The sequence below is a fragment of the Vibrio methylphosphonaticus genome (assembly GCF_023634655.1).
Lineage (GTDB): Bacteria > Pseudomonadota > Gammaproteobacteria > Enterobacterales > Vibrionaceae > Vibrio > Vibrio methylphosphonaticus.
Window position 1 is genome coordinate 230686 of the sequence record NZ_JAMKMS010000003.1, and the last position, 57671, is coordinate 288356.

General features: G+C 43.4%; 54 protein-coding genes (1 of these 54 running past the window's edge). 27 read left to right on the plus strand and 27 right to left on the minus strand.

What is annotated here, in order from left to right:
* Positions 1 to 467 precede the first annotated feature (467 nt).
* From M9196_RS05080 to M9196_RS05090, 3 genes are all read left to right on the plus strand, one after another.
* Entirely contained in the window at positions 468 to 1208 is a 741-nt protein-coding gene (locus M9196_RS05080) for a nucleoside recognition domain-containing protein (RefSeq protein WP_250616440.1), read from the plus strand.
* Positions 1208 to 1675, plus strand: coding sequence for a YjiG family protein (locus M9196_RS05085; RefSeq protein WP_250616441.1), 468 nt, complete (start codon positions 1208 to 1210; stop codon positions 1673 to 1675). Before M9196_RS05080 ends, M9196_RS05085 begins: the two co-directional genes overlap by 1 nt.
* 122 nt (positions 1676 to 1797) lie before the next feature.
* Complete coding sequence (locus M9196_RS05090) at positions 1798 to 2304, plus strand: RNA methyltransferase (protein ID WP_250616442.1); 507 nt, start codon at positions 1798 to 1800, stop codon at positions 2302 to 2304.
* A gap of 103 nt (positions 2305 to 2407) precedes the next feature.
* Here M9196_RS05090 and M9196_RS05095 read toward each other — a convergent pair whose 3' ends face one another.
* The gene (locus M9196_RS05095) at positions 2408 to 4414 is read right to left on the minus strand and encodes a HAMP domain-containing methyl-accepting chemotaxis protein (RefSeq protein ID WP_250616443.1); all 2007 of its coding nucleotides are present in this window, start codon (positions 4412 to 4414) and stop codon (positions 2408 to 2410) included.
* 154 nt (positions 4415 to 4568) lie between these two features.
* On the opposite strand from M9196_RS05095, the gene M9196_RS05100 reads away from it, so the two are divergent.
* From M9196_RS05100 to M9196_RS05110, 3 genes are all read left to right on the plus strand, one after another.
* Complete coding sequence (locus tag M9196_RS05100) at positions 4569 to 5486, plus strand: LysR family transcriptional regulator (protein ID WP_250616444.1); 918 nt, start codon at positions 4569 to 4571, stop codon at positions 5484 to 5486.
* 197 nt (positions 5487 to 5683) lie between these two features.
* Entirely contained in the window at positions 5684 to 6706 is a 1023-nt protein-coding gene (locus tag M9196_RS05105) for a hypothetical protein (RefSeq protein WP_250616445.1), read from the plus strand.
* A gap of 72 nt (positions 6707 to 6778) precedes the next feature.
* Positions 6779 to 7444 carry a hypothetical protein gene (locus tag M9196_RS05110; protein WP_250616446.1) on the plus strand — a complete coding sequence of 222 codons (666 nt, stop codon included), beginning with the start codon at positions 6779 to 6781 and terminating at the stop codon, positions 7442 to 7444.
* Between the two features lie 220 nt (positions 7445 to 7664).
* Here the strand turns inward: M9196_RS05110 and M9196_RS05115 are convergent, their stop codons facing one another.
* From M9196_RS05115 to M9196_RS05150, 8 genes are all read right to left on the minus strand, one after another.
* Entirely contained in the window at positions 7665 to 9314 is a 1650-nt protein-coding gene (locus tag M9196_RS05115) for an ABC transporter ATP-binding protein (protein ID WP_250616447.1), read from the minus strand.
* Positions 9315 to 9329: 15 nt separating this feature from the next.
* Positions 9330 to 10352 carry an ABC transporter permease gene (locus tag M9196_RS05120; protein ID WP_250616448.1) on the minus strand — a complete coding sequence of 341 codons (1023 nt, stop codon included), beginning with the start codon at positions 10350 to 10352 and terminating at the stop codon, positions 9330 to 9332.
* Positions 10353 to 11441: a microcin C ABC transporter permease YejB gene (locus M9196_RS05125; protein ID WP_250616449.1), complete on the minus strand. Its 1089-nt coding sequence runs from the start codon at positions 11439 to 11441 to the stop codon at positions 10353 to 10355. It abuts the gene before it with no gap.
* A gap of 9 nt (positions 11442 to 11450) precedes the next feature.
* Positions 11451 to 13268 (minus strand): extracellular solute-binding protein, encoded by a 1818-nt coding sequence (locus M9196_RS05130; RefSeq protein ID WP_250616450.1) that lies wholly within the window; start codon positions 13266 to 13268, stop codon positions 11451 to 11453.
* Between the two features lie 183 nt (positions 13269 to 13451).
* Complete coding sequence (locus tag M9196_RS05135; RefSeq protein WP_250616451.1) at positions 13452 to 14393, minus strand: sensor domain-containing diguanylate cyclase; 942 nt, start codon at positions 14391 to 14393, stop codon at positions 13452 to 13454.
* Positions 14394 to 14628: 235 nt separating this feature from the next.
* Positions 14629 to 15981 carry a carbohydrate porin gene (locus M9196_RS05140; protein WP_250616452.1) on the minus strand — a complete coding sequence of 451 codons (1353 nt, stop codon included), beginning with the start codon at positions 15979 to 15981 and terminating at the stop codon, positions 14629 to 14631.
* A gap of 146 nt (positions 15982 to 16127) precedes the next feature.
* Positions 16128 to 17693 carry a glycoside hydrolase family 16 protein gene (locus M9196_RS05145; RefSeq protein WP_250616453.1) on the minus strand — a complete coding sequence of 522 codons (1566 nt, stop codon included), beginning with the start codon at positions 17691 to 17693 and terminating at the stop codon, positions 16128 to 16130.
* A gap of 91 nt (positions 17694 to 17784) precedes the next feature.
* Positions 17785 to 18663 carry a MalM family protein gene (locus tag M9196_RS05150; protein ID WP_250616454.1) on the minus strand — a complete coding sequence of 293 codons (879 nt, stop codon included), beginning with the start codon at positions 18661 to 18663 and terminating at the stop codon, positions 17785 to 17787.
* Positions 18664 to 19244: 581 nt separating this feature from the next.
* On the opposite strand from M9196_RS05150, the gene M9196_RS05155 reads away from it, so the two are divergent.
* Complete coding sequence (locus M9196_RS05155; protein WP_250616455.1) at positions 19245 to 20252, plus strand: LacI family DNA-binding transcriptional regulator; 1008 nt, start codon at positions 19245 to 19247, stop codon at positions 20250 to 20252.
* 218 nt (positions 20253 to 20470) lie between these two features.
* Here the strand turns inward: M9196_RS05155 and M9196_RS05160 are convergent, their stop codons facing one another.
* The 6 genes from M9196_RS05160 to M9196_RS05185 are packed head-to-tail and all read right to left on the minus strand — an operon-like array spanning position 20471 to position 29558.
* The gene (locus tag M9196_RS05160; protein WP_250616456.1) at positions 20471 to 23914 is read right to left on the minus strand and encodes a hypothetical protein; all 3444 of its coding nucleotides are present in this window, start codon (positions 23912 to 23914) and stop codon (positions 20471 to 20473) included.
* Positions 23915 to 23963: 49 nt separating this feature from the next.
* Entirely contained in the window at positions 23964 to 24935 is a 972-nt protein-coding gene (locus M9196_RS05165; protein ID WP_250616457.1) for an ABC transporter ATP-binding protein, read from the minus strand.
* 10 nt (positions 24936 to 24945) lie between these two features.
* Positions 24946 to 25899, minus strand: a complete 954-nt coding sequence (locus M9196_RS05170; RefSeq protein ID WP_250616458.1) for an ABC transporter ATP-binding protein — start codon at positions 25897 to 25899, stop codon at positions 24946 to 24948.
* Positions 25899 to 26888 (minus strand): ABC transporter permease, encoded by a 990-nt coding sequence (locus M9196_RS05175; protein ID WP_250616459.1) that lies wholly within the window; start codon positions 26886 to 26888, stop codon positions 25899 to 25901. The genes M9196_RS05170 and M9196_RS05175 overlap by 1 nt, the downstream gene beginning before the upstream one ends.
* A gap of 8 nt (positions 26889 to 26896) precedes the next feature.
* On the minus strand, positions 26897 to 27871 hold the full coding sequence (locus tag M9196_RS05180; RefSeq protein WP_250616460.1) for an ABC transporter permease: 975 nt from the start codon (positions 27869 to 27871) through the stop codon (positions 26897 to 26899).
* A 52-nt stretch (positions 27872 to 27923) separates the two neighbouring features.
* Entirely contained in the window at positions 27924 to 29558 is a 1635-nt protein-coding gene (locus tag M9196_RS05185; protein WP_250616461.1) for an ABC transporter substrate-binding protein, read from the minus strand.
* Between the two features lie 512 nt (positions 29559 to 30070).
* Between M9196_RS05185 and M9196_RS05190 the strand changes: the two genes are divergently transcribed.
* The gene (locus tag M9196_RS05190) at positions 30071 to 30814 is read left to right on the plus strand and encodes a type 2 periplasmic-binding domain-containing protein (RefSeq protein WP_250616462.1); all 744 of its coding nucleotides are present in this window, start codon (positions 30071 to 30073) and stop codon (positions 30812 to 30814) included.
* Between the two features lie 104 nt (positions 30815 to 30918).
* Here M9196_RS05190 and secF read toward each other — a convergent pair whose 3' ends face one another.
* From secF to M9196_RS05205, 3 genes are all read right to left on the minus strand, one after another.
* Complete coding sequence (secF, locus tag M9196_RS05195; protein WP_250616463.1) at positions 30919 to 31821, minus strand: protein translocase subunit SecF; 903 nt, start codon at positions 31819 to 31821, stop codon at positions 30919 to 30921.
* Positions 31822 to 31823: 2 nt separating this feature from the next.
* Positions 31824 to 33650, minus strand: a complete 1827-nt coding sequence (gene secD / locus M9196_RS05200) for a protein translocase subunit SecD (protein ID WP_250616464.1) — start codon at positions 33648 to 33650, stop codon at positions 31824 to 31826.
* Between the two features lie 132 nt (positions 33651 to 33782).
* A complete protein-coding gene (locus M9196_RS05205) occupies positions 33783 to 34277 on the minus strand; it encodes a hypothetical protein (protein WP_250616465.1) in 495 nt (164 codons plus the stop codon).
* A 175-nt stretch (positions 34278 to 34452) separates the two neighbouring features.
* On the opposite strand from M9196_RS05205, the gene M9196_RS05210 reads away from it, so the two are divergent.
* The 3 genes from M9196_RS05210 to nfsA all read left to right on the plus strand — a co-directional run bounded on the left by M9196_RS05210 (position 34453) and on the right by nfsA (position 36358).
* A complete protein-coding gene (locus tag M9196_RS05210) occupies positions 34453 to 34842 on the plus strand; it encodes a hypothetical protein (protein ID WP_250616466.1) in 390 nt (129 codons plus the stop codon).
* A gap of 263 nt (positions 34843 to 35105) precedes the next feature.
* Positions 35106 to 35477: a thiamine-phosphate diphosphorylase gene (locus M9196_RS05215; protein WP_250616467.1), complete on the plus strand. Its 372-nt coding sequence runs from the start codon at positions 35106 to 35108 to the stop codon at positions 35475 to 35477.
* 158 nt (positions 35478 to 35635) lie between these two features.
* Positions 35636 to 36358 carry an oxygen-insensitive NADPH nitroreductase gene (gene nfsA / locus M9196_RS05220; protein WP_250616468.1) on the plus strand — a complete coding sequence of 241 codons (723 nt, stop codon included), beginning with the start codon at positions 35636 to 35638 and terminating at the stop codon, positions 36356 to 36358.
* 120 nt (positions 36359 to 36478) lie between these two features.
* Here nfsA and M9196_RS05225 read toward each other — a convergent pair whose 3' ends face one another.
* On the minus strand, positions 36479 to 36997 hold the full coding sequence (locus M9196_RS05225; protein ID WP_250616469.1) for a hypothetical protein: 519 nt from the start codon (positions 36995 to 36997) through the stop codon (positions 36479 to 36481).
* Positions 36998 to 37220: 223 nt separating this feature from the next.
* Here M9196_RS05225 and M9196_RS05230 point away from each other — a divergent pair, with 223 nt between their 5' ends.
* Together M9196_RS05230 and M9196_RS05235 are read left to right on the plus strand one after the other, a co-directional pair.
* Complete coding sequence (locus M9196_RS05230) at positions 37221 to 37955, plus strand: IclR family transcriptional regulator (protein WP_250616470.1); 735 nt, start codon at positions 37221 to 37223, stop codon at positions 37953 to 37955.
* A 45-nt stretch (positions 37956 to 38000) separates the two neighbouring features.
* Entirely contained in the window at positions 38001 to 38864 is an 864-nt protein-coding gene (locus tag M9196_RS05235) for an arginase family protein (protein ID WP_250616471.1), read from the plus strand.
* Positions 38865 to 39151: 287 nt separating this feature from the next.
* Here M9196_RS05235 and M9196_RS05240 read toward each other — a convergent pair whose 3' ends face one another.
* Positions 39152 to 39577 carry a septal ring lytic transglycosylase RlpA family protein gene (locus M9196_RS05240; protein ID WP_250616472.1) on the minus strand — a complete coding sequence of 142 codons (426 nt, stop codon included), beginning with the start codon at positions 39575 to 39577 and terminating at the stop codon, positions 39152 to 39154.
* Between the two features lie 316 nt (positions 39578 to 39893).
* On the opposite strand from M9196_RS05240, the gene artP reads away from it, so the two are divergent.
* From artP to artM, 4 genes are all read left to right on the plus strand, one after another.
* Positions 39894 to 40622 carry an arginine ABC transporter ATP-binding protein ArtP gene (artP, locus tag M9196_RS05245; protein ID WP_250616473.1) on the plus strand — a complete coding sequence of 243 codons (729 nt, stop codon included), beginning with the start codon at positions 39894 to 39896 and terminating at the stop codon, positions 40620 to 40622.
* 134 nt (positions 40623 to 40756) lie between these two features.
* Entirely contained in the window at positions 40757 to 41488 is a 732-nt protein-coding gene (locus tag M9196_RS05250; protein ID WP_250616474.1) for a lysine/arginine/ornithine ABC transporter substrate-binding protein, read from the plus strand.
* A gap of 1 nt (position 41489) precedes the next feature.
* Positions 41490 to 42182 (plus strand): arginine ABC transporter permease ArtQ, encoded by a 693-nt coding sequence (gene artQ / locus M9196_RS05255; protein ID WP_250616475.1) that lies wholly within the window; start codon positions 41490 to 41492, stop codon positions 42180 to 42182.
* Positions 42179 to 42850, plus strand: a complete 672-nt coding sequence (gene artM, locus M9196_RS05260) for an arginine ABC transporter permease ArtM (RefSeq protein ID WP_250616476.1) — start codon at positions 42179 to 42181, stop codon at positions 42848 to 42850. The genes artQ and artM overlap by 4 nt, the downstream gene beginning before the upstream one ends.
* Before the next feature lie 133 nt (positions 42851 to 42983).
* Here the strand turns inward: artM and M9196_RS05265 are convergent, their stop codons facing one another.
* Positions 42984 to 43505 carry a hypothetical protein gene (locus M9196_RS05265; protein ID WP_250616477.1) on the minus strand — a complete coding sequence of 174 codons (522 nt, stop codon included), beginning with the start codon at positions 43503 to 43505 and terminating at the stop codon, positions 42984 to 42986.
* Positions 43506 to 43872: 367 nt separating this feature from the next.
* Here M9196_RS05265 and M9196_RS05270 point away from each other — a divergent pair, with 367 nt between their 5' ends.
* Entirely contained in the window at positions 43873 to 44031 is a 159-nt protein-coding gene (locus M9196_RS05270; RefSeq protein ID WP_250616478.1) for a DUF3012 domain-containing protein, read from the plus strand.
* A gap of 126 nt (positions 44032 to 44157) precedes the next feature.
* Here M9196_RS05270 and M9196_RS05275 read toward each other — a convergent pair whose 3' ends face one another.
* Positions 44158 to 44559, minus strand: coding sequence for a DUF4345 family protein (locus M9196_RS05275; RefSeq protein WP_250616479.1), 402 nt, complete (start codon positions 44557 to 44559; stop codon positions 44158 to 44160).
* A gap of 439 nt (positions 44560 to 44998) precedes the next feature.
* Between M9196_RS05275 and M9196_RS05280 the strand changes: the two genes are divergently transcribed.
* Positions 44999 to 46363, plus strand: a complete 1365-nt coding sequence (locus M9196_RS05280) for an MATE family efflux transporter (RefSeq protein WP_250616480.1) — start codon at positions 44999 to 45001, stop codon at positions 46361 to 46363.
* Between the two features lie 117 nt (positions 46364 to 46480).
* Here M9196_RS05280 and M9196_RS05285 read toward each other — a convergent pair whose 3' ends face one another.
* Together M9196_RS05285 and M9196_RS05290 are read right to left on the minus strand one after the other, a co-directional pair.
* The gene (locus tag M9196_RS05285; RefSeq protein ID WP_250616481.1) at positions 46481 to 46639 is read right to left on the minus strand and encodes a hypothetical protein; all 159 of its coding nucleotides are present in this window, start codon (positions 46637 to 46639) and stop codon (positions 46481 to 46483) included.
* 204 nt (positions 46640 to 46843) lie between these two features.
* The gene (locus M9196_RS05290; RefSeq protein ID WP_250616482.1) at positions 46844 to 47974 is read right to left on the minus strand and encodes a 1-acyl-sn-glycerol-3-phosphate acyltransferase; all 1131 of its coding nucleotides are present in this window, start codon (positions 47972 to 47974) and stop codon (positions 46844 to 46846) included.
* Between the two features lie 200 nt (positions 47975 to 48174).
* Between M9196_RS05290 and M9196_RS05295 the strand changes: the two genes are divergently transcribed.
* Positions 48175 to 48792: an AraC family transcriptional regulator gene (locus M9196_RS05295; protein ID WP_250616483.1), complete on the plus strand. Its 618-nt coding sequence runs from the start codon at positions 48175 to 48177 to the stop codon at positions 48790 to 48792.
* A gap of 53 nt (positions 48793 to 48845) precedes the next feature.
* Here the strand turns inward: M9196_RS05295 and M9196_RS05300 are convergent, their stop codons facing one another.
* Positions 48846 to 49340 (minus strand): hypothetical protein, encoded by a 495-nt coding sequence (locus M9196_RS05300; protein WP_250616484.1) that lies wholly within the window; start codon positions 49338 to 49340, stop codon positions 48846 to 48848.
* Positions 49341 to 49371: 31 nt separating this feature from the next.
* Positions 49372 to 49884, minus strand: coding sequence for a nicotinate-nicotinamide nucleotide adenylyltransferase (locus M9196_RS05305; protein ID WP_250616485.1), 513 nt, complete (start codon positions 49882 to 49884; stop codon positions 49372 to 49374).
* A gap of 117 nt (positions 49885 to 50001) precedes the next feature.
* Between M9196_RS05305 and nadE the strand changes: the two genes are divergently transcribed.
* Both nadE and M9196_RS05315 read left to right on the plus strand, forming a co-directional pair.
* Positions 50002 to 50832, plus strand: coding sequence for an ammonia-dependent NAD(+) synthetase (gene nadE / locus M9196_RS05310; protein WP_250616486.1), 831 nt, complete (start codon positions 50002 to 50004; stop codon positions 50830 to 50832).
* Positions 50833 to 51084: 252 nt separating this feature from the next.
* Positions 51085 to 51330 carry a YdcH family protein gene (locus tag M9196_RS05315; protein ID WP_250616487.1) on the plus strand — a complete coding sequence of 82 codons (246 nt, stop codon included), beginning with the start codon at positions 51085 to 51087 and terminating at the stop codon, positions 51328 to 51330.
* 130 nt (positions 51331 to 51460) lie between these two features.
* Here the strand turns inward: M9196_RS05315 and M9196_RS05320 are convergent, their stop codons facing one another.
* Positions 51461 to 53284, minus strand: a complete 1824-nt coding sequence (locus M9196_RS05320) for an MOSC N-terminal beta barrel domain-containing protein (RefSeq protein WP_250616488.1) — start codon at positions 53282 to 53284, stop codon at positions 51461 to 51463.
* Positions 53285 to 53473: 189 nt separating this feature from the next.
* On the opposite strand from M9196_RS05320, the gene pyrC reads away from it, so the two are divergent.
* From pyrC to M9196_RS05345, 5 genes are all read left to right on the plus strand, one after another.
* Entirely contained in the window at positions 53474 to 54499 is a 1026-nt protein-coding gene (gene pyrC, locus M9196_RS05325) for a dihydroorotase (protein WP_250616489.1), read from the plus strand.
* Between the two features lie 260 nt (positions 54500 to 54759).
* A complete protein-coding gene (locus M9196_RS05330; protein WP_250616542.1) occupies positions 54760 to 55068 on the plus strand; it encodes a DUF1289 domain-containing protein in 309 nt (102 codons plus the stop codon).
* A gap of 173 nt (positions 55069 to 55241) precedes the next feature.
* The gene (locus M9196_RS05335) at positions 55242 to 55685 is read left to right on the plus strand and encodes an acyl-CoA thioesterase (RefSeq protein WP_250616490.1); all 444 of its coding nucleotides are present in this window, start codon (positions 55242 to 55244) and stop codon (positions 55683 to 55685) included.
* A gap of 120 nt (positions 55686 to 55805) precedes the next feature.
* Positions 55806 to 56726, plus strand: a complete 921-nt coding sequence (locus M9196_RS05340; RefSeq protein ID WP_250616491.1) for a M14 family metallopeptidase — start codon at positions 55806 to 55808, stop codon at positions 56724 to 56726.
* 383 nt (positions 56727 to 57109) lie between these two features.
* A protein-coding gene (locus tag M9196_RS05345) for a BamA/TamA family outer membrane protein (RefSeq protein WP_250616492.1) crosses the window boundary here: on the plus strand, positions 57110 to 57671 show its 5' portion. 758 nt of this gene lie beyond the right edge of the window; 562 of the gene's 1320 nt are visible here — the first part of the coding sequence; its start codon is at positions 57110 to 57112; its stop codon lies beyond the right edge, outside the window.

A 57671-nucleotide genomic window follows, 5' to 3' on the forward strand; every position in this document is an offset into this window, starting at 1 on the left:
ACGCTCTAATGTTGGGCATTGTCATTATAGTTTCGTGAGCAAAAGCAAAAAACAACACTGAATTGAGAACCAAATCACACCGCTTAATAGAAAAGGAGAAGAGCAAGCGCTTTCCTAATAAAAAAGCTAAATGTGGTCGGTTATTGTAGGTAAGCTTCTGATATAGAGTTTTAAAAAATGATACGGAAAGTTCACCATTTGCAAAAGTTACATCGCGGTATGACTGCCTACCTATCCTTCCAGTGACCTATAATAAAATATCGTCTATTCATTACATTTCACGTAATTTTCTCATTTTTCACTCTTACTCAACACCAGAATAAAACACTAAAACATCCAATAAATTACAAACAAACAACAACTATTTTTTACACATACAAAATTAATCAATACATTGACGACGATCATTCTTCACCAGTCAATGGCACGCCACAATACGCATCCTGTTCGAACTACAAGGATTCATCATGTCTGATCCAAACACTCCAGAACGCAAGGTCACTATAGGAAGCTATCTAGCTCTTGCGTTTGCAATCGTTTTCTTTTCTGGTCTATTACAATCCAACGAATGGTACGGCGTTTTCGACTTTACGACGCTTAATGGCTCGTTTGGTCAAGTTGCCCATTCTGTTAGTGAAACCTCTGACGGTGTCGTTGAAGCCGCGAAGACCACCTTTCGTGGTGTTGGCGGAAGCGGTGCTCGTGATGGTTTTATTTTCGCGTTAACGCTTATTCCAACGGTGATGTTTGCCTTAGGCATGATCAACGTCTTAGAACATTACGGTGCGTTGGATGCTGCTCGTAAGCTGCTTTCTCCGCTTCTTCGACCTCTCATGGGAATCCCTGGTAACTCTGGACTAGCGCTTATTGCCTCGCTACAAAGTACTGATGCCGGTGCGGCGATGACTCGTCAGCTTAAAGATGAAGGTCACCTGACCAAACGTGAAACCGACGTGTTTACCATGTTCCAATTCACCGCAGGCGCAGCCATTGTTAACTTTTTCTCCTCTGGCGCCGTATTGTTTACCCTAACTATGATGGATGGTTCTCTGGCCGTCACATCGTCGATAGGACTCGCGGTCGCCGTTATGTTCTTATTTAAGTTTGTTGGTGCGAACCTATTCCGCCTTTACCTAAACATCACTGAAGGCAAGGAAGACAAAAACCAAAATGACAACGACACATCAACAAAGCAGGAGATGGCATAATGAGTGAAGTAAAAGCTAAAAAGCCAATGGTCACCGACATATTTGTTGAAGGTGCAAAGAAGGGCTGGGTCATCGCGACGACTTCAACGGTACCAAATGTTTTGATGGCGTTTGTAATTATCAAAGCTCTACAAATCACCGGTGCACTGGGTGCAATGGGCGTGCTATTTGCCCCTATTATGGCAGTGTTTGGGTTACCAGGAGAATCAGCTGCAGTTTTGATTGGTGCATGGATGTCGATGGGCGGCGCGGTAGGCGTGGTAATTACGTTGTTTGACCAAGGAATCCTCAATGGTACGCACATTGCAATACTAGCGCCTGCCATTTACCTAATGGGCTCACAAATCCAGTATATGGGTCGAATCATGGGACCAATCGGCACTGAAGGCCGCTATATTCCAGTGATGATTGCGATCTCTGTTTTGAATGCTTTTGGCGCAATGTTCTTAATGAACATCCTCGTTTAGTCGTAAGTAGACATAAATTTTGTATAAAACGGCCTATTGAGGCCGTTTTTTTTGGAGTAAGTCTTATCAAGACTCAATTAGTAGGTATACTCCCCAACCTAATTAAGTAGAGGAATTCTGTTGTGGCAAATGATAAGTCTGTGATTATTGGTCTCGTTAATCCAAAAAGTCCAACCAACGTCGGTGCGGTCATGCGTGCTGCGGGTTGCTATCAAGCGTCGGAGGTTCGTTATAGTGGTGAGCGATTCGATAAAGCCGCAAAGTTTCAGACTGATACTCAAAATATAAACAAGACCATTCCTCTAGTCGGAACCGAAGATCTACTCGGCACTTTACCTGAAGAGATGAAAATTGTTTGTGTTGAACTCGTGGTAGGGGCAACGCCGTTGCCAGACTTCGTCCACCCTGAAAAAGCGATCTATATTTTTGGACCGGAAGACAACTCCATTCCAAAGAAAATCGTGAAGCAGGCTGATGAGGTTGTTTATGTACCAACAATTGGCTGCATGAACCTTGCGGCAACGACCAATGTTCTACTCTACGACCGATTGGCGAAGTCAGTGCAAGAGATTAATCACGACGAATTAATCAAAAGCAGCCGAGACAAAAATAATCACCTCAAAATCTAGTGATAACTCCGCTTCAATCATTAGATTAAGCTGCCTTTCTCAGCATGATACAAACTAGACGCTTAACGTTGTTGGCTAGTTTGTATCATTATTCAACTGAAACCTAAGACGAGCTGCACTTAAACTGCGCGACTTGCCCACTAAGCTGATCTGCACGCGCCGTCACCTCATCCGTGACACGATTCGCATCACGAGATTGTTGCGCGACCACTTTTAGTGATTCGTTTATTTCATTAACCAGTGTTGAAATAGATTGTGTCGCAGAGGCTTGTTGTTCAGCTGTCGCCGCCAAGGTACTCATTTGGTCGTTGACGTTCTCCACTTGCTCAGCCGTTGACTTAATTCTTGAGGCCGCTTTGTTTGTATGTTCGACGGCCTCAGCAGCGATAGTGGTTCCAATGCCAATTTGTTCCACTACTTTACCCGTGGAAGATTGAATAGCCTGTATGATGCTATTAATCTCGCTCGTTGATTCTGTAGTGCGACTGGCAAGCATACGTACTTCGTCAGCCACAACAGCAAACCCTCGCCCTTGCTCGCCTGCTCGCGCTGCTTCAATCGCCGCATTAAGAGCCAGCAGATTAGTTTGCTCCGCCAACCCTTCGATGACATCGGTAACTTTACTGATCGCTTGGCTTTCTTGACTCAATGTCTGTACCAATGATTGCGTTTTTTCAATCGCTTCCGCTAACAATGTCATGCTCTCTTGGTTAGCTTTTAATGCCACTTCTCCGCTTTGCAATTCTGACTTAGATTCAAATAACGTCATCGACGACGCCTGCACCTGATGAGCCGTTTGCTCGGCCCCCACCGCAACCTCTGATAACGAATGTCCTATTTCATCAACATGTTCAGATTGACGCTCCATTCGTTGAAGCCCATCTCGGCTAGATCGCATTAATTGCGCCATGCCGCCTTGAACCGACACCGCGTTCTCTGTGACACCACCGACGAGATCTGCCAATGATTGATTCATAGCATTCACTGAACGCGTTAAATCAGCAAGTTCATCGCTACCTGTGATCACTAATGCTGGGTTGGATACATCACCAGAGGCGATTTGTTGCGCTCTGCCTGCAAGCGTTTTAATACGCGCACCAATGTGATGCCCCATTACACTCGACACTACGAAAGCACCCAGTAATGCAGCACCACAACTACTCAGAAGAATGACGACAACCATGGTGATACTCGTTGCTATACTCTCTTCGGTCTTCACCGCATTGGCTTGTTGCTGAGAAACAATCGTATTAAGCGTGTTTTGCATTTCGTCGACAGCGGGCACGAGTGAAGAAGACATCAGGTAACTTGCATGGTCCCAATCTTCCGACTGCCTAATTTGAATTACTTGTTTTACTAGTGGGAAATAGAGCTGCTTCATTTCATTAAACAGTGACCACAAACTTTGATCGCTTGAGCTTAATAGTGACGTTTTTCCGGAAATTTCATCAACGACCTGACGATGATATTTCATTAAGTCATGGTATTTTTCTAAATAATCTTGTTGGCCATATTGTAAATAGTCTCGCAGAGCCGCGAGTGCGTTTGCTAACGATGTATAACCATCGGCATAAAGCTTGAACAGGCGTTTGCGCTCGCCCCCCTCAGATCTGCCGGCTTCATCATTAATCAAACCTTGTAACTGATCTAAGGCAACTTCAGCGATAGGTGCGGCTTCATTGATAAACATAGAGTGAGCAGGAAGGTTTTCATCACTGTGACTGAGAGTCACTATTTCTTGGGCAATGAGTTTAATTTCAGCCCAATTACTATCTAAGTCATTATACTGACTCGATGCAATTAGTGACTCAAGACTAATCAGTTGAATGTCGGTTGTGTCAAACGCCGCTAACACCTTTTCCTGACCAAGCTGTTGGCCATCTTCCGAGTCGTTTAATAGCATGTACCCACGAAGCACAGAGACGGTCGATTGGAGGGACTGCCCCACCTGACGACTCGCGTCAACCGTTGGCAAATCATACTGCAGTAAAGATTGTGTGTGGTCTTGTACGTGAATAACACTTCGATAAACCAATAACGAAGAGACGATAAACAGTACACCAAGCGCTAGAAAACCCATTCTAAGCTTACCCGATATCGAGAACTTCATCCTTAACCCTTTTATAAAATCCTTATTAACTTGTTACTATATCGGCAACGGTAACAAAATCTACACAATTTATTGTAACTTCTATAAATAAGTCTTTGCGCGATAACGCGTTTATTCTTAATATCAATAGGTAACCTAAAGTTAAGGATATCCCATGGCCAAAGACCTGTTTTCAAATCTCGACCTCAATTTATTGCGTACCTTCATCATTTTGAATCAAGAGCGTAATATGAGAAAAGCCGCTGAACGGCTCTTTGTCTCCCAGCCTGCTGTGAGTAAAGCACTGCAGCGACTCAGAGACCATTTTGGTGATGAGCTCTTTGTCAAAACCCATCATGGGCTACGCGCAACAGAAAAAGCCAATATCCTTGCAGAATCAGTCAGTCCGATTTTGGATGAGCTATCTAACGCAGTCAATCACTCCTCAGAGTTTGACCCCAGTGAACTCGACGGCACCGTCAAAATTGCCATATCACCTTTTTTCCTAAGTAGTATTGCCAGTAAATTATTTCAATCGATAAGAAAAGAAGCACCAAACGTTCAGATCCAGTTGCTAAACTGGAACAAAACGACGCTACAAGATATCGTCAATGACGATGTCCAACTTGGCCTCAATTACTCTATTGCCCACGCGCCAAAAGAGCTGGTACAAACTCAACTAACCACAGATACTTTTCGAGCTTATATGCGTAAAGATCACCCTTTTGATAAAAATGAGATTGAAATGCACGATGGTGGAAAGTTTGAAATCGCCACCCTGATTGCCGCAGATTGGAACTCCAATTTATCCAATACCGAAAAAATGCTCATCATGAGAGGCATAGAGCCTAATGTCGTATTTCGCTCCGAACTGCCTTCCGCTGTTATTGATGTTGTTAAGCACTCAGACATTCTTTTCCCTGCTTCAATGTTCCTTAACCTTGAAGACAATTCCGGCTTACGCTCTCTGCCTATCTTGTTTGGAAACGAAGGGGTGAATACCGACATTAATACCTTCTTCCATTATAAAAATAGAAATAACGCAACCACACAATGGTTACGTAAGAAATTGCATCTAACACTCACCACTTAACCTCACGAACTCATTAATAACCTATGGTTATTAATGAGATAACAGCTACTTATTAATAACTTAGCGTTATTTTCCTAATAAAAGCCTTTCATTGGTGACTATTCTTTAGCAAACCTATACTTCTCTCATCGGCTAGGGACGCCACTTCACAAGCATGAAGCATCCCCCTTTGTTCCACATTATTTTGAGAGATACCAATGAAACTTAAACTTATCAGCACTCTTATCGCAGCGACTTTTTTAGCAGGTTGTTCATCGAATGGCTCTAGCAACGATGGAGACACGGGCCCTGCACCACAAGACGGCATTGCAGACATCACGACCTATGAAGGTGATATTTTCAACGCAGCACTTATTCAAGGTGATGAAGGTGAACACAATGCTTTTGTCGCCGTTGATAACGAAGGAAGTGGTTACGTCCACCTAAATGGTGAAACTTACTTTGTTGAGAACGGTGATGTTACCGACAAAAATGGTGAAGCGGTAGGTAGTATTGAAGGTCAAGATAACGGTTACATCTTCCACGGTAACAATGGTGGTGAAATAACCCTGACAAATGTTGACGGTCGCCTAGTCGTTTCTGGCTACCAACCTCCTCTTCCAGGCAACGATCTGCCGAATGTCGACCCTGATTTTGGGGTTATTCCAACTGACGTTTGGTATATCGATTCTGAAACTGGCGTGCTGACATTCAACGGCGAACCATTGGGCACAATCACACCTACTGACGACGTAAAAGATGGGACTGGTACATATACTATCACCATTGGTGATACCGATGAAGTTAAGCACATTCAGGTCGTAAACTACGGTGGCTACGTTGAGATCAAAGTTCCTGGCAAAGGTCGCCTTGCCGTTACGATAGACAATGGTGTTATTACGAGAATTGGTTGGGATACCCCAGAGATGGATAACCCAATTGAAACAGACCCAGGTTTTGGTAACGACCGAGTTATCAAGGACATTGAACGTTTTGAACGAGCAGATGGAACCGTAATTGTACGAATCTCAGGATTCAACGGAGGAGATATTGAATTTACCACTGACCAACATGGTAAGGTTGTCGGTATTCATGCCAACGAGCAAGCAAAAGCATACTTCAAAGACAAAATCGGCAACGATGTAGACCGCCAAGCGCTTAAATCTAAAATTCAATCGTTATCTCAAGAGCAACGTCAGCAAATTAAACAGGCAGTAAAAGACCGAGTGAGCCGCTCGTAAATAATAAAATCATAATAACCATAAAATCAAAGGAGCCGATTTCATCGGCTCCTTTTTATTTGAGTAATACCGATGAAAAAACTGATTGCCCTATTATTTTTACCGCTTAGTGCCTATGCCAATCACCATGAGTTGGCGTATTACGAACCTTCTATGAGCTTGCAAACATCAAAAGTCGGCGATTCGTGGGTTGGCACGGTTTCCGGAACCGTACAAGCGACTGAAGAAATCAATTTAGGCTTTGAATTGGACTCTACAGGCTATCTTGAACTTGGCGCAGGCTACGGCATGCTACTTGGTGAGACTTATACGGAAGCCTTTGTTACCTATGGGCGCGCTGACATTGTTGATATTTATAACGTTGGTGTCTTTGCTGGAAGAATGTTGACCGATGATGTGCTCATTTTTGGTTCTACATCCTATGAATGGCGAAAAAATGTCATTGGCAAAATTTTAGAGACAGGAGCACAGGCGCATCAAGAATGGAAAACCAGCATTGGAACCAGTTATACACCAATAGATTGGCTAAACGTCAGCTATTCGCTTAATCACGAGCGAATCATGTCCCATACGGATCTAGAGCCTAATATCTTACATGCTGACTTCACGCTAACGTTCAAACCAAAATATGTGGAACCTTATGTGAAGTATCGCTACGGTCAACACCGCGTTCGTCCCGGTGAACCGAGAACAACAGAAGGCACATATGAATTTGGTTTTAATTTCAATTTTAAATAGAGAAATCGAATTTGATTCTCAATCTACTTATTTTATCCTTGTTGATCAGCATTCTGGTTGAGTTAGTCATATTGGTTGGGCTATTAAGTCATTAACGCTTATACCCTTACGCTTAAGGCATTCGTGCTGAATTGTTACTGGTCTGCGATTTAGTTGTTTAGTCTTACACCTTTCATCGGTGACTCTCTCCCCTTAGCATTCTATTGGCTAGGTTTAATTTTTAAAATGACGACAACGAGACCAATGTCTTTGTGTAGTCATGCTCCGGTGCGGCAAACATCGTTTGTGTATCACCCTGCTCTACAATTTCACCGTTTCTCATCACGATGGTGTAATGACACAGTGATTTCACCACATTAAGATCATGACTAATAAAAAGATAGGTCAGCGCGTGTTTCGTTTGCAGTGATTTGAGCAAGTCGAGTACTTGCGCTTGCACCGTACGATCCAGTGATGATGTGGGCTCATCAAGGAGAATAAACTCGGGTTTTAGGATCAGTGCCCTTGCGATTGCAATACGTTGTCGCTGTCCACCTGAAAACTCATTGGGGTAACGATGACGAGTCTCGGGATCAAGATCCACTTCTTTCATCACGTCACAGATCATGTTATCCAACACGTCATCATCATGCTCAAAATGAACACGTAATCCTTCTCCAATCACTTGTGCGACTGACATTCTAGGGTTCAGTGCGGAGAACGGATCTTGAAATACTACCTGCATTCGGCTGCGATAAGGTAACATCCCCTTTCGGTCTAGGGTTTGGATATCCTGACCATCAAACTCGATTAGTCCTTCGCTTTGTACCAATTTAAGTATCGCCATGCCCGTGGTAGATTTTCCTGAGCCACTTTCTCCAACCAAGCCGATAGAATGACCACGCTTTAACTGAAATTGCATGTGATTCACAGCTTTGACATGGTCCACCACTTTTTTAAACAACCCACCTTTGATTGGGAACCACACCTTTAAGTCGTTCACCGCCAATAACGTTTTAGCGCTAGGCTCAATATCAACAGGTAAACCACGCGGATCCGAATTAATCAATGTTTGAGTATAGGCATGTGATGGAGCTGCAAAGACTTGTTGGCATGTACCAATTTCGACCACTTCACCTTGTTTCATTACTGCGACTCGATCTGCTATACGACGCACAATACTTAGATCATGAGTAATAAATAACATCGCCATGCCAAGCTCTTGTTGCAAATCTTTAAGCAAGTCCAATATTTGAGCCTGAACCGAGACATCCAGTGCGGTGGTTGGCTCATCAGCAATCAGTAATTCTGGTTCATTGATTAACGCCATCGCGATCATTACGCGCTGACGCTCGCCTCCTGATAGCTCATGAGGATAAGCGGATATTTTATGCTCAGGTGAGCGTATACCTACCTTTTTTAGCCACGAAACGGCTAATGCTTCGGCTTTAGTCGCTCTCATCCCGCGGTGAATAGCCAGTGTCTCCACCAGCTGCTTACCGACTTTATGCAACGGATTCAAAGACACCATGGGTTCTTGAAAGATCATCCCAATACGCCCACCACGAATGCCTCTAAGTTGCCGGTCAGTGCACGACAACATATCAATACCATCAAAGGTAATACTGCCTTCCATATAATGGCTTGAACCTTTAGGGAGCAGTTTCAGCACCGAGTTCGCGGTCACCGACTTACCAGAACCACTTTCTCCTACCAAAGCGAGCGTTTCGCCTTTGTGAATATTTAGCGAAACTTTATCAGTGACTTGTTCAATATTTTTCCCACTACCAAAACCGACCGAAAGCTTTTCAATGGAAAGCACGCTCTTAACATGCGCTTGCGCAGCGTTTGCTGGTTCAACGGGTGTGGATGCAATGGTCTCTTGCTTCATAATTAAGTCTCAGTATTAGCCCTGTTGATGCGGGTCAAAAGCATCGCGAACGGCCTCACCAGCAAACACTAAAAGTGTCAGCATGATAGAAAGAACAGCAAATGCAGACAGCCCAAGCCACGGCGCTTGCAGATTTGCTTTGCCCTGCGCTAATAACTCACCCAGTGACGGTGAACCCGCAGGTAAGCCAAAGCCAAGAAAATCGAGCGACGTGAGTGTGGTTACTGATCCCGATAAGATAAACGGCATCATGGTTAAAGATGCAACCATCGCATTCGGCAGCATATGTCGCAACATAATGCGTTTGTCGCTCACCCCCATGGCGTGAGCCGCTTTAACGTAGTCAAAATTGCGGCATCGTAAAAACTCTGCTCGTACAACGCCCACTAAACTCATCCAGCTAAACAACACCATAATCCCCAGCAGCCACCAAAAATTGGGCTCAACGAAACTGGATAAGATAATCAATAAGAACAGGGTTGGCATACCAGACCAAACCTCAATAAAGCGCTGCCCAATTAAATCAATCCAACCCCCGTAGTAGCCTTGAGTCGCCCCCACCGCAACACCAATAATGCTCGACACTATGGTTAAAATGACGCCAAACAACACAGATATCCGAAAACCATAAATAATTCTAGCGAGAACATCGCGACCTTTATCATCGGTTCCCAACCAGTTAGCCGAATCCGGAGCAGACGGCACAGAACCCACTATGTTGTAGTTAATGGTATCGTAACTAAAGCGAATCAGTGGCCAAATTATGTAGCCGTTTTCTTCAATAAGGTCGCTGACATAAGGGTCGGTATAATCGGCTTCCGTTTCAAATTCACCACCAAACTCTGTCTCAGTATATTGGCTGAATATCGGGTAGTACCACTGGTTGTCGTACTCGACTAACAGCGGTTTATCGTTAGCAATAAATTCGGCAAATAAACTAAGAAAAAACAATAAGCAAAAGATCCATGTAGACCAGAAGCCCCGTTTGTTGGCTTTAAAACGCTGCCATCTTGCGTTGGTAAGAGGGTTAGCTGCCATCTATCGCGCCTCAAAATCAATACGTGGATCGACCCACATATAGGTTAAGTCAGAAATAATACTCAAGATCAGACCTAAGAGCGTCATGATATACAAAGAACTAAACACCACTGGGTAGTCCCGTTGAATGGTTGATTCAAAGCCAAGTAACCCTATCCCTTCTAACGAGAACATCACTTCAATGAGCATTGAACCCGTAAAGAAAATACTGATAAATGCGCTTGGAAATCCGGCAATGATAATTAGCATGGCATTACGAAAAACATGCTTATAAAGGATGCTATTTTCATCCAACCCTTTGGCGCGAGCGGTCACCACATATTGCTTATTGATCTCATCTAAAAATGAGTTCTTAGTCAGCATACTGAGTGTGGCGAACCCCCCAATCACCATCGCCAGAATGGGCAACGTTAAGTGCCAGAAGTAATCAATAATTTGCTGATACCAATTCAATTGATCAAAATTGCTCGACACCAGCCCCCTTAATGGGAACCAACTGAAATAGTTGCCGCTAGCAAAAAGAATGATAAGGATAATGGCGAACAAAAAACCCGGTATTGCATAACCAATAATGATCATGGCACTGGACCAAATATCAAACCGAGAGCCATGGTGAATCGCTTTAAATATCCCTAGAGGTATCGAGATTAAGTAGATAATCAGAGTACTCCACAGCCCTAGAGAAATCGAGACAGGGAGGCGGTCTTTAATTAAATCAATAACATTGCCACCACGAAACAGGCTATCACCAAAATTAAACATGGCGTAATTCTTCAGCATATCAAAGTAACGCTCGTGGATAGGTTTATCAAAACCAAATTGTTTGCGAATCGCTTCCACCACTTCAGGGTCTAGGCCACGCGACCCTTTGTACCCTGTTGATACATCATCGGAGCTAGTATCCAGTTCGACTTCCTTACCACCACCACTAAAGCGCTCCATAACACCGGAGTTTAATCCCTGCATTTGCGCAATAGCTTGCTCTACAGGCCCACCAGGTGCGACCTGAATGATAAAAAAGTTAATAGTAATGATCGCCCAAAGCGTTGGGATAACCAGCAATAGTCGCCGAAAAATATAGGCCGCCATAATGTCCTCTTATCGACGCTTTTCAGGAAGCTTGTCAGCTTTCTCTTTAGATACCCACCAGGTATCAATACCTAGGTCATAAGTAGGTAGAACATTAGGGCGCTCAAATTTATCCCATGTTGCCACACGATATTTTTTAATGTACCACTGAGGAATAATGTAGTAATTCCATTGCAATACCCTATCAAGGGAGCGACCTAACGCTAAAAGCATCTCAGGGGATTCTTGATTCTGCTCGATAAGATCCGTCAACTCATCAATCACAGGGTCTTTAACCCCTGCTTGATTATAAGTAGAATCAATAAAGTTAGAGTTCCACACAATCTTTAGGTTAGAGCTTGGGTAAGGGTGCTCAGAATACCTTGAAGAAACCATATCAAAATCACGGTCTCGCCAACGTTTTAGGTATTGAGTGGTATCGACCGTACGTAATCGCATATCAATACCCATCGCCCGCATGTTTTTTTGTAGCGGAATCGCTATTCGCTCTGTCGTTGGGCTATACATCAACAACTCAAAGCTCAGGGGTTCACCCGTTTCAACGTTCGTCATGACCTTGTTTTTTAATACCCAGCCAGCTTCTTTGAGTAACGCAAATGCCTTGCGCATTTGAGGACGAATACGCCCTGACCCGTCCGTCACTGGCGGATTGTACTCTTCGATGAATACTCGCTCGGGAACTTGGCCTTTATATTTATTCAAAATAGCTAACTCAGCCTCACTAGGTACACCTTTTGCTTCATAGTCAGTATTTTGGAAGTAGCTACGTGTCCTTGTATATTGGTTATAGAACATGTTCTTGTTCATCCACTCAAAATCCATTGCATAATTTAGCGCCTCACGGACTTTAGGATCACTAAAAACAGCTCGCTCTGTATTGAACACAAAGGCTTGAGTCGACATTGGTTTATGGTGTTCTATTTCTTCTTTATTTATATAGCCTTTGTCAAAATTTGCGCCCGAATAAGAGCTCGCCCAAAATTTAGCACTGGATTCCTGCCTAAGATCAAACTCCCCCGCTTTAAACGCTTCAAGCATAACCGTATCATCACGATAGTAGTCATATTGTACAATTTTGAAGTTATTGCGCCCGACGTTTACTGGTAGATCCTTAGCCCAGTAGTTTTCATCAAGCTCATAAGTCAAACTCTGTCCAACTTTATAATCGACGATTTTATAAGCGCTACTGCCTACAGGAGGCTGAGACAGTGGTTCGGCAAAATTTTTGTCTTTCCAAAAGTGTTCAGGCAACACTTGGGTATTTTTTGCGATGCCAAACAGCTTCTCTTTATTAGGTACTGACATTTCGATACGAACTGTCCGCTCGCTTATCGCCTTAACGGATTTAACATCTTTGTAGTAAACCCTGTACTGAGGCACGCCCTCTTTCATGAATTTATCAAAGGTAAATTCAACATCCTTGGCGGTAATCGGGTGACCATCGCTGAATCGAGCCTTGGGGTTGATATCCACTTCTAACCAAGAGTAATCATCTGAATAGCGAATTTTTTGCGCGATCAACGGATAGTATGAATCAATTTCATCACTGGGTGAGAACATAAGTGGGTCATACAAATTGCCGGTAGCGGCGGCTGGTTGGCCTCTAGAGGCAAAACGATTGAAGTTGTCGTAAGTGCCAATTTGGCCATAAGTGACTTTACCAAACTTGGGAGCGTCTGGATTAACGTAGTCAAAGTGAGTGAAGTTTTCAGGATACTTAGCGGTACCAAAACCAACCAAAGTGGTACTTTCTATTGTATTTGCGGCGATTGCACTGGTGGCGAACCATCCTAGTGTAACCAACACAACGTTTCTCAATACTGCCATCCCTTTCTCCCTAAAATAGAAAAAGGGCGTTTTAAGGCGTCCTTTTCCTTACAAGCTAACAACAAGTAAATTTGATTATACTGTTATAAATAGCTGTATTTCACGGGGTTTTCAAGGGGTAGAGCCGATTAAGAAATGATTTAACATTAAAGTTTGCAGTACCTTCGCAAAGGTGCTGAATTCTTAGCCGCATAAGTCACAAGCGACGATGTCTTGCCGCTCTGAGCAATACATATGCACCCGACCACGACAGCCTTTTTTCGACACGTAAAGCGCCTTGTCAGCACGTTCGATAATATTGCCTTCAATCGCCGAATGCGTCGCGACACCAATAGAACACGACACTCCAAACGCTTTACCGCTGCTGCTGACGAAGCTCAACGCATCTATTTTTTTAGAAAGACGACTCGCCAATAAGTGGGCTTGTTCAAGACTGCTTCCCGGTAGGATTAAGACAAACTCGTCACCACCATAGCGGCACAATAAATCTTCTTCTCTTGTGCCTTTATTTATCGCGTTAACCACCGCTACAAGAACCCTGTCTCCGACGGAGTGGCCGTATTTGTCATTAATGGGTTTAAAACGGTCGACATCAATAATCAGAACTGAACATTGCGTCCCGTCATTTTGGTATTTTTGATACTGCTCTTCCAACGCTAAATGCAAATACCGACGATTATAACAACCTGTTAATCCGTCCGTATTAGCCTCTTCTAATAGCGTTTGACGCTCTTCCATGTCTTTTGATATATCAACAGCAAAGCCAATAACACCCAGCACTTCGCCATTTTTAACAATGGGGGAAGAGACCGTCAAATGGTACTGCTCTTCGTCACCAATAAAAAACGGGATCTTTTGTTGAGCGGGTTTGCGGGATGCAATGACGCGCTTATCATTAGCGCGCATCAATTTAGCCGTACCATAACTAAACAAATGCCAGTCCGTTTTGCCTCGAATACCATCTAAATCAACACCAAAGGTATCGACTGCCTTTTTGTTGACGTATTGGTAGTTGCCGTTGCTATCTTTTATAAAGATATACGCATCAACAGCGTCAAAGACTTCTGATAAGCCTAGTAACTCTTCTTGAGATCCTTGATGTGCTGACAATATAAGATCGAGCATAAATTCGCTTTATAAAATGCATTGGGTTGAATATAGAATGCTAGAGTTTAAACCCTAGTTGACGATTATTCCTGCGTCTTAACGACTTTTCTAAGTCCAAAGTTTATTTTCGTTACGCACTGCACATTTTTTGAATTAATGTCACAAAAAAAGGCTGAATCAATCAGCCTTTCTATTTTTTGCCTTACTTAAACATTACAAGATCACAATATTAATAACATTATTGATCTTATTTCTACCACCATACATCGGCTTGAAAGCCTACAATAAAGTCACTTGCCGCATCACCCTTACTGTCTTTGCTAGTCCAAGATTCAGGAAGGTAGGTTGCAAGTAGTCTAACTTCCGGCGCCACTCCAAGTGAGGTTGGAAGAATAAACGTTGGCGCGACAGTATATTTTGTCTGCTTCCATGAGTTACCATTCCAATTGTTGTAAACATAGCCAGCTTCTCCTTGAAGATAAAAGTGCTGACTCACTGGTATCGTTGGTCTTACCATTGCAGATGCCCAGTAGTTATAACCGCCATCGGTACGCGCACTACCCGTAGCCATATCGTTGTATTGTGCTTGAATGGAAGGAAACAAACTCACGCCATTATCAAAAGTATATCCGCCCCACATTAATATACGAGCGGAAGTATCATCGTCTTCTAATTGGGTAAGAAGATACGAGGCTTCTCCTGCGGCTCCCCAGTCATTATGCTGTCCCTGTGCCAATGAACCTGGATGATACGCATTATAGTCTGTGATTGTTCCCCCTAATAAATTACCTGCTCCTAGACCCTTACCACCTTGTACTATTATCTTAGAGAAACCATTTCCAGGAATAGCAAAGAAACTGCTTAGATTGTAAGTAGCCGTCAAATCATAACCCGTTTCCGCCCACTCTTTACCGGTTGTATCCCAGTTGTCTGGCATCGCTTTTAGCAACGCAGATAACTTTAAGTTACCAAACGTTGATGAAATATTAAGGGCATGCATTAAGTTATTTAGGTTCGTAGCATTATTACCAACGGCAGCCGGTGAAGTGGCCCAGCGGTCGACATCCTCATTCACTCTATCACTGCCGATGTACGCTAAATCAACAATTGAGTCACCGAGCTCATAACCTTGAATTCCAATACCCGTTCCTGACATGTCAGTATAAAAGAAGTCGGTCATGAATATATAATTATCCGCTTTACCGTATTCTCTTCGTCCCGCCCAAAACGTACCCGACGGCGTAATACCGTTAAGTTCGATGAACGCATTGGTAATACCAGCATCAATCGCATCAGAGCTTGACGTTAACGCTGACTCCTTCCCTGACTTACCAATCCCAAAATGAATTTTGAAGCTGCGTTCATCTTCAAATACCCACGTACTGGCAAAGTTTGCTTTGTAGTCATTGTCGGCTTCAATTCCAAGGCGACCTAATGTCTCTTTTTGTCCTGCGTAGTTTGCGCGTTTGAAATCATTCTCTGCACTGGTAATGACACCAGTCCTAAAGTATCCATGAAACTCAAACCCTTCTGTTTCTTGTGCAAAAATCCCGGTATTGACGCTCAATGCGGCAACAACGCCTAACGCTATTTGTGATACTTTCATGTAAATGCCACTCCATTTTTTGTAAGCACTTTCTTTATGATCGTTAATGATTCTGATAAAAACGCTTAACCACTGCGATATATAACTGCTGAACTTTATTTAATATCGCTAATAACGACGTGTATTAGCGATATTAAGAGTAAAAATTAACGAACAAGACGGATGTTATCTAAGAATACGGTCAGGGATGCATTGGGCTCTAAAACGAGTAGGTTCTTAACCTTAGATAAATCGACCGTACTTCCTTTCGCAAATCGGTTACCGTTACTCACAAGTTGCGAGAGTGGAATTCTTACTTCCTGCCACTGCTCTCCCACTTTTAAAGGCACTTCATAATCGCCAGCAAGTGGCCAACCGCTGTCCATTTTGACTAATAACTGAGAATCACTATTTGCCGTCGGAACTTTAATATCAAATACCAACTCACCTTTATCCGCCCAATCACTTAAATCGAGTTCAGGAGTGATGAAATACGCATTACCGACTTTGCCTTTTTTAGTTAATTCAATCACTTTGCCACGTTTAGGCTCGTCGATGAATAACACACTAACTTGACCATCCGGATCGTAACCACTCACAACAAGGTGCTTATTTAGCTCATCACCAAAAATGGACAGTTCGTTACCTTTACCGTAGTCCTTATCAGCAATAATAATTGGTGGTGCAGCGTTTCCTTTTACGAACTTAGCGTCATCAGAAACGGTAGCACACCCCTTGCCAGTATCTGGGTCTACGCTACATTCAAATACACGAACGTAATCAACCGCCAATGTTTGCGGGAAGATGTCATTATCAATCCCGCCCTCATTACGATTAGCTGACCAAGAGCCTCCTACCGCGAGGTTAATCAACATATGAAATCGCTCGTTAAATGGTGCGCTTTCCTTTGCAGTGGTAAGCGAACCATTTTCTTTGTACTGGCTATACCAACCATCTTGACGCTGAGTCGCAAAATGAATGTTATCAACATACCAACGGACTTCACCTTCTTCCCATTCAACAGCGTATGTATGGAAACCATCTGCAGGGTTGATTTGATTTGGCAGGTGATAGTCAGTGCCAGAGCTGACATTTTCAGGCCATTGACGCCCATAATGTAGCGTGCCATATATACGACTTTCTAACTCACCTACAGGAGCCTCTTCTATATCGGTTTGCACCTTGAGGTTAACCGCCTCCATGATGTCTATTTCACCAGAAGCTGCCCAAGTCCCATATTTTTGGTCCGTCGGTAGCATCCATATTGCGGGCCAAGTGCCCTGTCCGTGAGGCAACCTTGCTCTTATTTCAAAACGACCGTATTTCCAATCACCTTTATTTAATGTGCGTAGTCTTGCAGAGGTAAAAGGCAGTGTTGCTTTTGAGCGCATATCGCCTTTATTGTTATTTGGTCCAGTGAAACTGCCTTCTTTCGCGACAATATGCAGGACTCCATTATCAACAAATGAATTTACTTTCCGCTTGGTATAACATTGCTGCTCATTATTTCCCCCACCCCAACAGTTCTCTTCATGACTCCACTTCGACTTGTCAATTTCATCTCCTTGAAATTCGTCGTTCCAAACCATATTCCAAACAGCGTCAGGACTTCCGGTAGGGTCATTCAATTCTTCTTTAGAAAATGTCAGTGGCTCGCTGGTAGAACTACAGCCAAATAAAGCTACGAGCAGCGCAGAAGATAGAGCGGAACGTGTAGTTACATTCTTGATCATATTAATTCCCTGTATGACGATACCTTCCGTTTTACAATGAAAAGAATCCGTCTTTACTATTGATTTATATTGTTATGCTTACGATTAAAAATTAGGGGTGTAATTTCACAGATTGCATGAATATGTTTTTGGCTATCGCCGGGTTCGTCGCCCTATTAACAAGCGATAATGCTTCTTCAAATTTATTTTGTTTTACCAAATCGACAATTTCTAAACCGTAATTATTGAGGTCTCGCTGAGTTAAACTGGCTTTATATTGTTCAAATGAACTGACGGTGAGAATAGGTAGTGATGCCGCTTGTTGAACAGGCTCCACTTGTCCCGATTTAGATTTAGGCGGTAGCCCTTTTTCTATACCATCGATGGATAACGTTAACTTTCCCATGGCGCTATGAATAGAAAACGGCTGAAGCACACGTTTCTGCATTTCAATGCTTTGACTGCGTTGCGCTGCAAACGAGTCTGGCAACTGCCGCGACGTTTTTTCAACCAGGGACGCCTGTGTGGTGTATATCACCAAATATTCGGCTTGTTCGTTCTTATTCATCACCACTGATAAGTGATAGCGATCTGGATGAAAAATCGTTTGCTTTTCCAAAATCAAATCATCATTTGTGCTAGTGTGAATAACAGAATAATCACTATTAAGTAGCTGAACCTTAGGTACAAATACTTGGTTTTCTATATTGGAATAAACATCAAAACGCTGAATATGTCCAAAGCGTGAAAGGTCATAAGCCTGAAAAAACGACTTCCCAGTCGGAAACTCGAAAGCTTGAGATCGATGATTCAATTCGATGGTTAACTCATTTGTATGACTCAGCTCTTGATAATGCAGCTCTGAATAGTCTAGGCAGCACAACGGAGCCGCCGCTAATACGCTCGTGCCAGAAACGTCTGAATGCTGAGGAATTTGGCTGCACCCTACGACAGTTGAGAGCAATATCGATGCTAGTAATGGTAATTTCATATACATTCCTTTGCCTTTTACAAACTGCGACACTTAATACTAGAAATAAAAACGTCGGGATAACTGAGTACACATATCCCCATATGCTTCCTCCCCCAAATAACACTATCCCGACAAAAACTGGTCAGCCTAGACGCTTAATTCGTTAATAGCCATTCTCACATTCCTTATGTTTGATAATCACGCTATAAGCACAAGAAAAAGAAAGCGCTTTCTTTTGTAATTAAAAAAACAGTGCTGACTCTTAATTAACCATTCATTTAAATGTACGGAAATTTAAGCGTCTAATCCTCTTTTCTCTTGATAATAGAAGAGTAATCGAAAATAGCCTTACTGTACACGGATGATCGGCTTCCCTATCTTAAACCTTGAACAACATCACCATAAAGAAAGCGCTTACATTTCACAACGTGTGCTTGGTCACTAAATCATCAACTTTTCCCAATCCTGTCCGTCAAGAAATGAAATTCGCAACTTTGATCACGTTTTTCTTTTTGAAACATCGAACTTACGTTAACACATCACGGTATTACTATGATTCTGTTGTATAATTTCATCGTTAAATGATTAGGAATATAAGATTGATTACGATAAAAGAAGTCGCTGAACTCGCTCAAGTTTCTCAAGCAACGGTCTCAAGAACGCTTAATGGGCACGCTTCTGTCAAAGAAGCAAACAAAACTCGAGTATATGCAGCGATCGAGCAATTGGGCTATAAACCAAATGCGTTTGCCCAGGCGCTAGCTTCAAACCGCTCATGCAGTATTGGTATGTTGGTGGGAACCCTAGATGGTCCCTTCTATGGACCGATGATGCATGAAGTGGAAAAAGTCGTACGTAAAGAAAACTACCACCTAATCATTACCAGCGGTCATGAAAAATATGACGAAGAGCATGAATCTATCCGCTTTCTTCGTTCCAAAAAAGTAGACGGCCTAGTACTGACTGTCGATACCCTACCCGATAGCGAACTGCTAGAAATCGCCAACGAAGTCGAAGCGACGGTGCTCATTAACCGTTATATTCCAGAGATAGCCGATCGTTGTATTTGGATAGATAATGAACGAGGCGGCTTTCTTGCAACCGAACACCTTATTCAAAAAGGCCACCTACATATTGGCTGTGTGACGGGTCAATTAAGCAAAGTCGACAGCCGAGATCGTCTACAAGGTTTTCGAAACGCACTGAGCCAATATGGTATTGACTACAATCCACACGCGGTTGTTGAAGGACGTTTTGATCACAAGTGCAACCATGAAGCCATTCGTCGCTTGCTCGACCGAGATATTCCTCTCACCGCAATTTTCTGTATGAATGATAATATTGCGATGACGGCGTATAGCTTGTGTATTGAAAGAGGTCTCACTGTTGGCGAAGACATTTCAATTATCGGTTTTGATAACGTATCATTTGGTCAATATATGACACCGGGATTGACCACCATTGACTTTCCAATTCAAACCATGGCAACCGAAGCCGCTAAGAAAGTCATGGGAATCGTGCAAGGCAAGAGTAACGCGAAGCAGCCAAGCGCACCTATTGTCCCAGACGTTATTGTTAGAGGCTCAGTCAAAGATTTAACAGAGTGATTCCCTGCAAAATCGGAAAAACATTTTTATCGCTGTTCAGTTTTCATTGCCAATCAATTTTTGTCGCGCACTTCTTTTCAAGAATAATAAAGGGGAGCACCAAATGGTGACTCCCCTTTATATGATTAAGCCTAATACTTATAGCCTAGGCAGAAACGCAAAGTATTTTCTTTACTTACCACCCCCCAACGTCGCATAGCGACTATTGAATAGCCCTGTTACATCATGCTCATTGGCAAATTAACCGTTACTGCTTTTACTTGGTGAGCACGAGAAAAGATAGCGTTGCTGAGCAGCGTTGGTATCGTAGCCGATTTTAGTATTGTCACCTCACCCGAAACCATTTCAACGTCAATACTCAACTCTTTCGATTGGTTAATGACATACATAAATGGCACCTGACAATACGTAAATGCAAGGCTATTGACTGGCATTGGTATACTTTGTCGCTGCCCTTCTACATCAAAGTAACAGAACGTGTTCGGTTGAGTAATGAACTCTTGTTTTTGTAACAACGTCGGTGAGATATGGATTTCACCATCCGTAATCTCAATACCCAGTTCACCAAAGCGCGTTAAAATCTCTTCTTTCACTTGTCCTGTCATTCCCGGTTGCTGTGCACCCGCTTGTTTAGGAGTATGAGAATAAGGGTCTGTAGGGAATGCGCCATATACATCTGGTGTTTTATTAAACCCTATCCCCGCGCGGACGCGATAGTAATAATCAGCTAGCTTAGCCGTTTCTTCGCTTTCCGGAGATTCCAAGTATGCACGTTGATAATTCTCTTGTACTGCGAGTAGCAGCTTAGAAACCATGTGCCAATAAATACAACCTAAGCCTTCATAACCAAACATCGTGCCTGAACGGCCTGTAAATGCTTTATGGTTAAACGTCAGCTCGTAGATGTCTTTTATTTGTTCCCAGTCCTGTTCTGAATGGGCAGGGTAATCATCCTTCACTTCTGCGATTTTATCGATTAACTTACCCACATTTTCAAAATCAGCATTAAAGTGTACCTGTTGATTGCCACCCGCAACGACCAATCGCTTGTCATTGGCAGCTAACATGACTTGGAGTAATTCACAGTGCTCTAGCATAGTACTTGAGACTTGGTTTTTATCTAAATAACTTGGTAACGTTCGATCTGGATAGAGCATGAAACTCTGTTGATCTTCCCGGTACATATCACTAGCAAATAGCTTATCTAACAACGTAATAGCTTGCTTGGAATCCAGAATACCGGAACTCAATATGGCAACCTGCCCTTCTAGCATGGGGTACAACTCCGCAACTTCAGCCGTGCCATGAGACAAGTCCAGAATATTGTAAGCATTGTACAAACCATCGCTGCGTTTGTTATTCATAATACTTTGATCAAGCAATGACACACTGACGTCCAACAACTCATTGATTTTGCTCATATCGATATTGGATTTACCACTAAACCCATCCGCGTATACTCGTTGGCGATACGCATCTGCACTCTCTTCAAGGTTAACTAACATCTGTTTGCGAAGCTCTGGTGTAATGTCATTACTTCGTACAATCGTTAACATTTCTTTTAGGCGAGTATTCGTGTTCAGTAACCATGTTGACACTTCGTTAGACAACTCAACACTCATAGACGCTTTACAGACAAGCTTTCGCAAGAAAGTGACATAGCGACGAATGTAATACAACGTCACCATCGATAAACCATTACCAACAATTGCGTTATTCGCATCGTTCCATTCTGGGCGCTGGGTATTAAGCCAAATACCACCATCAAGAACAAAGTTACTCAACTTTGACAACAGAGGGACCAACAATTTTTCCAGCAGATTAACTTGATAAACTTCGCCATTTCTATCGAGTAGTAAGCGACCGTCACTGCCTAGCGTTGCGCTTAATTCTTCTGTTAACTGTTGCTTTTGAGTATTAAAAGAAACCGTGTCTTTCGGGTTTGCAAGTAACCCTTCTACATTACACAGCTCATAAGGCACATTGGCGTAACTATAGTTCGCGTCAGAGAGCCATGATGTCAGGTCATTATGGTGATATTTGTCGGCAAGCTCTAAGAACTTAAGTAGGTAAATGATCTGGTGATCACCCCAATAACCAATATTGCTCCAAGGGTCATCCAGTTCCAATAATTCCCAGTCCACCCCTTCTTTTGTAATTCGATAAGGATTATAGCCATCAACCGTCGATGCGTTGACAAACTTAGCAATAAACGAACCAATAAAATGCGGATAACTCAGCGCCATAGCTTCCCAGTTTTGGAAAATATCGCGCCAATTCCCTTGATAGGCAAGGAGTCGATTTCCCTCATCATCACGCACTTTTATTTCAAAGTGGTTCCATGGCCGGCTTGGATCACCGTGCCTGCGACCAAACGTTAGCGGTAAATATTCGTAACATAAGCGTACAAGCTGGTCATCACCTGTAGCTTTGGCTGCTGCCATTAACTCTGGGTGCGTAAGGTTCGCATTTAAAGAGGCAATGAAATCACTATGTCGTTCAAACACGCGGCTGTTCATCGCCTTTAATGAACTAATGACATCGGCAGTATCAAGGTGATACCCCGATACAAACACACCACCACGCATATTGTTAAACAATACATTGGCGTAATGGTGCACGCTCGTTTCTTCATTTGATGTTAATTGCCAAGCGTCAGCACCTGACATTAACGTAACGAGATCCAACTGATTACGCGCGACATCCTCCTGTACCAATTTCAGGAGGTCGTCACCACGGTGTATCGACTGCCTTAGTTCATCGACTTCTACGTGGGTTTTGTCGATATCAGCGACCATCAACCAAGCCTTTTTCTCTGCTGGCTTTAGTTCAATAGCTTGATGAATAAAATAAGCGCCACGTTCACCGCGGGTAAGTTGGTCATGCTGTATCGGCAAGCCTTTCCTAAATTGCCCCAATGCTTTTGCACTCAGTAAAATATCGGCGTCATTATCCGTGATAGAAAACGCTGTCGTTGTCCTTAGAGACTCTGCCGGTTCGGCTCGGTCACTAAGCTTTGCGTACATGCTGTACGTTGCCATAGGCAAGTCATCAACACGCTCGTTCCATTTGTAAGCATCAACAAGTGCACTGCGAGTCTGCAACGCCTGTAATGGCGCCCCCGATGGAAGTAAGTTCTGGATACCATCGATCACTTCCATGTGCACATTCGTTTGCGATAAGTTGGTGATTTCCGTTTCTCTTACGAAACCAAATGCCTCACCACAGCTCCAACTGTACTGATAGCGTAGTGCTAAAGAGTGGTTCACTTCCTCAAAAATAATTTTGTCACCGACTGAGTTCTTATATAAGTTCCTTTGAACCTCATATCGACCATCATGGTGCTCATTATAGGGTTCCCATAGCAATGGCGCCCCATCCCCTCTCACAACCTTGACGATGGTTTTCGCGCCCGTGTTGTGGGCGCTCTCATGAATATGGTCCACTGAACGATACGGGAAAAGGGCGTTCTCTGGACGAACACGCCCGGCAGACAAAGCACCAGTAGACGAAATAAAGAACCAATGATTACTTGCTGATACCACACTGATAAAAAATGGGGACATTTGGTCCACATCACTAATTTTGTAAAATCGCTCTCCGTCTCGATCGACAAATTGCCCTGATACGGCTGAAGCACTCTCTTTTGGTCTATTTTCCATAATGTATATCACTTATTTGAAAGCGCTTTCTTTTGCGCTAAAATGAGAATTAAAGGTTGTGGCAACGAGCAAAGTGCTCAGGTGCAATTTGTACTGGCTCTGGCATCTGGGTCTGACACTGCTCTGATGCATTCGGACAGCGCATATAAAATGGGCAACCAACACTATCAGGCTTCCACAACGGTATATCCCCTTTCTTCACCATGAGTTCACGACGACCAGCCTTGCCTGCTTCCGGCACAGCGGAAAGCAACAATTTAGAATAAGGATGCTGCGGGTTTTGAGTTACGTTATCACTTGCTCCCCACTCCACCATGTGACCAACGTACATAACTGCGGTTTTCTCAGCAAAATAACGAGCCGTGGCGATATCATGAGTAATATACATAAATGAGATACCATGCTTGTCTTTAAGGTCCGCCATTAAATTCAAAATACCCAGTCGAACAGAGACATCTAGCATCGAAATAGGCTCGTCAGCCAAGATGACTTCAGGGTCAACGGCAAGCGCACGAGCAATAGCAACACGTTGCCGTTGCCCACCACTCAATTCATGGGGGAATTTTTCCGCCGTTTCTTTTACCGGTGATAAACCTACCAATTCAAGTAAGTCGTATACTAACTGTGGCACGGCTTCTTTTGCTGCACGTTTATGTATCAGTAGCGGACGTGCAATATGATGATAGATCGTGTGCACGGGATTTAGGCTGCCAAACGGGTCTTGAAAGATCATCTGTACTTGACGTGCGTACTCAAGAGCCCCATTTTTTTCGATGTAAGTGTTAAGTGGTACACCCTTAAAGCTAATGTTGCCGGATGTCTCATCATAAATGCGAGTTAGGATTCGAGCACCCGTGCTCTTGCCTGACCCAGATTCTCCAACAATCGCTAACGCTTCACCTTTTTTAAGTTCAAACGAGACATCATTGACTGCACGCATTACATTACTTTTTGCCGATTGACCAAGAGGAAAATCTTTGACTAAATTGTTGACGGAAAGAATCACTTCATTACTTTGCATCTTTCTTACCTCACATCAGATGACAAGCGACCAAGCGGTCAGCATCAGTTTTTATTAACTTTGGCTCTTCACGAGTGCATACTTTCGTGCACTCGCCGCAGCGCTCTTGAAAGTTACAGCCAGTCGGGATGTTTAACAGATTCACAGGGTTGCCCGGGATACCATAAAGGCGCTCTTTGGGTCCATGAATTGTCGGGAATGAAGCAATCAACCCTTTTGTGTAAGGATGCTTAGGCGAACCAAACACTTCACCTGCACTGCCCAGTTCAATCAAGTTTCCTGCGTACATCACACCAATTCGATCAGCAATCTCACCCATCAGACTTAAGTCGTGGCTAATGAACAAAATGGAGAAACCAAACTTCGTTTTAAGATCATAAAGCTCGTTCAAAATCTCACGTTCTACCACCACATCTAAAGCCGTGGTCGGTTCGTCCATAATTATTAACTTAGGCTCTAGCGCTAAAGCGATAGCAATAACGACACGTTGACGCATACCACCACTGAGTTGATGGGGAAAACTTCCCATTCGATCGGCATGGATCCCCACTACTTCTAATAGTTCGGCACCACGTTCATATGCTTGCTTGTAGCTGACCTTTTTATGCGCGAGGATCACATCCACCAGCTGTTCACCTATTGTGATAACAGGGTTTAACGAGTTCATCGCACTTTGAAACACAACAGACACATCATTCCAACGAAACTTACGTAGCTGACGAGCGTTCATTTTCAGCACATCCTCTCCCTTGTAGAGGACCTCACCTTCTGAAATCAATGCCGGAGCTTTGTGTAACCGTGAAATGGCAAACGCTAAGGTACTTTTTCCGCAACCTGATTCACCGGCGATACCTAAGGTTTCGCCTGGTTGAATGGTTAAGCTGACATTATTTACTGCACGTGCGATACCGTTTGGTGAAACGTAATCAACACATAAATTGTTAATTTCAAGTAGTGCACTCATTATAGGCCTCGACGCTTGTCTGCTTCTTTCTTTAGTTTGTGCCACAGTTTCATGTGTGGTCCCGTCCGTAATTTCGGATTACTCACTTGGTCGATAGACATATTAATCAGAGCAAGCGCGCCGCCTGTAATTGCAAGTGCCATTGCAGGTACTAACATTTCCCACCATGCACCGGTATACAGTGATGAAGAGGTCTGTGCCCAATACAACATAGAACCCCAACTCACTTCCGTCGCATCTCCCAGTCCAAGAATACCAAGGCCAGCTTCCGCACCCATGGCGTAGATAACAGTTCCAAGGAAACCACCAAACACGATCGAGACCAAATTCGGCAGTATTTCTACTAAAATGATACGTGCTTTTGATTCCCCCATTACCTCAGCAGAAATAATGAATTCTTTATTTCTTATCGCCATGGTTTGTGAACGAATCACCCTCGCCCCCCAGGGCCAGGAGGTAATCCCCAACAATACCGTTATCACCAAGGACCCGACTTGCCCTAAGAAGGCGGCTAACACTATCAATAAAGGTAATTGAGGAAAAACAAGAAAAACGTTGGTCAAGAAGTTCAAACGGTCATCGATTTTCCCTCCAAAATACCCAGACGATACCCCAACGAGCACTGCTATAGTCATAGCGATCACCCCTGCACTCAAGGCTACGGTGAGTGATTTTCTCGCACCATGTAACACTTGGCTGTAGACATCACGTCCACTTCGAGTTGACCCCAAAACATGGTCCGCACTTGGTGCCATATGAGGTCTTGCCACACGCTTTTGAGGGTCATGGGTTGCTAGTGAAGAAGCGAATATTGCTCCGATCAACACTAAGCTCATCAATGTTCCACCAATAATGGCCGGAGGGTTTCCGTAAAAAAATGCGTAAACCGTACTCAGCTTATTTTTGATATTCTTCCATGAAAAGCGAGCTTCACGGATAGCTAAGTTTGGCTGGTTTGTGTATTTATGAGCATCAATTAACTTGTCCATAATGCACCCTAATTTGAAATACGTGGGTCGAGCCAAACATATAGAAGATCGGCAATAAAGTTTGCTGTTAATACAGCGGTAACGAGAATGAGCAAAATAGCTTGGATGAGTGGATAATCACGCGCAATGATTCCTTTGAGCAGAATATTCCCTAGCCCTTGATAGTTAAAAACCACCTCGGTCATAATGGAACCGGCAAACGAAAAGCCTATGGCCATCGCAATCGCCGTCGCGACAGGTAAAATGGCATTACGTCCTGCATAGCGGTACATCACACGGAAACTGCTCAGCCCTTTCGCCTCAGCCATGGTGACATAATCTTCCCCTAGAACATTGATCATGGCATTTCGCATATTGAAGACCCAAGTTGAAATACCAACAATAACCATAGAGCCAACAGGTAAAATCGCATGCTTAGCCACACTAGAAATAAATTCCCATGTCCAGGCTGGTTCTAAAGATGGGTCATACGTATACGCAAGCGGCAGCAGCTCCATTTTTAAACCGAAAAAATAAAACAGTAATAAGGCCGTGACGATATAAGGAAAGTTACTGATAAAAGCTAAGACTGGCGGAACCACCTGCCCGAAAAAACCTTCACGGCGATAAGAGGCATAAGTACCAATACTGACGCCGATGATAAGCGCAACAATTAATGACCCCAGAGCCAGAAACATGGTCCATGGCAAAGCCATAGCCAACACGTCAGAGACACTCACTGGAAACATTAAAACCGAAGGCCCTAAATCCAACGTAAACACACTTTTAATATAAGAAAAATATTGAACGAAAATATTACCATCAACAAAACCATACATTTCACGCACAGCATCCATTTGGGACGGATCCATACGTCCTTGTGCTGCCGCAAACAGCGCATCTACAGGGTCGCCAGGCATCAGCCTTGGCAACATAAAGTTGAACGAAATTGCAATAATAAATGCGGTAAAATAAAAGCCAAAACGGCGAGCTAAAAACGACATAGCAATACCTTTATAAAAGGGGCTAGCAAAGTGATAGCCCCAATGACGTCAGTTACTTAAGATGTAAATTATTAAGAATAATTACGCGCTTGCCACCGTCGTACCATACTGGCTGGATATACGGATTTTTCTCACTTGGCCAACCAACAATTTTTGTTGAGTTATATTGGAACCACGTAGGATTTGAGAAAAGTGGGATAAATGGCAAATTCTCTGCCGTAAAGCTTTGTAATTCAGAAAGGATGGCTTGTTGTTTAGCTTTATCCCCAGTTTTACCGAAGCTTTCAATTAACTGATCGATTTCAGCACTGTTAACACCATGTCCGGCATGCCATGTTTTACCGATGCGAGAGGTCGAAAAATACTCTTGATAAGCCAAAATTGGATTAGTTGCGACCATCGACCAGTTGATCGACATTTTGTAATTACTGTCTTTTAGGTTGCTGTCGTAAACGGCCCAATCAACGGTTTTCACCTTAGCTTTAATACCGACTTCTTCATAATACTCAGAGACCATCTGAACCACTTGAATCCAGTCTGTCCAGCCGTTGACCACTTCAATATCAAACTCAACCGTATTGCCGGATTTATCATCTCTAAAGCCATCACCGTTGCGGTCTTTAATGCCCGCTTCGTCGAGTAGAGCTTTCGCTTTATCAACGTCATATCGAGTAAGCTCAGAAAATTTATCATTTACACGTTTATCAATGCTGCTCATGTAGAGCTCCCCAATACCACCGACGTTAAAGTTGGCAGTTGGGTAGCCATAAGCGGCAATGTCTACAATTGCTTCACGATCCAATGCCATGGATAACGCTTGGCGTACTCGTATGTCGTTGAAAGGTTCTTCTTTGGTGTTTACGTACAAATGGATAGCGTCATTCGCTGGATACCAAAAGTGATGCTCGCTTGGGTTTTGAGCGACAAAGGTCGTTTCAATGTCAGCAATAAAGTTGGAGCCCCAATCAATCTCACCTTTGATTAGTGCAGGTTGAATTTGAGAGTTGTCGTTGTATGAGCGGTACGTAATGCAATCAAGATGAGGTAAGTTCGCTAGATAGTAATTAGGGTTTCGGCAGAGCTCAACTTGTTGAGGCTTAACATACTTCACCGTTGTCATTGGACCGCTACCAATTGGATCCGGGTTTGTAAATGTTGTTAAGTCTTTTGCCTGACTCCATACTGCTTTTGGAACAATATGGTATGAAGGGAAGTTCCATAAAAATGTTGAGTCGGCGTCATTAAGTTCGAATGTCACAGTACGTTCATCAATGACATTTACCGAAGCAAGATTTCCGCCTGACCAAATACCTTTCTGGTCAAAAGCTGGCGCTGTTTTAGTCATCGTGAAACTGAACGCCACATCTTCAGCAGTAAGTGGGCTACCATCAGACCATTTTAAGCCCTCACGTAGTTTAACCGTGATGGTTTTGAGGTCATCAGAATAGTCTGCTGACTCGGCTAATCTCCAGTTCGTTTCACCCGTCATATTATTAAAGACCATTAAAGGTTCAAACATCACACCGTGATAGAGATCTTTTGTTGTATATGGATTGAAATTGTCAACAAACCCCGTATTGATAATTGGAACGGTCAGCGTCCCGCCCTGTTTAATCTCTTCCGCTTGCGCGCCAGCAGTCATTAAAGCTCCGCATAATACTGAGGCGATGAGAGTTATTTTTTGCATCTCTGAATCCTTTTCTTTTAGAGTGGACAAGCGCGATCTTCTAATTTCTCGTCATATAGGGGGGTTAACATTTACAAAAGAAAGCGCTTTCTTTTCCAGATACTATTCAATGAATGCACGGATAACAAAGCCTTCAGTAATAAACCTCGAACGGATCACAAAAAGACAAAATTAGCATAATCAATAACTTAGACATAAACACATAAATAAAAATAAGAGATATTATAATAAAACACTTTAATATCAGTAACTTATAAAGCTACCCATGAGTCAGTTGCCAACATACAGAAGTGTGACCGCTCTAACTTTATGAAAGCGCTTTATTTTGGATAAATACTGAACCTCCCTTCAATGACAGATACAACAACAAAAAACATGGTAAATATAAACTTCAAAAACATATAGTTACTCAATTTATCACTACTATATTTCTGAGTGAACACAGCAACATCACTGATTAACACTGGATTCTATGGCATAATTTTGAAAACGCTTACAACAAAGGAGGCAATATGAAGATTCACTTTTGGAATGGCAATAAATCAGGACCTCGTCAGAATTTTGAGCGAAGCTTACTCCAAAAAATACTCCAGACCACTTCGCAATCAGCAGATGACACTTTACTCTTTGATGACTGTAGTGATTATCCCAACGCGGATGATGAAGGTAATATATTCCAGACAGGTGTTGATATTTTAGTCACGGTTAAAGGGAATCAGAAATTTTCTGGGAAACCATTTATAGAGGTCAATCGATCGTTGACGAAAGCATTACTCGGTCAGCGAATTTTATTTATTCGAGCTGATGACCAAGCTCGTTTTCATTCCATCCAATCCATTAAACAGTTAAAAATTGGTATCCCTGAGACCTGGGTAGACGCAGAGTTATTTCGCCACAATGGTTTCAATGTCGTCGAAAAAGGCAGCTTTGAGGGTCTCTTTACCCTTTTATCAGATAAAAGTTGTGATTTTGTCTGCTTTGGTGCCAATGAGGCGCTAGATATTTATCAGCAACGTGTAGATGATAAAAAGAGTATTATCCTCCTAAAAGACAAAATGATCCTCTACCCCTTCCCACTCGTTTTCTACGTCAACGCCAATCGTCCTGACCTTGCTAAAAGAGTCGAACAAGGTCTTCGAATATTGGAGGAAACGGGGGGATTTGAAGCATTATATCAAGAATACTTTGGTGATATTGAGAAGGAACTGGCTTTAGATAAACGCGAGGTGTTACCGCTACATAACCCATTTATCTAGTGCAAAAAACAAATTGGCAGATTCAATAATGACAACAAAGAATGTATAAAAGGCGACATTTAAGTCGCCTTTTATACACAATAAGTTCTTTATAGTAAAAACGCTTACGGCGCAGAGTCGATCTCAACAGGTTGGTAATGCTTCCCTTCTAGCTTGAGCCATTCTGGTAGCACCGTACCCATTGAAATGGAGGACCATGTACCAGAGAAGATGCCGATGAACATAGCCGTAGCAAAGCCTTGTAGGGCGTCGCCACCTAAGAACCAAAGAGCTCCTACCGTCATTAGCGTTGTGCCTGACGTCACCATTGTACGGGCAAATGTCCCCAATACGGCTTGGTCACTGACTAACGCCGTATCTTCATGGGGCTTGAACTTTAAGATCTCACGGATACGGTCGGCAATGATAATCGAGTCATTCAAGGAATAACCAAGTATCGCCAAAATCGCTGCAAAAACGGTAAGATTAAACTCCATCTGAGTTAAAGCAAAGAAACCTAAGACTAAAACCACATCATGGAGTAACGCCGCCAATGCACCACTCGCGAGGCGCCATTCAAAACGAAAACTCAGGTACCCTAGAATACTTAGCAACGATACCAGTAGTGCTAAGCCACCTTGGTCATAGAGATCTTGACCAACTTGAGCGCCAACGATGCTATCACTCACAATGCTTGAGTCAGGGTATGCCTTGGCCAGTGCTTGTTTAAACTCTTGGTGTACCGCGTCGCCACGGTCAGCAGAGTAACGGATAGTCCAACGTCCTTCATCACCGGACTTGGTCACTGAAATGCCCTCACCCAATACTGGACTTAATGCATCGCGAAGTTCAGTTTGAGTGGTTGGCTGCGATAACTGAATTTCAGAAACCACGCCACCAGTAAAATCTAAGCCCAAATTTAGGCCTTTGATGCCCACCACAATGATAGATAGCACCACAAGAGCGATTGACAACATGTTCGTGAAATAGCGAATTGAACGAATATGAGTGGTTAGATAGTTTTTCATCATTATACCCTTACTTCTCTGCGAGCATCTTTGCCCCATACAAGATTGATGATGGCTCGAGAAACGAAAATACCGGTGAACATACTGGTTAATAGACCTAAACCTAGCGTCAGCGCGAAGCCCTGAATTGGGCCATTACCCATTGAATACAAAATGACTGCAGTAATCATCGTGGTGATATTGGCATCCAAAATTGTGGCTACTGCCGAATTAAAACCTTGGTCAATAGCCTGAGCAAAGCTTCTCCCCTCGGCGAGTTTGTCACGTATTCTTTCAAAGATGAGCACGTTGGTATCCACCGCCATACCCACAGTAAGTACTAAACCGGCAATACCAGGCAGTGTTAATACCGCACCAGGAACCAATGCGATCAGGCCTAACAAACAGCTCATGTTGAGCATCAGCGCCACATTCGCAACCCAACCTAGGCGTCGGTACCACAACGCCATGAACGTTAGCGTTAGTCCTAGACCTAGCGCTAGCGCAGCAAAACCATTTTGAATGTTTTCCGCACCTAGTGAAGCACCGATAGTACGCTCTTCAACAATGGTCACTGGGGCCGTCAATGAACCTGCACGTAGCAATAGTGCAAGCTGCTGTGCTTCTTCTAAGTCACCAGATCCGGTAATTCTAAACTGGCTACCAAGCTGAGACTGAATGGTCGCAACACTGATCACTTTCTCGCTTCTTTGCGTTTCTCCACGAGCATTCACACCATATTCGCGATACACCGTTGCCATAGGTTTACCAATGTGAGTGGCAGAAAAGTCACTCATCATTTTTCCACCCATGTGATCGAGGGAAATATCTACTTCCGGACGATGCATTTGGTCGAAACCGACTCTAGCATTGACGATATGTTCACCAGTTAATACTGGCTTTTTCACCAGCACAACCATGCTGCCTTGCTCGTCTTTTACTCTCAGTGTTGATACCGCTTCACCACCCGGAGTTTTGACCTCATAAAATGCTAAGCTCGCCGTCGCGCCGATAACGCGCTTGGCCATTGAAGGGTCTTGCACGCCTGGTAATTCGATGCGAATGCCCGACTCACCTTGACGTTGAACTAGCGCTTCAGTAATCCCTAGTTCCTCAATGCGCTGGCGCATGATTTTTAAGTTCTGTTGCATCGTTAGGTTAAGGAACTCACTACTATTTTGCTCACGCAAAGTAATGGAGAGTCCTTCACTGTCGCCTTTAGCTAACCACTCTGGGTATTGGCTATTGATGAACTGGCGCACGGTAACTTCATCCTCTTTATCTTTAGTGCGCACTAACATGCCATTACTATTTTTAGGGCTCACAGTGACGCCAAATATCCGCTGCTCTCGCAAGGCTTGCTTCACTTCATCGATAACGGCATCACGCTGCTCAGAAATCGCTTGGTCAACATCCACATTCAGCAAAAATTGAACACCACCACGCAAATCAAGACCCAGCTTGATGGGAGCAAAGCCCATCTCTTTTAGCCATGCTGGTGCAATCGACGTGTAGGAGTAGGAAAGGCTATCACCTTTACCTATTACGTCATTGAGGGTATTTCTGGCTTTGGTTTGATCCGCTTCATCATTAAAAACTAACGTCGCTTTGTTGCCAGTCAGGGCTATAGATTCGGCTTTAACACCTTGAGCATCCAGTAAACTGCTAATTTTGAATGGACTGTCGAACTGGCTACTGCTATCCGTAAATTTCAGCTCAATGGCTGGCTTCTCACCATACCAAGATGGCAAGGCACTTAATGCTAACAGCAAACACGTTGTAATAAGGACCAAATATTTCCATTTGGAATAATGGTTCAAGCGCTTTAATGGTTTATTTTTTACACGCATAATTCTTCCTCAGCACTGAGCTGATAATTAAAAATTGACCTTTGGAGAGGAGACAAAATCCGATAATTCACACATCGTGAACCATCTATTACTTTGTTATCCGCACATTGTTATTCGTTAATTTAACAAGCGCTATGCGTAGTGCCCATTCAAGGCAACGTAGAAGGTATTGCTGTCTTTCCAGCCACTGACACGGTGATCATTGATATGGAAATAGTAGTAATTAGCAAATGAGAGGGGGATGTCTGTAATCAAGCCCGCTTTAAAGCAGCAATAAGCATCGCCAACTTCTGTAACGACACCAAAATTTGCAGATTCAAACTCATGAGGCTCGTTGCCATTACTGATCCAACGAAGGTTTGATAAAATCGCTTTAATTCGATTATCATCAGAGTGCGTTGACATCGGGTGAGCAGGTTGAGACGACGTCTGCGTACGGTGAGGGTTCTGAGCAATATCCGGCGTAAATGACGATGCACCTTGCCCTGAGGCAACACCAGAACTCACATCAAAAGAAATACTAGACGAAATGTTTTCAGACGCTATGTTTTCAGACGCAGTAACTCCAAAGGACGTAAGAACTACGACACAGAATGAAAGCACAAACGACAACAAGGACTTCGACACGGTTTAACCTCAATGAATTTACGCCGCCATTATTCGCCTATCCGAATACAAACACAAATAAAAAATACTAAATTCATACTTCAATTTTCGTCAGCCATCTTGAGGGAACAAAAACCGACCACTATAGTGAATAGAGTGGCGCTGAATATTTCAGGCACATAAGTGAAGGTGAACAATGGAACTGTCGCAAAATGAACGACTTACATTAGTCAAATACGCCCTCACCATTCTTGATGGCTGGGGTGCCTCAAATATTCAAACAGAAGCAATATTGGAGCTTTCTCCAGCCCAGCATGCCCGTCTTAAAATTACGCCGGCTACGGTTGCGGTTACCCCCTCAACGATGGAGAGAATCCACATCATTGTTGAGATAGATGGCTATTTACGTACCGCGTTTGACAACTCGCACTTCATCAATAACTTTATTAATGTTCGCAGTAATACCAACCGGTTTAACGGTTATGCACCCATTGAGCATATTGAATGTGGTGAAATTAGTGGATTACAGCGACTCAAACAATGCGTTCAGGATTTAGCCAGTGATGTACAAAACCCAACATCTTAATATGTTAAATACTCAAAGGGGGCGCACCACTAACCCTGAAGCTACGAATTAATATTGCATCAGATACCACCTGTCACACATAAAAAACCCCACAAACACATTATTTATCAACCATGTAAACCAACACAATGAATATCTATCGTGGTGACAAAATTCACTAGTTGATGTCTCTTGGAAACATCAACTAGTATGCGCTGCAAGTTAAGAGCGGGCGAAAAGCGTCCTTTCTTTTAAACTGATATGAATCGTTTGGAGTAATTGTCGTGAATGCATTTAAAAATTTATGTTCCGATAAAATGAATAAAGAACGCATTAAACGTGAGCATGATTTGCTTAAATTAAATTGTGTAGGTGACAACGAGTTCAAATCTCGAATGGCTATTTGGGATAGTTTAGCGTTTGCACCTGCGCCACTAGAGGAAGCAAAAAACTTCATCAATACTGTCTTTGGAAAACTGCAGCAAGAAGTAAAAGATACTCAGCATGAACTTTCAATAAGCCACAGTGAGTTTGTTCATTTTGCTACAGAAGAGATCACTTACATTAAAAACAACGTCGCCAACCAAACCATTCAATATATGTGGTATGCGTTAATTGCGTTGACGACTGCCGGTATTGTCGCAATTTGTCTATAACTCAATACACGCCCTCGAATTCACTATGAGCGTTAGGCATACTAGCGCTCTTAGTCTGCTCCATCTTGCCATCTGAGATACTCATCACTTACCATACTAGAAAATGTCGATAGACTCGTGAGTTGTATAACCCCAACTCACAAGGATGATGTGACATCATGAACCAAACTATCGCTACTATGTTAGAGCACCGCTCCATTCGTCAATTCACGTCACAACCAATAAGTGCCGAGCAACGAGATGTTATCGTAAAAGCGGGCTTAGCCGCATCATCTTCAAGCTTGCTGCAAGTTGTTTCCATTGTCAGGGTAACCGACCAAGATAAACGGCTTCTTTTGGCTGAATACGCGGGTGGACAAGCCTATGTCGCGTCAGCCGCTGAATTTTTAGTTTTCTGCATCGATTATCAGCGCCACATTGCGATAAATCCAGAGGTACAGGCTGATTTCACTGAGTTAACATTAATTGGCGCGGTGGATGCGGGTATTATGGCGCAAAATTGTCTACTTGCAGCTGAGTCTTTAGGATTAGGTGGGGTCTATATTGGTGGTCTACGCAACAACGCCCAAAAAGTGGATGAGCTACTCAACCTACCACAAGGGACGGCCGTATTGTTTGGTATGTGTCTAGGGCACCCAGATCAAGATCCTGATATTAAGCCCCGCCTGCCTGCGGATGTCATCATGCATGAGAACGTATATCAACCGTTAGATAAAAATGATATCCACACCTACGATGCGTCCATGCAGCATTACTATGCACACCGGGCCGGTAATCAAAAACAAACAACGTGGTCACAACAAACAACCAGCAAACTTTCAGGGGAATCACGACCACATATGCTGCCTTATCTCCAAAGCAAGGGACTCACTAAACGATAATATCTTTACCACCAGCATTGATGAAGTCGACGCTATAACGGATGCATAGTGGTTCGTTATAGCGCTAACTGGTCTTGTCAACGCTTGAGTCCTGTAACGCGATTGAAGATAATTTCCTACTTAAAATGACCAGCCCACTTTAAAATTGAATGCCGTTTCAGAGCGATCAACCAATGGTAATTGACTCACACCGACACTTCCCGTCCAACCTTCACTTTCAACGATAAAATCAACGCCTGGCGTTACGCCTGTGTGAGTATGGTGGTCAACGTGATCACGCCCAGCATAAAAGTAACTTCTGTCTAATGTTGAATGGATGACCCCTAGACTCGGTGCAAGATAAATTTCGTCAGTGACACCATAAGTAAGTGCAAGCCTAGCGGCAGAGAAATCTGATTGAGTGTAGTATCCCCCATCTGGATTTTCCTCAAATCGTCCTGCCTCTATGCCACCTCCAAACCCCCACTGCCCTTTTCCGTTTAGTTGATAGACACCCAAAGAATACGCTTTACCTGCATTTAAAAATGACACGCCACCCAACACAGAAAGCTTCCCCTCCGTATCTTTCGCGAGAACAGGCGTGTGCATTGCAGCGATCAGAGCAGCACAGAAAATCATATTGTTACGTGATTTGTTCATTCAATTTATCATGTCATAGGGAAAGTAAGCCGCACTGTAGGCAACCCATGACTCATGGTCAAAGTAATCTATCGGCTTTAACAAAATCCTGACGAAATCGGATAGTTTCAAAGGTTTTGGTCATTTTTTTCATTCAGTAAGAAACTACATGCGAATTTATATTCCCTTTCTTACTGTATAGGAATATAAATTGCGCATACGATCTGAAAAGTAGATAACTAATATGGACAACACGCAGCGATCCACCAATCAAGTTAATGAGAAGCCTCTGCAGCTTCTGATGCAAGTTGCGCTTTCAGAAATACCCGTGTCAGCGAAGACACTCAGCTTGCAAATGGGTGTGCCGCTGAGCAGTTTGTATCGTCACATTAAGTTGCTAAAAGAATGGAATTTAATAGAAGAAAGCACGCAGGACAAAACACTCATTGTTGGACCCGCAGCATTGATGCTCATGCACAGCTATCAATCCAACCCTCATAACTCTGAGGCGATTGAAAGCATTCTGAGTCGCTTGCAAAAACAGACTGGAGAAATGGCCGCATACATGGTGCCCGTCGGCTATCGTGCGTTATGCGTTAGCTTACAAGAAAGTGCACAGGCTATTCGCTGTAGCTATGTACGTGGGCAAAGCCAACCTTTGTTGCGCGGCGCTTCATCTAAGGTAATGCTCGCATTTCTACCAGAAACGCGTTGTGAAAAAATTCTTCGTTATTTCGGTGAAGAAGACAATATTGATCGTTGGATGGCAGAACTAACACTCATTCGACATCAAGGATTTGCTGTCAGTACATCAGAATTTGACCCTGGCGTAACCGGTATCAGTGCCCCTGTTATGAAAGGAAGTAAATTACTAGGCGCGGTCTCTATCATGGCTCCAGCGTATCGAGTCGAAGCCAATAAAGACCGATTTATATTGCACGTATTACAAGCGGCCCGAGCACTGCCACCAGAAAGGTAAACCAATCACTTATACAGTGATTCAGTTTCTCGCAGGTTAATAACTATGTTAAGCGTCTTCAAACAATTATGGAAAAGTCGTTACCATCCAACTATTGAACACAAACTGCCTATCTTTACGGTTTGTGAATCAATAAAGCCGATCAGTAACATAGAATTTGAAGACGCTGAATCGCTTTTAGAAACGGCCTATGACTGGCTAAGCGATCAAAGTCATTCTCATTCAATGAGAAATGTGGGCCATTTCCCTTTACTTTCTGTTTATTCCGCCGATAAGCCTTACTTCGAAAGCCCGTATGCAAATGGCGCGTTGAATGCTCTGATTGTTCAACACCTGTCACACAATGCGACGCCGATGGTGATTACCAACTGCCACGAAACACTTCTCAACCTGTTACCAAGTCTAATTGTTGACACTGAGCAAATTGGCCTCATCAATATCAATGCAAATTTTTTAATGGATCAAACCTTAGAAGTAAAAACTGGGTCAATGCTCCATTTTGCTCTGAATCGACACAATGAATGTCGAGCGTTCCATATTGGTATTGACCCAAATACGGCGAGCAAAAGTCTGTTAGATTACGCCGAAGATATGGGATGTGATTGGGCGCTGTTGAGTGAAGTTAACTATCGGAACAAAGGTATGATTAAATCTCAAGTTGCACGTTTTCTGCATCATTGCGATAAAGTGGTCATCACTATCGACTTGCCTTCTATTTCAAAAACCATGTCGAAGCTCGAAAATCAAAAACTCGAACTCTCTATGGTTCTCAGAGTTCTGCGTCAATGTATGACGTCTAATAAAACCACGTTGATCCAGCTTGTCGGCTGTAAAGAAGAACACATTTACTCTGCATCAACACAGCTCATTGTTGAGCAAGCGAGTCACTTTTATTATTTTTCTCATTAGCTAAGCATGTTCATCAAGTAAAATGCCCAGTCGCTTTTTATCATTTTAGCCATTAACCGCGCCGACGCTAAAACCTATATACCTATAAACCTATAAACCTATAAACCCATAAACCACAGAGGGAGGCATTGTGGTCTCCCCCTGTAGTCAAGTGCGAAGTCAGCAAGACAACCATATAATAGCCGCTAACGAAAGGCCGCTATCGACGTTATATCATCTCCTAAGTTTATATATTCCCTGAGTTTATATAATCCTGTGACTTAATGTAGTCTCTTCACTTACTCTTCTTAGTGCTTATATCTAAATGTTCGACTATCATCCAAAATCTCAATTCTGATGGGCACCGTACCTTGCGTGGTGCTGCCCACCTTCTCAAATGCTTTCTGAGAAAGATCGATGGTTCTTCCTTTTACATAAGGGCCTCGGTCATTGATTTTCACATCAACACTCTTGTTGTTATCGGTGTTAATGACTCTAACAAGCGTGCCAAAGGGAAGCGTTTTATGAGCGGCAGTAAGCGCTCTCATATCATACTTTTCTCCACTGGCAGTGAGTCTGCCATGAAACTGACTGCCATACCAAGACGCAAGCCCAGTAAGTTGGTGTTTCTGGGCATACTCTTGAGTTTTAGGCGATGCGTTGATCGAATTTGATGAGCAGCCCGCCAGTAACGTTAATGCTAAAACGGTGGATATCATGGGTAATGGTTTCATGTTAATGCAGTGTCACTTTCCTTAAATGTGTTCTTTAAGTATTCATGGTTATGCAGAGACGTTCATCAATACAGTGTCAGTAGTCGGTAATTTCGCTTCAATCGATTCAGTGCTCCACGTCTTTCTATACTTTAGCCTTCAATCTCACATTACGCACGTTCAAATAACGCACAACACCACTACAGCTTACACCGCTGGAAAAACAACAAAATGCGAAACATAATATTAACAAATTAAATTTTTATACATTTTTATTGCATAATATGTCACTTTGAGTAGTATACATACCTAGTGACTATTAATGCAGTAAATCAGCATGAGAATTCAAGTTAAGCAAGTAAACAAATCCTATGGTGAGACACAAGTTCTCCATGACGTCAGTTTTACCTGTGAACAAGGTGAAACTCTGGTGTTGCTTGGCCCAAGTGGTGCAGGTAAAAGTTCGTTACTCCGAGTACTGAATTTATTGGAAACCGCGAATAATGGCACGCTCGACATCGCAGATCACACCTTTGATTTTACCGCGACTATTACTGAAAAGCAGGGCTTAGCACTGCGCAAAAAAGTGGGCATGGTCTTTCAGCAATACAATTTGTGGCCGCACCTTTCAGTCATGGATAATTTGATTGAAGCCCCCGTCAAAGTTGTGGGCATGAATAAAGAAGACGCGAAGGCAGAAGCATTAAAGATATTGGCAACGTTGCAGCTAGCAGATAAAGCCGATGCATGGCCATTGCAACTTTCTGGAGGTCAGCAACAAAGGGTTGCGATTGCAAGAGCACTCATGATGAAGCCAGATGTGTTGTTGTTCGATGAACCAACTGCTGCACTTGATCCAGAGATCACAACACAAATTGTAAATATCATCAATGAGTTAAGCGGTACTGGGATCACTCAGATCGTTGTGACTCACGAAGTGGATTTTGCTAAGAAAATTGCCAGCCATGTTCTTTATTTAGAACAAGGAAGAATTGTTGAACACGGGACCAACGCCTCGTTTACTCAGCCTAAGACTCAAGCTTTTGCCGAGTACTTAACACACTAATTCACTCACCACACTGTCGTTAACCTCCCTACTCATTGGCGCAACCGCTAGTGATTAGCAGCAAGTCGGCAGCGCGAAGGTGACAATATATCAACGAGGGCACCGCCATGGTTCGCCTCACTTGGAGAAGTATTATGAAAAAAGTTCTATTAGCATCAATCATCGGCCTTGTTTCTGCTAACGCTGCAGCTCAACAAGAAATTAAGTTCGCTATGGAAGCGACATACGCACCATTTGAGTACGTAGACGAAAACAACCAAATTCAAGGGTTTGATGTTGATTTAGCGAATGCGCTTTGTAATCAAATTGAAGCAAAATGCAGCTTTCACAACCAAGCATTTGATAGCCTGATACCAGCACTAAAATTTAAGCGTTACGACGCTGCTATCTCTGGTATCGACATCACTGAGGCTCGCCAGCAACAAGTGATCTTTACGGCGCCTTACTACGATAATTCAGCAGCATTTGTTGCCCTGCAAGGTAAAGTCGCCAACCAAAGCGCACTTGAAGGCAAGCGTGTGGGCGTACAAAATGGCTCTACACATCAAAGCTACCTGCTTGAGCAAATGACCGATGTCACTGCTGTACCTTATGCGAGCTACCAAGACGCATTTATCGATATGCAAAACGGTCGTATCGATTCAGTATTTGGCGATACTGCTGTGGTGGCTGAATGGTTCGATAAAAATGACAAGCTCACTTACGTCGGTGAACCCATCACCAACCAACAATACTTTGGCAACGGCTTTGGTATTGCCGTAAACAAAGGTAACCAAGCGCTGCTTGACCAATTGAATGCAGCACTTAGCACTGTCAAACAAAATGGCGAATACCAAGCAATCTTTGACAAGTACTTTGGTAAGTAATATGGGACTAACGGGCTACTCCTCCTCACTCCTTCAAGCAAGCTGGGTCACTGTTCAGCTTGCCTTTGTCAGCCTATTGGTTGGGTTGGTTCTCGCTGTCGTTTTTGCCAGTGGTGAGATGTCACGTAAGAAGCTAATCTCTTGGCCTACCACCGCCATTGTCACCATCATCCGTGGGCTGCCAGAGCTATTAGTCGTACTTTTTATTTTTTTTGGTTCTACACAAGTACTGTTTCTTATTACTGGTGATTTTATTGAGGTAAGCCCGTTTCTTTCCGGTGTGATTGCGCTGTCATTGATTTTTGCTTCCTATGCGGCACAAACCATTCGTGGTGCATTGAAAGCCGTTCCTAGTGGGCAAAGTGAGGCAGCACGTGCACTGGGTATGAGTCGCTCTCGTACTTTCATCAAGATTATTTTGCCACAAGCGGTTAAACATGCACTTCCTGGCCTTACCAATCAGTGGTTGGTGTTATTAAAAGATACCGCGCTAGTGTCACTAATTGGTGTCACTGACTTAATGAAACAGGCACAACTGACTTCAGCAGCAACACACGAAGCCTTTACATGGTACGCCACCGCCGCTGCCATTTATTTGGCCATCACACTGATTACACAACAAGCTGTTAAGCGCATCGACAACAAGTTTTCTATACAACAAATGTCGGCATCAAAGAAAGGAGTCACCGCATGAATCAGCAACACGTGTGGCAAATGCTTGAAGGTTTAATGACGAGCTTACAACTTACCGCCGCTTCATTGCTTGTTGGCTGTATTTTAGCCTTACTTATGACGTTGAGCCTGATTCTTCGCACCCCACTCATCCATTGGTTGAGCCGTGGCATTATTACCGTTTTCACTGGTACCCCTTTATTGATTCAAATCTTTTTGGTGTACTACGGGCCTGGGCAGTTTGAGGTGATTAGAGAAAGCGTTGCGTGGCATTGGCTAAGTCAGCCATGGTTTTGTGCGATGCTAGCACTCGCACTTAACACGGCCGCCTACAGTACCCAGTTGTTTAAAGGCGCTTTTCGCGCGATTCCTGATGGTCAATGGCAAGCTTGCCGCGCATTAGGCATGGATATGAAAGCCACGCTTGGTGTATTACTTCCGTTTGCTATACGTCGGGCAGTTCCTGCGTATTCGAACGAAGTGATCTTAGTCTTTAAAGGAACCTCCCTTGCCAGCACAATCACCATCATGGATATCATGGGCTACGCGCAGCGCATTAATGCCCAAACTTATGATACGTTAACGGTATTTGGCATCGCTGGATTATTCTATCTTGCCGTAAACGGCCTACTTACTCTGCTATTTAGAAAGGTCGAAAAGCAAGCGCTTGCGTTCGAAGCGAGTCGTTAACATCAATCCGAATGAGCGAAACATGCGTGAGTTGGGGATCTGGAGATAGTAGAGCCTAGTTAAAATCGAAGGAAGATATTATATAAACACGCCGCCCCTAAGGATTCGTTCAAAGGGGCGGCGTGTTTATATATTAAATCATTAACTTAAGGCTAAACACCAATACGTCGGTATACAGGGCAGTTTCAAAACCGAAATGGCTATAGTGAAAGGTAATGGTTGGTGCGAACACAGGAGTAATACCGCCAATTTGAACGCTATTGTCCTCTTTGGAGTAACCACTTATTCCACCGACTCTCAAGCCAATTCTCGCCCAAGATTTCCAGTCATATTGAGGATGATAAGAAACAATGTATGAGCGATTATCGAAACTATTAATCAATGTAAACGCTTCGAATTGTTTGTATCTAAAGCCCACAATATAGTTGTCTTGATTTCGTCCAGTTGATGTCAAATGCTCCGTCCATCCTGCATAGGTAAGGTCAAAGTTCCCTTTAAGTGGGTCACTCTCTTGAGCATTATCAGAAGAAACTGCTTTAGTCTGAGCAACTTCAGGCGCTGCTTCGTCTGCAACCGCAACCGTACTCATGCCCATCACTGCCGCAAACATCCACCTGACGGTTTTACTTTTCATTGTATTGATTGTTGTACTCATTGTTTTCGTAGCATCTCAATTAGCTTCAGCCGCTATTTTAATGAAATGATGGCTATTAAGTGCGTCTCAATTTGTAGACAATTGTCTTTTTCTTCTTAAACAAGGCGTTACTATTTGTAACATGATATATCGTATACGCCAAACGCTTTAATACTACCGCTTAATTACACGCTATCGAGCATGCTGTTAATCAAAGAAACGACAAGATAAAATGGGGACATGACTCAAGTCGCTTGATCGGTTTTAGCGCGCTAAACATTACGTGCCTCAAATATTTAAGCAAAGGTGATTGTCACAAGTTTCTGTGACAATGTTGCGATTATTTCGATAAACTGGCGCCATTAAATTACGCACAAGGGAAGTAACCATGAAGAAAATCCTTTTAATGTTATTCATAACCAGCTCTCTGATAGCTTGTACTGAGGTTGGCAGTGAAACCTGGTGTCAGGATATGAAAGAAAAGCCTAAAGGTGACTGGACAGCAAACGAAGCCAGCGATTACGCAAAGCACTGTATTTTTAAATAGATTCCTCCGGTAGTTTAATTCAGGCGGGATTCTGTAAAGTCTAACTCGCCCTAATCCAATTAATAATATAAAACCGACACATCTCCAGTCGCATGCTCACCATAATTGCCTGTTACCTTGTACCTATTATTTAAAATAAAACCGTCGTGAACGCAGCTTACGCAGAATAAACAATCCCCACATCGTAAAAAAGAGCTCTGTAGAAAAATACAACCACATTGTCTCATTTGGATTATGCACTACCGCTATAGCTAGCCCGCGTGTAAGCGCCATCAATCCGGCAATCCACGACGCAGCAAGCACTGCCGTTCTTAACGTATCATGAGTTAACACCAGTTTTGCCAGTATCACCCCGATCGCAATGGACAAGCCGCCATACATTGCGCTGATGTCGATCTTACCGGAAGTCGACGTGATCTCGGTATCGGTTACCCTTTCAAACATCACACTCGGTGAAACAACAAATAGTGCACCAAAAATAACAAATACAATGATGGTCAACCAAACCATTAGTTTTGCTTGAAACATAACGCCGCCCATTAATTACATGCTCATCACTAAGCGTAATGCAGATAGGATAATCTGATAGCTTGAATTACCCAGATTGCCGTCATTTCCAAATAATAATGCCGAAGACTCATTTCTGAGGCAAAAGATCTCCTTAGTGTAAGTCAGTTAACGTCGTCGCCTATTTGCACTTATAGCTTTTACCTATAACTTTTACCTATAGCGCCGTCAGCATCACTTCTGTGTCATTAAGAGTTAAAAAATGCGATTCAGTTCATAGCGTTAAAGCAGTATAAAATTTGAGCTAATGGGGTAAACCCGCTACCGTGGTCACCGTACCACTACACACTTAGTTATCATCAAGTAACAAACGAATAAATAACGAACCAATAATTAGCAACGTACAAGGATCTAGCCTCCAATCTTTGTGTGAGTACTCGTTATCGTCTAAGGATCGTCAATGGAACAAGTAACATTTCAAACCTTTATCAAGAGAGTAACGATGCTCGGGCTTCCCATTGCACTGCAAAGCTTACTCTTTAGTAGCTTGGGGTTCATTGACACCTTGATGATTAGCCAACTTGGCACAGAAGAAGTTGCAGCCGCAGGGATCGGCGCTCGAATATTTTGGGTCTCTATTGTTTTCCTGTGGGGCCTCAGCTCTGGGATGGGGATATTACTGGCGCAGTATTGGGGGGCTGAAGACACCGATGGGTTTAAAACCAACTTTGCACTTGGAACGATAGTGGCACAATTTTTTGCCATTAGTTGCTTCGTAATGTGCTTTTTCTTTCCCAGTTTATTACCCAGCTTATTTAATCCCTCTTCAGAGACGCTGTTACTGTCTCAGCAGTACGTACAATTGCTTGGAATCACATTATTATTTTCTGGTATAGCCCTATCGGTTGATACCGCATTGCGCTCCATTGGGAAAACTAAAATTAACCTGTATTTTTCCATTGTCGAGATAGCTCTAAATATCATTTTCAACTACGTTCTGATATTTGGTCACTTTGGCGCTCCGCAGCTTGGGCTCCTTGGCGCAGGCATTGGTACTGTAATGGCTAGAGGGATCCGTTTGCTCATTGCGTTGATCACTATTTACTTTCGTTTCCCAATACTCATTTTGAACGGTCTTCACTTCGCACATGCACTAAAGCGTGAACTCGTTACGCCCTTTATTCGCATTACCTATCCCATCATCATCGGGACCTTCATTTGGTGTGCTGGGATCTTTACTTTTCACCTCATCCTCGGACGGATGGGAGAAACTGAACTCGCCACGATGGCGATCATCACCCCACTAGAGTCTCTCGGGTTATCCGCGGCTCATGGCCTCGCCAGTGCAGTCGCTATTATGATAGGTCATGCTTTGGGTGCAAACCTTTTTGAGGTCACCCGTTTGTACGCTAGATGGGCGCTACTCTGTGCTGTTACACTCGGGTCTATATTGGGCGTCGCATTGCTCGGCATGCAAACAGTCATATTAACGCTGTATGGTGCAGTATCTGCAGAAGTCACAATATTAATGACTCTTAGCTTTCCGGTCATCGCTATGAGTATTTTTATGCGCACGATCAATATTACGCTGATTGTTGGCATATTGCGCAGTGGAGGCGATAGTAAATTCTGTATGAATATGGATTTTGTTTGTCAGTGGTTATGGGCAGTACCGATGACAGCGCTTGGGGCGATTATATTTGATTGGCCATTCACCATTGTACTTTTGATGATGGTGTCTGAAGAACTGGTGAAAGTATTTCCTGCGGCATGGCGAGTGTTTGGTAACAATTGGGCGAATAACCTGACAGAACAGAAAGGGTAAAATACAACACGGTTCCATTCAAAGCCGACGCTGACATTGCGCCGTTTGGCTTTGCTGAACAACTGATATCTACTATCTACTATCTACTATCTACTATCTACTATCTACTATCTCAGATTATTGAACCCAAATCGTCGTAAGAAGCACGATCACAGCAGTCGTTGCTAAATACATTAAAGCAATGGTCGCGATGTCTGCTTTTGTTGACGTTGATGATTTTGACGCTTTTACTTGCGCCTTGTCTGGATTAAGCATAGAGATAAATGCTGAGTTCATGAGGTCCCCTTACGATGGTAGTGATATTACAGCTGAAACGAATTCTACTTAGAGTGTGATTCACGTCAAACAATTTTGCAAGAAAACCGTAAAATAAGGGAGAGGTTCTGGTGTGATGACTATCAGAGGCTCTTATAGGTCGTAAAACTTTTAAAAAAAACCGCTCATTAAGAGCGGTGATTAGTTCATTCAACACGACGAGTCTTAAGCAGACTGGTTTTCTCGTTCTTTAATCACATTTTTAACCGGATTCGCATAGCTATCCATTAGATATGCGTGAGCGCCTTCAGGTAATTCATCCAGTTTGGTTTGTAGCGTATCTCTTGTTTTGTGGGTGATCGACTCATCTTCACACCCAGCGGCCAACATGTTGATCGGAAATAAGGTATAGTTTTCATGAATTTGACGATCAATTTCAGCCGCTAACGCATCTGGTGTTTCAAAGTTTTGGTCAATAACATCACCAAACACAACCTGAATACGCCCTTTGCGTCCAATAATGCCCTGAACAATGCTTTCGATATCTTCAAACTCGCCTTTTTCGTAGCTGCCATGCTCTGCTTTCTCAAACAGCTCATTCGCCTTCGCGGTGTCACACGGGTCGTTCTCATAAGAAATCGACACCGGTACAATTCGTAGCGAACGAATGTATTCAGCAAACGGCGTTTTCTGTTTACGCCCTTCAACGTGGAACATTTTAAGGATAGCTGGATCAGTAAAGTCATTGCCATCTTTGGCTCGACCTTCTTTTTGTGCAATCCAGATTGAGTTCTCAGTATCTAAAGAATGTTTAATGTATGACGATAGCGTTCCGAGTGCCTTCATCATCTCACGCGGTCCTTTCACCGATCGCTTAACAATAAAGCTCTTGTTTAAGCGCATAAGTTCAGTGGCGCATGGTTTCTTAAGCAGATTATCACCAATAGCAATACGCACTGTTCGGTGTTTACTCTGATGCAAACCATAGTTCACTAGAGCCGGATCCATCGCAATATCACGGTGGTTAGACACAAACAGATAAGCGGTATTTTTATCCAGCTTATCCAGGCCCTTAAACGTGACGCCCTCGGTGGTCGCCTTCAAAGTTTTCGTGAGGTATTTTTTCACTTCCATCTGAATCGCTTCAACGCTATCAAACTTCGCCCACTTAAACTTTAAGTACACTTTAAGGATAGGACTCATCAATGCCTTAAACCAAGGCGCATGATTAGAAAAGCGATGGTGTAGAATCGCGTCAATGAACTCAGCGTCATTGATCAAGCGATCGATCGCCGCTGGAATTTCTTCGTCATTGTAAGGACGAATGTCAATATATGGGTCTGTATTGTTAGTCATTATGGCTACATCAAATTAAAAGCTGCACTATTCTACGCTGAGACTCTAAAGACCGCAGCTATCTTAAGTCTATTTCTGATAAGGTCAGACCACTATTGTACAGTAATGTTCATTTTCATTCATACAAAACCATGATCTATGGTTGGCTTTAATAAGGAGTCACGTTAATCTATGCGCAGTTTAGCCAAATGAAGTGAATCATGAACCACGCTATTGAGTTCCAATCTACTCATTATGAGTTGTTGACCATTACTCCTCGTAAAAAATCTCTCCATAATCAATTATTTCGTGTTGAGAGCGGGAAAGTCCTGTTGAAACTCGGCAAAAATGAGTACGTCTACAATGCAGGTGATGCCTTTTGGCTTCCATTTGATTGTTTATCGAGCTTGACCATTTTGCCGGGCAGTCATGTAAATAGTATCAGGCTGTCGGTTCGATTATCTGATCCGTTCCCCAACAAAGCGGGACAAGTCTCACTCACTCCATTAATGACAGCAGTTATTGATAGGCTTCGCGTAGAATGGGCTCACAGCGAGAAAAGGGATGACTTACACTTAGATTTACTCACGGTTGTTAAGCATGATTTACTTCGAACACATCCCAAACTGAGTCTGTCGTTAGAGAGCCAACAAGTATCCCAATGGACTCCAGACTCAACTGACCTTACTGGTGAGTTAGCGCTCATACTGCGAGTACGTGAAGCAAGAAAAATGAAGTTATCAGGCATCAAATCCGACAAAATTTGCGCGGCGCTATTTGGCAACAACGAAGCACAATTTACCCAGCTCTATCATTCATTACTCGGTGAATCGATCTAAAAAGCGAGCCCTAGGCTCGCTTTATTTAATAACGTCAAAACTCAACTTACTGGTTAAAACGGCACTTCAACCTGCATCATCATGTCGCCTTGATACTCTTCATGCCAGCGATAATCTAAACGTAATCGAGGCTCTTTGCCTTTTTCGCCAAAACCAACGCCAAAATGCAACCCTTGCGACATGAGCCACTCTTGCATCGACATTTCATCTTTTTTTCTTACGATGTCGGGTGGAGCCCAAAGTCCTATTCCAACAAAACTGCTTTCATAACGCCCGGTAAGCACTGGTTCCGACTCTTGGTTCAACAGCCATTCATCCCAATAAGAATCTTGCAATGCACCTAGTGGGTTTTCAGGCTCGATAAGCCCCCCAAGTGTCACGACTTGAGTACCGATATAATTAAATGGCTTAGTTACTAGAGTACAAAACGACTCTTCCTCCGTCACTTTAAACACGACGGAGTGCTGCTGTTCGTCTTTACAAAACGCACGCGCATCTGGCGCACTCACCACTACTAACAAAGCAATACTGCACAACGTTGCTTTCATTTTTATATTAAAATCCGTTTTATTATCTTTACTAATATAGCGGACTTAACGATAAATGTTTAGCAACAGATGTTGTGGTTAAGTGATCTACATTCAATCCTTGTTGTAAATGCTCACGAATTTGTGTCGACCGGACTTTTACACGCTCCGGACAAGCTAAAACGGACCAACGCTCAGCGATCTCTTTAGCGTTATGAAATCGCCCAAAACTAAACAAATTATCTGGACCTAATACAAACGTTAATTCCGCCGTTGGGTATTGCTCTTGAATAGCGTTAAGAACGGCGTAGGTGGTCACAGAAGCATTAGGTTCAAGCAAAGACTCTTCAATGCAAGAGCGCTCCACGTTTGTTTGATTCATATCTGCAATAAATAAGTCAACTAATTCACATCGCTTGGCGTAGTCGAGCATTGTCTTACCCCAAGCGTGGGAAATACTCGGCACTAAGAGAACTTTATCATAATGCTCAAGTGATTGAATGACACTCTGATGTCCTAGACTAGGTGGATTAAAAGCGCTGCCAAATATTGCAATCTTTGTCATGAATGTCCTGCTTGTTTCACTATCTTCGTTATTTTCTCGGCTACTGTAACTGTTTTTCATCACTTTTCGTAGGTATCATAGAAACAATTCAACTTGCTTGCAGGAAAAGGAACGCTAATGGAACAACTTATTCGGGATGAAATGCGTGTGCTACCCTCAATTGACCCACAATTTGAAGTAGAGCGTCGTGTAGAGTTTATTAAATCCAAGTTACTCAGTTCAGGCTGCAAAGCGCTTGTATTAGGAATCAGCGGCGGTGTTGATTCAACCACATGTGGACGACTGGCTCAGCTCGCCGTCAATGAATTAAATGTTCATTCCGGTTCATCTGACTATCAATTTATTGCTGTACGCCTACCGTACGGAGATCAAAAAGATGAAGATGAAGCGCAACTTGCTTTATCGTTTATCGAGCCTACACATTCAGTCTCTGTCAACATTAAAGCAGGGGTCGATGGCTTACATGCGGCATCGCACGTCGCGCTTGAAGGTACTGGATTATTGCCAACCGACAAAGCCAAAGTTGACTTCGTGAAAGGCAACGTTAAAGCGCGCGCCCGTATGGTGGCTCAATATGAAATCGCAGGGTATGTGGGTGCGCTCGTACTGGGCACCGACCACTCCGCCGAAAACATTACTGGTTTTTATACTAAGTTCGGTGATGGCGCTTGTGACATGGCACCATTATTTGGGCTCAACAAACGCCAAGTTCGTGAAGTTGCGGCTTGCTTAGGTGCGCCAGAACTCCTTGTTAAAAAGGTACCAACAGCTGATTTAGAAGAGCTTGCTCCGCAAAAAGCAGATGAGGATGCACTTAATCTGTCTTACGAGCAAATTGACGACTTCTTAGAAGGCAAACCCGTGGCTAAAGATGTATCTGATCGCCTCGTTGCTATCTACAAAGCGACACAGCATAAGCGTGAGCCTATTCCAACGCTTTACGATTAGTTTCTCCGCTAACCCTTATCTAGTTAAGCCAATGAGGGCTCTCACTGGCTTAACTTTTACCTTTACACCGCTAGCTCATTTTCATCGTGATTTAGCTCAACAATTTTGCCTTCCTTTACCTTGTAATATTGCGTAACCCTATTCTTGTGCCATGTTTATAGTAAGCTAACGTGCACCTAGTCATTGTGACCATACATTACGCGCATTAGCGACTGCTTTTAGCCTTAATTGATCAACACATAAGGGGTAACTATGTTAGGTGAAAACCATTCTCTTCTGAAAGAGTTTCCAGATTTTCAAGATGCCATCCTAGATCTGATGAAAAGCAATGAATCTTTCGCTGCTACAACAAAAAAATACGATGCGTTAGATAAGGAAATTCGAGTACTAGAACTTAATGGGGCGCCTATCGATGACGCCGCGATGCACCAACTAAAACATGAGCGCGCTGTATTAAAGGATGTGCTGCATAAACATTTGGTTGACCAAGAAAACTAGACTAACGAATGATGGGCAGCGTTAGATAATTAAATAAATCAAATAGTTACACACATCAAAAAGGGAAGCATGACACTTCCCTTTTTTATATCACTTAAATTTCCGCGTTACAGCGGCATAGTGCAATACGTTAGCAGCTAGACAAAACAACGTCTGTTTTGGGTATCGCACAACACGCCAGCACTTTACCTTCCGCGACTTCATGATCTTGAATTGCTGGTACGTCTGGTTGATGGACCAAACCGCTGTCCACTTTTACCTTACAGGCCCCGCAAAATCCAGCTCGACATGAATACGCAATGTTAATACCTGCATCTTCTGCTTGTTCTAATAAATTTTGCTGATTACTACCAGAAAACGCCTTGCCATCAAATGAAATTTGTAGCTGTTTTTCAGGTTCCGTCATGGAAGTATTCAGACCGAATGCTTCTTGGTGATAGTTCGTCACTGGCACCCCCAATGACATAAGTAACGTCTTGGCTGACTGCATGAAGCCATCTGGCCCACAAACAAAGACTTGGCGTGTGGCCACGTCTGCCACTGATGCTAAATGCGCTAAGCTCAAACGCCCGACTCGCCCTTCCCAGCTTCTACCTGGTTGTGTAAGTGCAATATCGACCTTTAAGGCTTGATGTTTACTGGCCAGCTCTTCTAGCTCTTGCTTAAATGGAATATCCTCCGACGTTGAACACTGGTGGTAAAAGACAACATCGTTGATCTCCTCTCTATCACTGAGATCTCTCAACATAGACATCATAGGGGTCACACCACTGCCAGCAGAGAGTAGCAATAATGGTTGGTGCTCATCATTATTAAGATGAAAGTTACCATTGGGCGTATCGGCAACGAGAGTATCACCTACTTGGAGGTGCTCAAAAAGCCAATTAGAGACTTCCCCACTGTCCAAGCGTTTTACCGATATTGCTAACCGCCCAGGGCGACTGGGTGACGAAGACAAGGTATATAAACGTTTAGTCAGCGTACCATCGATAGATAACTCAATGGGTAAATGCTGACCCGCTTTATACTTGGGTAACTCACCCTGCTGTGGCTCTAACCAGAACGTCTCAAAATTTTTGGCGACATGCTCTCTTTCCACGCAAACAAACGTCTGTTTGCTAGCATCAAGATCGAGATACTCTTCCTTTTCTTTATATTCCAATACTTCAATGACGTCATCGACACGAATCATGCCTTCATTCTTAGCGACTAAATTCTGACCAAAGAATACACCACCGCGTTCATTCGCTCTAAAACGAGAAAACGTCGTCAACGGCTCTTTGCTTGCCCTGAACTCCCCTTTCTCAACATCTACCGTGGTCAATACGCAACGCTCACACGGTTTAACCGCCTCAAATTCAACTTCACCTATTTTGATGCGTTTCCAAGAGTCTTCAATAAACGCTTCATCAGATTGAACCACCAGATTGGTACGGAACTGATCCATACTGTGCACTTCAGAGCTACGGGCGTTAAGTGCCGCCAACGAGCCAGTGCTAATAACTAGCAACGGATAGCCATCAGCAAAGCTGACATTGTGGCCAATTTTTTCACGAATGCGATTGGATTGTTCACCGGTATAGAGCAGTTCTACGCGTTGCCCAAGCACTTGGCTAAACCAATCATCAGCGGCATCACTTGTTGTGTAAGCGGTAAACTTATCACTCCACACTTGTGCCGACGCTTCTTGCATTTTGAAATGTGTGTATTCGAGCTTGAGTGGTGGTTGTCCAGGGTAAGTAAACACAATCCCAGACGGAATAATGCTAGAAGAAACCTTGACCATGTTCGGGTGCTTTCTCGCCGTCACCATATTGCCATCAGCTAACGCCACCATAAATCGTCGGTCAAACGAAAGGCCTTGTAATTCAACCCACGACGATGACAAAGCAATACCCGCTACCGACTTGGCAGGGTAAATATTAATTTGGGACAATTGAGCTGTTTCAGTCACGATTTCTTCCTTTGAGCATTATCTTTTAAAGCAATCTTATCGCCTTTTATGGCGCAGTCCCAGAAACTTAGTGAAATCTTACTCGAATTCCACTATCATCCTGTCGCCTAAACGTAAGCGTTTGCATTCACACTTTTCGCTGCGATTTAGGCTCCGTTTCAAGCACAATTAACCTTGGTGGGAGCCGAAATGACTACATTGACTATTACTCGTCCTGATGACTGGCACGTTCACCTTCGCGATGGCGAAGTTCTGAAAGATACCGTTCGCGACATTAGCCGCTACAATGGCCGCGCATTGATCATGCCAAATACCATCCCACCCGTCACCGATACAGAAATGGCCCTTGCTTACAAAGCGCGCATCATGGCCGAGCAGCCTTCAGAGCAATTTGAGCCACTAATGGCGCTTTATCTTACTGACAACACTTCCCCAGACGAGATTCGCAAAGCTAAAGCTGCTGGTGTCGTCGCCGCGAAACTCTATCCTGCTGGTGCCACCACTAACTCTGATTCTGGCGTTACGTCGGCGAAAAATGTCTACGCCACATTGGAAGCCATGGAAGAAGTAGGTATGTTGCTTTTGGTTCACGGTGAAGTGACGACACATGACATCGACATCTTTGATCGTGAGAAAGAGTTCCTTGAAACCGTTTTAGCACCCGTTGTTAACGACTTCCCAAACTTGAAAATCGTCCTTGAGCATATCACGACTGCTGACGCCGCTAACTTTGTGAAGAACGCAAACGACAATGTCGCTGCAACGATTACTGCTCACCACCTTTTATACAACCGCAACCACATGCTGGTTGGCGGCATCAAACCACACTTTTATTGCCTGCCGATTTTAAAGCGTGGCTCACACCAGCAAGCGCTTGTTGAGGCTGCAACGAGTGGAAGTAAGAAATTTTTCCTCGGCACAGACTCTGCGCCGCATGCTAAAGGTATGAAAGAAGCGGCATGTGGTTGCGCGGGTTCTTATACGGCGCACGCTGCTGTCGAACTTTACACGGAAGTGTTTGAGCAAGAAGGTAAGCTAGAAAACCTTGAAGCGTTTGCTAGCCATAATGGCCCTGATTTTTACAACCTTCCACGTAACACTGATACCATCACGCTAGAAAAAGCACCATGGGATGTACCAGCAACCATGCCGTTTGGCCAAGACATCGTAGTTCCAATTCGCGCTGGCGAACAAATTGTCTGGAAAGTAAAATAAGTGCCTCGCTTATAAGTACTAAAGATAACGGGTACGATAGAAATTGCGTGTGATAGCGATTGAGCGCTAGAAATATCGGGCACCATAAATAATGAGCTAGTCAATATTAAGTCACCATATATTGGTTATTTATCAAGATAGGCACTGAGTACCCGTTAAGAAACGCCCCTAATAAATGGGGCGTTTCTCTTTTTTACTGACCATTTCAACACCTCACTAAAAGGCAAATAAGGGAACGATCAATGACGGAGAATATAGCCATTCACACCCCTTGCAGAGCCGCATGCAAGAATAACGGCGGAATATGCAGTGGTTGCCATCGCACCATGAACGAACTTTCCGATTGGCGACACCTCACGAATGACAGTCGCCAGCAAAAGATGGAACAAATTTCGGGCGTGGAATCCACACACCAATGCGAACAGTGCGGCGAGCCCGCCTATTGTGAAATATCTGCTGGCAATGACAGCTGTTGGTGCTTCGAGATAGAAAAACGTGATACGTCATCACTTACCACCTCTACTCGCTGTTTGTGTCGTCAATGTTTATCGGCACTTCCCATTAAATAACGTACAGGTCAACTCTCTAGACCTCAGGCGTTGGACCTCGATCGCTGGGCTTTAAGATTCAAATGAATCGCTATACCATCCCCAAATTGAGTACGCACTTTACCCTTTCTCTTGTTGCAAGTTTGTTAATTACTAATTAGAGTAAATAATCCACTTAACAAGGTATGGTAACAATGGAAGAGCTACTAAAGGACTACCCTGTGATCACTGAAATATCGGTGGCATGGGGTGAAATGGATGCGTTAAACCACGTCAACAATGCCGTGTATTTTCGCTATTTTGAAACGGCTCGCTTAGAGTACTTTAGCCATATAAACCTTATGGAAGACATGGCGGTCACGAAGGTTGGTCCCGTATTAGGTGACACTTATTGCCGCTATCGATTGCCCGTCACTTATCCTGATACCTTACTGATTGGTTCACGAATCACTCAGGTCGAATCTGATCGTTTTACGATGGAATACCAAATCGTCAGTAAAAAAATGAACAAAGTGACCACCACAGGCACGGCGACCATTGTGATGTTCGATTTCGCCACCAATAGAAAAGCCAATATTCCAGACAAGCTTATGCTCGCCATCGAGGAAACTTACCCCAAAAAATCGATGACAACATAGTGTTTGACGTGTGGCGGTATGACTAAGACACGGTTACTTACCGAATCCTCACCTTGCCACCCTTGCTGTTCTCTTAACTCGTCGCTATCCTAACGGCAAAACTAAAAAGAGAACAGTAAGATGCATAATAGCTTTCAATATCCAATTGGCACCCCCGGTCAAAAATGGACTGAGCAAGAAGTCCTTCAATGGCGCGCTACTACGTCTGTTAAACGTACATACCAACAAGATGTCCTACCTAAAATAGAAGCACTGAGAGACACATTAGATGTGGAGCAGTACGGTGCGTTATCCTACGATATCGAGCGTTTTCCACTCTTTGCGTTAAAAACGAAAAAATGGCATGCGGACAAACCGACGATCTTGGTGACTGGTGGTGTTCACGGCTATGAAACCTCTGGTGTACATGGCGCTTTGCAATTTGCCAAAGTCAACGCCCAAGACTTTGAAGACGAGTTTAATATCGTCATCGTCCCATGTGTCAGTCCTTGGGGCTACGAAACCATCAATCGTTGGAATCCAAACGCTGTTGATCCAAACCGTTCGTTTTATTCTAATTCGCCAGCAGAAGAGTCAGCAAATGTCATGGCACTGGTTGCAAAACTGGGCGTTCCGATCCTTGCGCACATCGATCTGCATGAGACCACCGATTCTGATGAAAGTGAATTTAGACCCGCTCTCGCAGCCCGCGACGGTCTCGATTATTTTGAGGACAGTGTCCCAGATGGTTTCTACCTGGTCGGTAATACAGACAATCCCGCTGAAGCCTTCCAAACCGCTATTATTAAGTCAGTAGAAAAAGTAACGCACATTGCCCCACCAGACAACGAAGGTAAGATTATTGGTTCCACCGTTGTTCAACATGGTGTGATTAATTACCCACTGAAAAAGCTCAGTCTTTGTACTGGCATGACCGACTGCCTCTATTCAACCACAACGGAAGTTTACCCAGATAGCCCTAAAGTGGATGAGCAAGAGTGTAATGATGCGCAAGTCGCCGCTATTTTAGGTGGTATTCACTACCTACAGAAAAACGCTTAACGGTTATAAGGGTGCGGTATCGCACCCTTACTCGAATGCCCTAAGTACTTACCGGTACAACGTATCGGTATAATGTATCGGTATAAAAAAGTCCCTGCCTAGTGGCATTTCAGTAAGAAGCACACCTGCAAAAACACAGCTTCCTTTCTAGCTTTCAACAAATAGAGTGATGAACAAAACAAGCCATAGTAAATCATCACCAAAACGCACCCAAACTCTAAGATAATTTTATGAATTCGCAGCGCCATCACATCAATTCATAAACTCCAGACCAATAACCCCGCAAAATAATCACTTCCTATTCTATCTGACCTAAAATAACGGTAGGCTATAGTCATAAAGTCTAAAAATAACAAAAACAAATACAAGGAAGTGGAAGCCGCATGACATATCGTCGTATCTTAGGTGTCATTACCGCACTCAGTTGCACGCTCATCACACCACTGAGCCAAGCATCGACACCCACCAGCGTAAAATCACGAGTCGACCGACTTGAAACTCCAGATCGTGTCCGTGAATCAATGATCCTTCCCTACTTGTTTAGCACAGAGACCATGGGGCTAAACATAGGTGTTGGCGGAATGGTAAAAGGTTGGCATCAAGACCAAATGACCATTGGGGGTACCGTATTCGGTGGCGATGTCAGCCGAGCCGCAGCAGGCGGTGTCTGGAACTACATGATTCCTGGTACCGAACGCGTATTTTTAAGTGCCTACGGCATGCTAGGTTACTACCCGAAGCAACGAGCCTATACCACTGGACCAGATTCTTACCCTGCAGGGACGCCACTGCCAGGCAGCAACGGCTCTTCTAACCAGCAGTTTTTTGAAGCAGATGGCACCTCCAACTGGTTCGATATTAAAATGGAGTATGTACTTCCAATCGGTGCCAACCGTCAACACGGACTTGTTGATTATTCCATCAGAAATGGCCTGTTGGTGTCTG

Bases quoted from the DNA above. Each gene is read 5' to 3' on its own strand.
- M9196_RS05080 (WP_250616440.1), top strand. From the start codon at position 468: ATGTCTGATCCAAACACTCCAGAACGCAAGGTCACTATAGGAAGCTAT.
- M9196_RS05085 (WP_250616441.1), top strand. From the start codon at position 1,208: ATGAGTGAAGTAAAAGCTAAAAAGCCAATGGTCACCGACATATTTGTT.
- M9196_RS05095 (WP_250616443.1), bottom strand. From the start codon at position 4,414: ATGAAGTTCTCGATATCGGGTAAGCTTAGAATGGGTTTTCTAGCGCTT.
- M9196_RS05100 (WP_250616444.1), top strand. From the start codon at position 4,569: ATGGCCAAAGACCTGTTTTCAAATCTCGACCTCAATTTATTGCGTACC.
- M9196_RS05105 (WP_250616445.1), top strand. From the start codon at position 5,684: ATGAAACTTAAACTTATCAGCACTCTTATCGCAGCGACTTTTTTAGCA.
- M9196_RS05110 (WP_250616446.1), top strand. From the start codon at position 6,779: ATGAAAAAACTGATTGCCCTATTATTTTTACCGCTTAGTGCCTATGCC.
- M9196_RS05115 (WP_250616447.1), bottom strand. From the start codon at position 9,314: ATGAAGCAAGAGACCATTGCATCCACACCCGTTGAACCAGCAAACGCT.
- M9196_RS05120 (WP_250616448.1), bottom strand. From the start codon at position 10,352: ATGGCAGCTAACCCTCTTACCAACGCAAGATGGCAGCGTTTTAAAGCC.
- M9196_RS05125 (WP_250616449.1), bottom strand. From the start codon at position 11,441: ATGGCGGCCTATATTTTTCGGCGACTATTGCTGGTTATCCCAACGCTT.
- M9196_RS05130 (WP_250616450.1), bottom strand. From the start codon at position 13,268: ATGGCAGTATTGAGAAACGTTGTGTTGGTTACACTAGGATGGTTCGCC.
- M9196_RS05135 (WP_250616451.1), bottom strand. From the start codon at position 14,393: ATGCTCGATCTTATATTGTCAGCACATCAAGGATCTCAAGAAGAGTTA.
- M9196_RS05140 (WP_250616452.1), bottom strand. From the start codon at position 15,981: ATGAAAGTATCACAAATAGCGTTAGGCGTTGTTGCCGCATTGAGCGTC.
- M9196_RS05145 (WP_250616453.1), bottom strand. From the start codon at position 17,693: ATGATCAAGAATGTAACTACACGTTCCGCTCTATCTTCTGCGCTGCTC.
- M9196_RS05150 (WP_250616454.1), bottom strand. From the start codon at position 18,663: ATGAAATTACCATTACTAGCATCGATATTGCTCTCAACTGTCGTAGGG.
- M9196_RS05160 (WP_250616456.1), bottom strand. From the start codon at position 23,914: ATGGAAAATAGACCAAAAGAGAGTGCTTCAGCCGTATCAGGGCAATTT.
- M9196_RS05165 (WP_250616457.1), bottom strand. From the start codon at position 24,935: ATGCAAAGTAATGAAGTGATTCTTTCCGTCAACAATTTAGTCAAAGAT.
- M9196_RS05170 (WP_250616458.1), bottom strand. From the start codon at position 25,899: ATGAGTGCACTACTTGAAATTAACAATTTATGTGTTGATTACGTTTCA.
- M9196_RS05175 (WP_250616459.1), bottom strand. From the start codon at position 26,888: ATGGACAAGTTAATTGATGCTCATAAATACACAAACCAGCCAAACTTA.
- M9196_RS05180 (WP_250616460.1), bottom strand. From the start codon at position 27,871: ATGTCGTTTTTAGCTCGCCGTTTTGGCTTTTATTTTACCGCATTTATT.
- M9196_RS05185 (WP_250616461.1), bottom strand. From the start codon at position 29,558: ATGCAAAAAATAACTCTCATCGCCTCAGTATTATGCGGAGCTTTAATG.
- M9196_RS05190 (WP_250616462.1), top strand. From the start codon at position 30,071: ATGAAGATTCACTTTTGGAATGGCAATAAATCAGGACCTCGTCAGAAT.
- secF (WP_250616463.1), bottom strand. From the start codon at position 31,821: ATGAAAAACTATCTAACCACTCATATTCGTTCAATTCGCTATTTCACG.
- secD (WP_250616464.1), bottom strand. From the start codon at position 33,650: ATGCGTGTAAAAAATAAACCATTAAAGCGCTTGAACCATTATTCCAAA.
- M9196_RS05210 (WP_250616466.1), top strand. From the start codon at position 34,453: ATGGAACTGTCGCAAAATGAACGACTTACATTAGTCAAATACGCCCTC.
- nfsA (WP_250616468.1), top strand. From the start codon at position 35,636: ATGAACCAAACTATCGCTACTATGTTAGAGCACCGCTCCATTCGTCAA.
- M9196_RS05225 (WP_250616469.1), bottom strand. From the start codon at position 36,997: ATGAACAAATCACGTAACAATATGATTTTCTGTGCTGCTCTGATCGCT.
- M9196_RS05230 (WP_250616470.1), top strand. From the start codon at position 37,221: ATGGACAACACGCAGCGATCCACCAATCAAGTTAATGAGAAGCCTCTG.
- M9196_RS05235 (WP_250616471.1), top strand. From the start codon at position 38,001: ATGTTAAGCGTCTTCAAACAATTATGGAAAAGTCGTTACCATCCAACT.
- M9196_RS05240 (WP_250616472.1), bottom strand. From the start codon at position 39,577: ATGAAACCATTACCCATGATATCCACCGTTTTAGCATTAACGTTACTG.
- artP (WP_250616473.1), top strand. From the start codon at position 39,894: ATGAGAATTCAAGTTAAGCAAGTAAACAAATCCTATGGTGAGACACAA.
- M9196_RS05250 (WP_250616474.1), top strand. From the start codon at position 40,757: ATGAAAAAAGTTCTATTAGCATCAATCATCGGCCTTGTTTCTGCTAAC.
- artQ (WP_250616475.1), top strand. From the start codon at position 41,490: ATGGGACTAACGGGCTACTCCTCCTCACTCCTTCAAGCAAGCTGGGTC.
- artM (WP_250616476.1), top strand. From the start codon at position 42,179: ATGAATCAGCAACACGTGTGGCAAATGCTTGAAGGTTTAATGACGAGC.
- M9196_RS05265 (WP_250616477.1), bottom strand. From the start codon at position 43,505: ATGAGTACAACAATCAATACAATGAAAAGTAAAACCGTCAGGTGGATG.
- M9196_RS05270 (WP_250616478.1), top strand. From the start codon at position 43,873: ATGAAGAAAATCCTTTTAATGTTATTCATAACCAGCTCTCTGATAGCT.
- M9196_RS05275 (WP_250616479.1), bottom strand. From the start codon at position 44,559: ATGTTTCAAGCAAAACTAATGGTTTGGTTGACCATCATTGTATTTGTT.
- M9196_RS05280 (WP_250616480.1), top strand. From the start codon at position 44,999: ATGGAACAAGTAACATTTCAAACCTTTATCAAGAGAGTAACGATGCTC.
- M9196_RS05285 (WP_250616481.1), bottom strand. From the start codon at position 46,639: ATGAACTCAGCATTTATCTCTATGCTTAATCCAGACAAGGCGCAAGTA.
- M9196_RS05290 (WP_250616482.1), bottom strand. From the start codon at position 47,974: ATGACTAACAATACAGACCCATATATTGACATTCGTCCTTACAATGAC.
- M9196_RS05295 (WP_250616483.1), top strand. From the start codon at position 48,175: ATGAACCACGCTATTGAGTTCCAATCTACTCATTATGAGTTGTTGACC.
- M9196_RS05300 (WP_250616484.1), bottom strand. From the start codon at position 49,340: ATGAAAGCAACGTTGTGCAGTATTGCTTTGTTAGTAGTGGTGAGTGCG.
- M9196_RS05305 (WP_250616485.1), bottom strand. From the start codon at position 49,884: ATGACAAAGATTGCAATATTTGGCAGCGCTTTTAATCCACCTAGTCTA.
- nadE (WP_250616486.1), top strand. From the start codon at position 50,002: ATGGAACAACTTATTCGGGATGAAATGCGTGTGCTACCCTCAATTGAC.
- M9196_RS05315 (WP_250616487.1), top strand. From the start codon at position 51,085: ATGTTAGGTGAAAACCATTCTCTTCTGAAAGAGTTTCCAGATTTTCAA.
- pyrC (WP_250616489.1), top strand. From the start codon at position 53,474: ATGACTACATTGACTATTACTCGTCCTGATGACTGGCACGTTCACCTT.
- M9196_RS05335 (WP_250616490.1), top strand. From the start codon at position 55,242: ATGGAAGAGCTACTAAAGGACTACCCTGTGATCACTGAAATATCGGTG.
- M9196_RS05340 (WP_250616491.1), top strand. From the start codon at position 55,806: ATGCATAATAGCTTTCAATATCCAATTGGCACCCCCGGTCAAAAATGG.